A 57,671-nucleotide genomic window follows, 5' to 3' on the forward strand; every position below is an offset into this window, starting at 1 on the left:
TCGCCTTGCGGATTCAGCGGTTGTGGCTGGGGAATTTCCGGGATGGCGACATCCAGAAGCGGGAACAGCAACTCGCCAACCCGATACGCTTCTTCCAGATGTGGATAGCCCGAAAGCACAAAACTGTCGATGCCAAGCGCGGCGTATTCGTTGATTCGCGCGGCGACCGTAGGACCATCGCCCACCAGCGCCGTCCCGGCACCGCCGCGGACTAAGCCAACGCCCGCCCATAAATTGGGGCTGATCTCCAGATTGTCGCGCTTGCCGTTATGTAGCGCCGCCATTCGCTGTTGTCCTACGGAATCCGTCCGAGCGAATGCGGCCTGTGCTTTGGTGATAGTTTCATCATCAAGATGCGAGATTAACCGCTTGGCGGCCTGCCACGCTTCGTCGTTAGTTTCGCGAACAATAACGTGCAGACGAATACCGAAACGAATTTTTCGTCCATGCGCGGCAGCTTTCGCCCGCACTTGTTCGATTTTCTCTTTAACCAGTTCTGGTGGTTCGCCCCAGGTGAGGTAGAGATCAACTTGTTCTGCCGCCAGCTCCTGGGCGACGTCTGACGATCCGCCAAAGTAAAGCGGAGGATATGGCTGTTGAATCGGCGGGAAGAGCAGTTTGGCTCCCCGCACATGAATATGTTTTCCGTTGAAATCGACGGTTTCGCCCAGCAATAAACGTCGCCAGACCTGGGTAAATTCCGCCGAGGCTTCGTAACGCTCGCTATGATTAAGGAACACGCCGTCGCCTGCCAGCTCTTGTGGATCGCTGCCTGTGACCAGGTTAAACAATGCACGCCCATTAGAGAGACGGTCAAGCGTGGCGGCCTGGCGGGCGGCAACGGTAGGTGAGGTTACGCTGGGGCGCAGGGCGACAAGAAACTTCAGCCGCTGCGTCACCGGGATCATCGACGCCGCAACCAGCCACGCATCTTCACACGATCGCCCCGTTGGAATTAGCACACCGGTATAGCCCAGACGATCCGCCGCTTGCGCAATTTGTTGCAGATAACCGTGAGCAATCGGGCGTGAACCTTCTTCCGTTCCCAGGTAATGTCCGTCACCGTGGGTCGGTAAAAACCAGAACATATTCAGACTCATAATTGTTTTCCTTCCAGTTGCGTGGGCTGCCAGATGCGCTGGCGAATATCGACTTTTTTCGGCACCAGACGGTTTTCATAAAACAGATCTGCTGTTTGCTGCTGTAAGGCGGCAACCTCGGCGTTAACCGGTTTGATGGTGGTAGGGGGACGATGATCCAGATACGAGGCAATCACTGGCGTAGGTAAGCCCATTGTTTTTGCCAACAGGGCGATACTCTGTTCGCGTTGGCTGCGGGTTAACGCATCGGCCTCGGTGAAGGTTTCCAGTACGCCCTGAATAAAGGCTCCGTTCTTCTCCGCATATGGACGAGCTGCCAGATAAAACGATCCGGTTTGATTGAGACTGGTGCCGTCTTTCAACACCCGCACGCCGCCCTGTAATAACGCGGCAGAGTAGTAGGGATCCCAGATAGCCCAGGCGTCGACGTTACCTTGCTGGAACGCGGCGCGGGCATCAGCTGGCGTCAGGTAAGTGGGCTGGATATCGGTGAATTTAAGCCCGGCCTGTTGCAGGGCGCGCAGTAAAAGGTTGTGCGAACTGGAACCTTTCTGAAAGGCAACTTTGTGACCTTTAAGATCGGCTACGGTTTTGATCGGGCTGTTTTCTGGCACCAGAATCACTTCGGCTTTTGGCTTCGGCGGCTCGACGCCCACGTACACCAAATCAGCCCCGGCGGCCTGAGCAAAGATTGGTGGAATATCCCCGGTACTGCCGAGATCAATACTGCCAACGTTTAACGCTTCCAACATTTGCGGACCCGCGGGGAACTCCACCCAGGAGATTTTGGTTTGCGGATAGCGTTTTTCCAGCATTTGGTAATTTTTCGCCAGTACCGAACTGATATTGCTTTTCTGATAGCCAATCCTTAACGCCTCTGGCGAAGACTCTGCGGCAACAGCGAGTGTAGAGACGCTAAGTAATCCCGCCAGCGCCAGTTTAATGATGTTACGCATGGGCATTACCTCGCAGAGAATGAAGGTCAGGAACATGAACATCGCGGCGGTGAAGTGCCTGCCAGAAAGTTTCCAGGGCGGTATCAAGACGGGTTTGCAGATTTGGCGTGAATAGCGGCTTGTGCTGATAATCAATCACCTGCGAGTCATCGGCAAACACGCCGTGCAGGATCTCCTGGGCTTTCAGCGCACTTAAAACTGGTTTAAGGGCATAATCGACCGCCAGTAGATGGGCCACGGTGCCGCCCGTCGCCAGCGGTAGCACTACTTTGCCTTGCAAAGCGCGTTCTGGCAGCAGGTCGAGCAGGGTTTTCAGCGCACCGGAATAGGCGGCTTTATACACAGGCGTGGCGACGATCAGCCCATCGGCCTGTTGCAGCTGTTCGGTGAAGGTCTTGAGTGCCGGACTATCGAAACGGGCATAGAGCAGATCTTCCGGGGCGAAGTTTTGCAGATTCCAGTGATAAACCTCAACATCCAGGCCATTCAGTTTTTCCCGCGCATATTCCAGTAAGGAACTGGAGCGAGAAGGAAAGCGAGGACTACCCGCCAGGGTGATGACACGCATACTCTCTCCTTATAACCAATTGTTCTTGTTTTGTTAACATTGATAACAATTCGGTCAGTCTGACAGAGGGCGTTCGTGAGTCGAAATGATTTATCTGAAGAAGGAAAGCCAAAAAAAGCATAAAAAAGGCGCAACAAGAAAACGTTTGCTATTTATTGCCGCAGGTCAATTCCCTTTTGCTGCGAACTCGCACATAATACGCCCCCGGTTTGCACACCGGGAATCCAGGAGAGTTCATGTACTACCCCTTCGTTCGTAAAGCCCTTTTCCAGCTCGATCCAGAGCGCGCACACGAGTTTACTTTTCAGCAATTACGCCGCATCACCGGAACACCGTTTGAAGCGCTTGTTCGGCAAAATGTTCCAGCGAAGCCGGTTAACTGTATGGGACTGACCTTTAAAAACCCGCTTGGTCTGGCAGCCGGTCTTGATAAAGACGGGGAGTGTATTGATGCCCTTGGTGCAATGGGATTTGGATCGATCGAGATCGGTACTGTCACCCCGCGTCCACAACCAGGAAACGATAAACCTCGTCTTTTTCGCCTGGTAGATGCTGAAGGTTTAATAAACCGTATGGGTTTTAATAACCTCGGCGTTGATAACCTCGTAGAGAACGTTAAAAAAGCCCATTACGACGGTGTTCTGGGAATCAATATCGGCAAAAATAAAGATACTCCGGTTGAGCAAGGCAAAGATGACTATCTGATTTGTATGGAAAAAATCTACGCCTATGCAGGATATATTGCCATCAATATTTCATCACCAAATACCCCAGGATTACGCACTCTGCAATATGGCGAAGCGCTGGATGATTTATTAACGGCAATTAAAAATAAACAAAATGATCTGCAAGCGCACCACCACAAATATGTACCAATAGCAGTGAAGATCGCGCCGGATCTTTCTGAAGAAGAGTTGATCCAGGTCGCCGATAGTTTAGTTCGCCATAATATTGATGGCGTCATTGCAACTAATACGACCCTCGATCGTTCTTTAGTTCAGGGAATGAAAAATTGTGATCAAACCGGTGGCTTAAGTGGTCGTCCCTTACAATTAAAAAGTACGGAAATTATTCGTCGCTTGTCGCAGGAATTAAACGGCCGCTTACCGATTATTGGTGTTGGTGGTATTGACTCGGTAATCGCTGCTCGCGAGAAGATAGCTGCGGGGGCTTCTTTGGTGCAAATTTATTCCGGTTTTATTTTTAAAGGCCCGCCGCTGATTAAAGAAATCGTTAACCATATCTAATTATTTCTTTCATTTTCTCTTTATAAGATAATCAGGGCTTTATTTTCAGCCCTGGTTGTTTTATATTCATTGCTGTTACTTATTTAGACATTTTGTACTTTTCTTGTTGAGGTTATTAAGCGAAGCAACAATGGAATATGTTGCAGTGGATTTATAGGGTAGAGGAGAAGCATATGCGAATTAAACCAGACGATAATTGGCGTTGGTATTATGATGAAGAGCATGATCGAATGATGCTTGATTTAGCCAATGGCATGCTATTTCGCTCACGTTTTGCGCGCAAGATGTTGACACCAGACGCCTTTTCTCCTGCGGGATTCTGCGTTGATGACGCCGCGCTCTATTTCTCGTTTGAAGAAAAATGCCGCGACCTTAACTTATCAAAAGAACAAAAAGCTGAACTGGTGCTTAATGCGCTGGTGGCAGTTCGTTATCTCAAACCGCAAATGCCGAAAAGCTGGCATTTTGTTTCTCATGGTGAAATGTGGTCGCCAGTGCCGGGTGATGCAGCCTGTGTCTGGTTAAGCGATACCAATGAACAAGTCAGCCTTCTGGTTGTTGAATCTGGTGAAAATGCCGCGCTGTGCCTCCTTGCGCAGCCTTGTGTTGTCATCGCTGGTCGCGCCATGCAACTGGGTGACGCCATCAAAATTATGAATGACAGGCTGAAACCTCATATGAGTTATGACAGCTTCAGCCTTGAACAGGCCGTTTAACCTTTCAGTTTCAATGCAGTCTTCGGTACACAACTACAGCAAAGAATTGTCCCGTCGTCGCTCATAGCTGATTTTTTCAGCGGGGTGACTTCGCCTTCCAGAAGCTGAACTCGACAACTTCCACATATGCCCGCGCGACAAGAATAGGGGATCCGAATCCCTTGATTTTCTAATTGTTCTAACAATACCTGTTGATTATTACCGCGAAATGCCAGTCCTTGCCAGTCGATATCTACATTCGCATCCATTTGCTGCTTTGTCGGGAGAGTATCGTCTGCGGCTGCCGCGCCGTAGATTTTCGCCGGTGCAGTAGCAAGAATTTCCACTGCATCACCAACACGAACAACGCCACTATTGCGGGCAATTAAATTCTGACCAAAATCGACATCGCCATTATCCTGGGCAGTACGGAAGGATTGCAGCGTTTTTAACGGTTCGCCTGCCGGATGCTTTTGTCCTTTTTCCGGGCTGACAGTGGTGAAAATGCAGCGGCTGCAGGGCTTTACCACGTCAAACACCACATCGCCAATGCGAATCACTTTCCAGGTATCTTCTTCCCAGGCTGCCGCGCCGGAAACCACCAGATTGGGGCGAAATTGCTCCATTTTTACACTTGCCGGGCAGCGTTGCTGCACATCACGCAGTGAGGCTTCATTAGCGAGCAGATACGGATAGCCATCAGCAAACGACAAGGGTACAGTGTTATGGCGTTTTACGCGCCGTGTCATCTGCGGTCCTACCCAGCGCAATTGCACTTCACGGGAGAAAAAGCCGCTTAACCATTTGTTGATCTCATCTGGCGCAATGCGTGCAGTAAAATGGTTACCCCACACTTCGGTTGGCGCGTCCTGCATAGCGAAATCAGCAAAACGGATGTATGCGCTGCTGCCATCTGGCGCGGTGAGATGTAAGCCGTCATGCACGGGCGAAGGGGTAAATCGCACCATCTGCGGAAACTGGCGGGCAGTAATAAACCTACCGTCAGGTTCTGTGACCATAAAGGTGCGATCGAAGGCCAGACCGCTGACATCAGCCAGAGCATGTGTCAGACCGATGCCGCGCATCGATTTAACAGGATGAATAAAAAGCCGGGTTAATGTCGTCACGGTGCGGTCCTCAAATGAAAATAAGCCCTCAACTTTATGACATGACGCGCTTATTAGCTATAATGCGCAACAATTTTCTTAGTGCCTATCCCGTTAGGCTATTTTATTTGTCAGTTTAGCCCTGGGCAGTGCTCGAAATCCTCACGTACTGGTGTACGTTCCGGTTTCTCCATGCTGTCCATGTCCAAACTGACTGCAACAATTACGCCTACTGCGGTAGGCCTTAGAGTAAAAGTGACGATATGAATTCTCTGTTTGCCAGTACGGCCCGTGGGCTGGAAGAGCTGTTAAAAACTGAACTCGAAAACCTGGGGGCCGTTGAATGCCAGGTGGTTCAGGGTGGGGTCCATTTCAAGGGCGACACGCGGCTTGTTTACCAGAGCCTGATGTGGAGTCGCCTGGCCTCACGTATTATGTTGCCGCTGGGCGAGTGCAAGGTTTACAGCGACTTAGACCTTTATCTCGGCGTTCAGGCGATCAACTGGACAGAGATGTTTAATCCTGGCGCGACCTTTGCTGTCCACTTCAGCGGTCTGAATGACACTATCCGCAACAGCCAGTACGGCGCGATGAAAGTCAAAGATGCGATCGTTGATGCTTTCACCCGTAAGAATTTGCCGCGTCCGAATGTCGATCGCGATGCGCCGGATATCCGCGTGAACGTGTGGCTAAATAAAGAAACCGCCAGCATCGCTCTCGATTTAAGTGGTGATGGTTTGCATCTGCGCGGCTATCGCGATCGTGCTGGTATTGCGCCGATCAAAGAAACTCTGGCGGCGGCAATTGTGATGCGTTCCGGTTGGCAGCCAGGAACACCGCTGCTCGATCCAATGTGTGGTTCTGGTACGTTGCTGATTGAAGCGGCGATGCTGGCGACCGACCGCGCACCGGGCTTGCACCGCGGGCGTTGGGGCTTTAGCGGCTGGGCGCAACATGATGAAGCTATCTGGCAAGAAGTAAAAGCGGAAGCGCAAACCCGCGCCCGTAAAGGTCTGGCTGAGTACAACTCTCATTTCTACGGTTCCGACAGCGATGCGCGGGTGATTCAACGTGCGCGCACCAACGCCCGTCTTGCGGGGATTGGCGAACTGATCACTTTTGAAGTGAAAGATGTCGCGCAATTGACCAATCCGCTGCCGAAAGGGCCATACGGTACAGTGTTGAGCAACCCGCCATACGGTGAACGTCTGGACAGCGAACCGGCGCTGATTGCGCTGCATAGCCTGCTGGGCCGAATCATGAAAAACCAGTTCGGCGGCTGGAATCTCTCTTTATTCAGTGCCTCGCCGGATCTGTTAAGTTGCCTGCAGCTGCGTGCAGACAAACAGTACAAAGCGAAAAACGGTCCATTAGACTGCGTGCAGAAAAATTACCACGTTGCCGAAAGCACTCCAGACAGCAAACCGGCAATGGTGGCAGAAGACTACGCCAACCGTCTGCGTAAGAACCTCAAAAAATTCGAGAAGTGGGCGCGTCAGGAAGGCATTGAATGCTACCGCCTGTACGACGCCGATCTACCGGAATACAACGTTGCCGTTGACCGTTATGCCGACTGGGTGGTGGTGCAGGAGTATGCGCCGCCGAAAACCATTGATGCGCACAAAGCGCGTCAACGTCTGTTCGATATTATCGCGGCGACCATTTCGGTACTCGGGATTGCGCCAAACAAACTGGTGCTGAAAACCCGTGAACGCCAGAAGGGCAAAAATCAGTACCAGAAACTGGGCGAGAAGGGCGAGTTTCTTGAAGTTACCGAATATAACGCTCACCTGTGGGTGAACCTGACGGATTATCTTGATACTGGTTTGTTCCTGGATCACCGTATCGCCCGTCGTATGCTCGGTCAGATGAGCAAAGGCAAAGATTTCCTCAACCTGTTCTCCTATACCGGTAGCGCCACTGTGCACGCGGGATTAGGCGGCGCGCGCAGCACCACTACGGTGGATATGTCGCGTACCTATCTGGAGTGGGCAGAACGTAACCTGCGCCTTAACGGCTTAACCGGTCGTGCGCATCGCCTGATTCAGGCCGACTGCCTGGCGTGGTTACGTGAAGCAAATGAACAGTTCGATCTGATATTTATCGATCCACCAACCTTCTCTAACTCGAAACGAATGGAAGATGCGTTTGATGTTCAGCGCGATCATCTGGCGCTGATGAAAGATTTGAAACGTCTGCTGCGTGCAGGTGGGACGATCATGTTCTCGAACAACAAACGTGGTTTCCGTATGGATCTTGACGGACTGGCAAAACTAGGACTGAAAGCACAAGAAATTACGCAAAAAACGCTCTCCCAGGATTTCGCCCGTAACCGCCAGATCCACAACTGCTGGCTGATTACCGCAGCCTGAAAGGAATAGTAATGTCATTAATCAGTATGCATGGCGCATGGCTGTCGTTCAGCGACGCGCCGCTTCTCGATAACGCAGAACTGCATATCGAAGATAACGAACGTGTTTGTCTGGTGGGCCGTAACGGCGCGGGCAAATCGACGTTAATGAAAATCCTCAACCGTGAACAGGGGCTGGATGACGGTCGCATTATTTACGAGCAGGATCTGATCGTTGCGCGTTTGCAGCAGGATCCGCCGCGTAACGTTGAGGGTAGCGTTTATGATTTCGTTGCCGAAGGCATTGAAGAACAAGCGGAATACCTGAAACGCTATCACGATATTTCGCGCCTGGTGATGAACGACCCGAGCGAGAAGAATCTTAACGAACTGGCGAAGGTTCAGGAACAGTTGGATCACCACAACCTGTGGCAACTGGAAAACCGCATCAACGAAGTGCTGGCACAGCTGGGATTAGATCCTAACGTTGCGCTGTCGTCGCTTTCCGGCGGCTGGTTGCGTAAAGCGGCATTAGGACGCGCGTTGGTGAGCAATCCGCGCGTGCTGCTGCTCGACGAACCGACAAACCACCTGGATATTGAAACCATCGACTGGCTGGAAGGTTTCCTGAAAACGTTCAGCGGTACGATTATTTTCATCTCCCACGACCGTTCGTTTATTCGTAATATGGCGACGCGTATTGTCGATCTCGATCGCGGCAAATTGGTCACCTATCCGGGTAATTACGACCAGTATTTGTTGGAAAAAGAAGAAGCCCTGCGCGTGGAAGAACTACAAAATGCCGAGTTCGATCGTAAACTGGCACAGGAAGAAGTGTGGATCCGCCAGGGGATCAAAGCACGCCGTACCCGTAATGAAGGCCGCGTGCGTGCGCTGAAAGCAATGCGTCGCGAGCGTGGCGAACGTCGCGAAGTGATGGGTACTGCAAAGATGCAGGTAGAAGAGGCCAGTCGCTCCGGTAAGATCGTTTTCGAAATGGAAGACGTTTGCTACCAGGTTGACGGCAAACAACTGGTGAAAGATTTTTCTGCCCAGGTTCTACGTGGCGACAAAATTGCCCTGATTGGTCCGAATGGGTGCGGCAAAACCACGCTGCTGAAACTAATGCTTGGTCAACTTCAGCCGGACAGCGGACGCATTCACGTCGGCACTAAACTGGAAGTCGCCTATTTTGACCAGCACCGCGCGGAACTCGATCCCGACAAAACGGTGATGGATAACCTTGCTGAAGGTAAGCAAGAGGTGATGGTTAACGGTAAACCGCGCCATGTACTGGGCTATTTACAGGACTTCCTGTTCCATCCGAAACGGGCGATGACGCCGGTGCGCGCGCTTTCTGGCGGGGAACGTAACCGTCTGCTTTTGGCGCGTCTGTTCCTGAAACCCAGTAACTTACTGATCCTCGACGAACCGACCAACGATCTCGATGTTGAAACGCTGGAACTGCTTGAAGAGCTGATCGACAGCTACCAGGGTACAGTATTGCTGGTTAGTCACGATCGTCAGTTTGTTGATAACACCGTAACAGAGTGCTGGATCTTCGAAGGTGGCGGCAAAATTGGCCGTTATGTCGGCGGTTATCACGACGCGCGCGGACAGCAAGAACAGTATGTGGCGTTAAAACAGCCTGCGGTGAAAAAAAACGAAGAAGTAGCTGCGCCGAAAGCAGAAACTGTAAAACGCAGCAGTAGCAAACTAAGCTATAAATTGCAGCGCGAATTAGAACAGCTACCGCAACTGCTTGAAGATTTGGAAGCAAAACTGGAAGCCTTACAGGCGCAGGTGGCAGATGCCTCTTTCTTCAGCCAGCCACATGAGCATACGCAAAAAGTGCTCGCTGATCTGACTGCCGCTGAACAGGAACTGGAGCAGGCTTTTGAACGTTGGGAGTATCTTGAAGCGTTAAAAAATGGTGGCTGATCGCTAATCAGTTAAGTGAAAAGAGAGACTGCTGATAATGGCCAAATTGCCTGATGCGCTACGCTTATCTGGCCTGGGTGGAAACGTCAATTTATTGCGTTTCCACGAGCTCCCTGAGCGGATAATGCGGTAGTTCAGCATCCGGCATTAAAAGCGAGTGCTATGTCAGCATTCTGTAGAATAGCGCATCATTAAGGAGTACCAATGTGCGAACATCATCATGCCGCGAAGCACATCCTGTGCTCGCAGTGTGACATGCTGGTGGTTTTACCCCACCTTGAGCATGGTCAGAAGGCGGCATGTCCTCGGTGTGGCACAACGTTAACCGTTGCGTGGGATGCCCCTCGACAGCGTCCTACCGCTTATGCGTTGGCTGCACTGTTCATGCTGCTGCTGTCCAACCTGTTCCCTTTTGTCAATATGAACGTTGCGGGGGTAACCAGTGAGATTACGTTGCTGGAAATCCCGGGCGTACTGTTTTCCGAGGACTATGCCAGCCTCGGTACTTTTTTCCTGTTGTTTGTGCAACTGGTCCCCGCGTTTTGCCTGATCACTATTTTACTGTTGGTTAATCGCGCGGAAATACCAGTTCGTTTAAAAGAACAACTGGGGCGGGTACTTTTTCAGCTCAAAACCTGGGGAATGGCGGAGATTTTCCTTGCCGGTGTGTTGGTCAGTTTTGTCAAACTGATGGCTTACGGCAGCATTGGCGTGGGCAGTAGTTTCATTCCCTGGTGTTTATTTTGTGTGCTGCAATTACGCGCCTTTCAGTGCGTTGATCGCCGCTGGTTATGGGATGATATTGCCCCGATGCCAGAGCTTCACCAGACGCTGAAACCGGGCATAACGGGAATACGCCAGGGGCTGCGCTCTTGCTCATGCTGTACGGCAATTCTTCCTGCCGATGATCCGGTGTGTCCGCGCTGTGGCACCAAAGGATATGTTCGACGCAAAAACAGCCTGCAATGGACGTTGGCACTGCTTTTTACGTCGGTCATGTTATATCTCCCGGCGAACATCTTACCCATTATGGTGACCGATTTTTTAGGCTCTAAGATGCCGTCGACCATTCTCGCCGGGGTCATCTTATTATGGAGCGAAGGCTCTTATCCGGTTGCCGCCGTCATTTTTTTAGCCAGTATCATGGTGCCAACTTTAAAGATGATCGCTATAGCCTGGCTGTGCTGGGATGCGAAAGGGCACGGCAAGCGTGATAGTGAAAGAATGCATTTGATTTACGAAGTTGTTGAGTTTGTAGGCCGCTGGTCAATGATTGACGTTTTCGTGATAGCGGTGCTCTCGGCGCTGGTGCGTATGGGAGGCTTAATGAGTATTTATCCGGCAATGGGTGCATTAATGTTTGCATTAGTCGTCATTATGACAATGTTTTCTGCGATGACGTTTGATCCACGTTTGTCGTGGGATCGTCAACCTGAACCAGAGCATGAGGAGTCCTGACAGTATGGAATCTAATAGTGGGGAAGCCAAAATCCAGAAAGTGAAGAACTGGTCCCCTGTGTGGATATTTCCCATCGTTACGGCACTGATCGGGGCTTGGGTACTTTTTTATCATTACAGTCATCAAGGGCCGGAAGTTACCCTGATCACTGCTAATGCGGAAGGAATAGAAGGCGGCAAGACTACCATTAAAAGTCGTAGCGTGGACGTCGGTGTGGTCGAAAGTGCCACGCTGGCTGATGATTTAACGCATGTTGAAATCAAAGCGCGTCTCAACGCCGGTATGGAAAAACTGCTGCACAAAGATACGGTCTTTTGGGTAGTGAAACCACAAATTGGTCGTGAAGGCATTAGTGGCCTTGGTACGTTGCTTTCCGGGGTGTATATCGAGTTGCAACCGGGGGCTGCAGGCAGCAAGCAAACAAAATATGATTTGCTTGATTCTCCACCGTTGGCCCCACCAGATGCCAAAGGGATCCGTGTCATTCTTGACAGCAACAAAGCTGGGCAGCTCACGGCGGGAGATCCCGTGCTGTTTCGTGGTTATCGCGTAGGGTCGGTTGAAACCAGCACCTTCGATACTCAGAAGCGTAATATCAGCTATCAACTGTTCATCAATGCGCCTTATGACCGCCTGGTAACGAGCAACGTTCGCTTCTGGAAAGATAGCGGCATAGCGGTGGATCTGACCTCGGCGGGGATGCGCGTAGAGATGGGGTCATTGACGACGTTGCTAAGTGGTGGTGTCAGCTTTGACGTGCCTGAAGGACTGGACTTGGGACAGCCGGTTGCGCCAAAAACGTCATTCGTTTTGTATGATGATCAGAAGAGTATCCAGGATTCATTGTACACAGATCACATTGATTATCTGATGTTCTTTAAAGATTCGGTACGCGGTCTGCAACCTGGCGCGCCAGTGGAATTCCGCGGTATTCGTCTCGGTACGGTAAGCAAAGTGCCATTCTTTGCGCCGAATATGCGTCAGGTCTTTAACGATGATTATCGCATTCCAGTCATGGTGCGTATTGAACCAGAACGACTGAAAATGCAGCTAGGTGAAAATGCTGATGTGGTAGAACACCTGGCCGAATTGCTGAAGCGCGGTTTACGCGGTTCACTGAAAACCGGGAATCTGGTCACGGGAGCGCTGTACGTCGATCTGGACTTCTATCCAAATGCTCCGGCAATTACCGGTGTGCGTGAGTTTAATGGCTATCAAATAATCCCGACCGTTAGCGGTGGTCTGGCGCAAATCCAGCAACGTCTGATGGAAGCGTTGGATAAGATTAACAAACTGCCGTTGAACCCGATGATTGAACAGGCGACCAGTACGCTGTCGGAAAGTCAGCGCACGATGAAAAACCTGCAGACTACGCTGGATAGTATGAACAAGATCCTTGCCAGTCAGTCGATGCAACAGTTGCCGACGGATATGCAGTCGACACTGCGCGAATTGAATCGTAGCATGCAGGGCTTCCAGCCGGGTTCCGCAGCTTATAACAAGATGGTTGCGGATATGCAGCGTCTTGATCAGGTATTGCGTGAACTGCAACCGGTTCTGAAAACGCTCAACGAGAAGAGCAACGCGCTGGTATTTGAAGCGAAGGATAAAAAAGATCCAGAGCCGAAGAGGGCGAAACAATGAAAAAGTGGCTAGTGACGATAGCGGCACTGTGGCTGGCCGGATGCAGCTCCGGTGAAATTAACAAAAACTATTACCAATTGCCTGTGGTGCAGAGCGGTACGCAAAGTACCGCCAGCCAGGGTAACCGCCTGCTATGGGTCGAGCAGGTCGTTGTTCCTGATTATCTGGCGGGGAATGGTGTGGTTTATCAAACCAGTGATGTGAAGTATGTGATTGCTAATAACAATCTGTGGGCCAGCCCGCTGGATCAACAGTTGCGCAATACTTTGGTCGCTAACCTGAGTGCGCAACTGCCCGGTTGGGTCGTAGCCTCCCAGCCTTTGGGAAGCACCCAGGACACGCTTAATGTGACAGTGACGGAGTTTAATGGCCGTTACGATGGTAAGGTGATTGTGAGTGGCGAGTGGCTACTAAACCATCAGGGACAACTGATAAAACGTCCGTTCCGTGTGGAAGGGGTGCAGAATCAGGATGGCTACGATGAAATGGTCAAAGTGCTGGCCAGTGTCTGGAGTCAGGAAGCCGCGACTATTGCGCAAGAGATAAAGCGTCTACCTTAATTATAAAGATTTGTAAATATAACCGTCTCCGGCATGTAGCCTGAGGCGGTTTTTTTGTTTATAAGCCATGGGAAAACTTGTTCCGCTTCACATTTTTTGTACAACCGACATGCCCGTGTAGCTCACAAATATGGCAGTGGCGTGAATTTTGCGCATTGACGGCAGTTATGATTCGCGGTATTGCTTAACTGTGATTGCACATTTAGTAATCACTGTTTTCTTTTCCACCAGAAACCAGTATGAGGGAAACGAGGCATGAAGAGACAAAAACGAGATCGCCTGGAACGGGCACATCAACGTGGTTATCAGGCCGGCATCGCCGGACGCTCAAAAGAAATGTGTCCCTATCAGACGCTGAATCAAAGGTCACAATGGCTGGGAGGCTGGCGAGAAGCCATGGCGGACAGGGTGGTAATGGCCTGATTCTGTCTCTTTAAAAAGAAACCTCCGCATTGCGGAGGTTTAGCCTTTTTATACTCTGTCTGATTAAAATCAGAATGCAGACGTATCCTGGAACAGACCTACTTTCAGGTCGTTGGCGGTATAGATCAAACGACCATCAACCAGCACTTCGCCATCCGCCAGGCCCATAATGAGACGACGGTTAACAATGCGTTTAAAGTGAATACGATAGGTCACTTTTTTCGCCGTCGGCAGCACCTGGCCTGTGAATTTCACTTCGCCAACGCCCAGGGCGCGGCCTTTACCTTCGCCGCCCAGCCAGCCGAGGTAGAATCCTACCAGCTGCCACATCGCGTCCAGGCCCAGGCAGCCCGGCATTACCGGATCGCCGATGAAGTGGCAACCGAAGAACCACAGGTCCGGATTAATATCCAGCTCTGCTTCTACATACCCTTTGTCGAAGTTACCGCCCGTTTCAGTCATTTTGACCACACGGTCCATCATCAGCATGTTCGGTGCTGGCAATTGTGGGCCTTTAGCACCAAACAGTTCACCGCGACCAGAGGCAAGAAGGTCTTCTTTTGTATAGGATTCGCGTTTATCTACCATGTTCTCTGTAAGCCTTATTTTATTGAAGCACGCAGGATAGCTAACACGTGTACGCTGAACAAGTCCGATCAGTTCGGAATAAACCAGTTCAGCCAACGTAGTGGCCACGGAAAACGGTGACGCCCTTCCTGTTGCGATGCTTGCGCGATACGTTCCTGGATAGTTTGCATCAGCGTCGTCTGGCCTTCGCCATCCCACACCAGATTTAATAATAACGGCAGTGCATCAGTCACATCGTCCACTGCCCAGATGGTGAATTTGCCTTCCTCTACCGCCTTCACCAGTTCACTGTGAAGACTTAAATGGCGAACGTTAGCGCTGGGGATAATCACACCTTGCTTCCCACTTAACTCACGCTGCTGGCAGATAGCAAAGAAGCCTTCGATTTTCTCATTCAGACCGCCCACAGGCTGGGCGCGACCAAACTGATCCACTGAACCTGTAATAGCGATACTCTGATTCACCGGGACATCAGCAAGGGCGCTGATCAGAGCGCAGAGCTCGGCCATTGATGCGCTGTCACCATCCACTTCACTGTAAGATTGCTCAAAGGTCAGTGACGCCGAGAAAGGGATCTGTTGCTCAAGCTGAAGTTCCGACATCAAAAACGCCTGCATGATCATCATCCCTTTAGCGTGAATGTTGCCGCCAAGCTCCGCTTTTCGTTCGATGTCGGTGAATTCACCATCGCCAATATGCACAACGCAGCTAATGCGAGAAGGTTCGCCAAATGCGCGTGGATGGCCTGGAAATTCAATGACCGAAAGGGCGTTAATTTGCCCGATGCGTTCACCTTCGGTTTCAATCAGGATCTGCTCCTGAAGGATTTCATCCTGCATACGCTCGGCGAGGAAACCTTCGCGCCATTCCCGCTGCTGTAGCATTAAGTTTAGCTGCTCGCCGGAGAAGGTATCACCTTCGCACAATGAAGCGACTTCTTTACACTGGCGGAGGATCCACTGCGGACTAAGGGGCAGCGTTTCTTGCTCACCGGTATAGCGTACTGCTTCGCGGATAAGTACCGGCCAGGCATCGGCATCTGGCGCTGGCAAGTGGTTAAGTCTGGCAATAAAAGTCACCCAGCGACACCACTGGCGTACGGATTCGGCATCGACTATCTGCAGAGTATCTTCAAATTCGCTATAGATCGCTTGTTCAGACAGTTCTGGCTCCATCTCCTGGAAATCGGCCAATGAATCGCGTTCGCCTACCAGAATGACTTTCAGCTTCAATGGCATTGAAGGTACAGAGACGGGGAGAGGGCGCGACTCATCAAATGCTACCCAATCGAAGCGTTCGCGGTTGACGATGTTCTTCAGACGCATCCACAGCAATGGCTGGGCCAGCAGTGTACGCAAGGAGATAATCAAAATGCCGCCATTGGCCTGATGTACCAGTCCTGGCTGCAAGGTAATGTCGCCATTAAACTGGCGCAAACAGCCAAAAAGCTGTTCGGCTTCAGCCCAGTCAGCAGTAACAACCTGGGTTAAGGTTGCAAAATTATCGTCAGTGCTAACTGCGTTCCGTAAGCGTATGGTGTGGCCGGAAATCTCATAGTGAGCGCCCATCAGTTGGCCTGCATCGCTTTGTAGCGCGCGTGCAGCATCGGCTATAAGATTCAGATAATCGGATTCTTCCGGCGCTTTTGCCAGTATAAAAGAGGATGATGCCCGCGCGTGCAGCAACTGCTCAAGCGCAAATTGCAGTCGCGGTTGAGTGTCACTGAATAAAGGATCGTTTTCGTCAATCAAATGTGGCTGTGCGAATACTTCCTGATAGCTTTCGGTATCAGGAATCAGGTCACGCCATGCAAGTTTCGTAATGGTCAAAGTCGATGTTTTTTAGTCTGTTGTCAAAGGCGCGATTATACCGTAACCGGCACTGCAGCACACGTAGAAAGCACCGACAAAAGTCCCGGCATGCGCGTTAAAGCTCACATGACAGAGATTCTTTTCATCACGCAGGTAAAAAGCTGATATTCTGTAAAGAGTTACACGGTAACATTGAGATCGCTATGAAATATCAACAACTTGAAAATCTTGAAAGTGGTTGGAAATGGAAATATCTGGTGAAGAAGCACCGTGAAGGTGAGTTGATCACCCGTTACATAGAGGCCAGTGCCGCCCAGGAAGCCGTCGATGTGTTGCTATCGCTGGAGAACGAACCTGTACTCGTAAATGGCTGGATTGAAAAACATATGAATCCAGAGCTGCTTAATCGCATGAAACAGACGATTCGGGCCAGACGAAAACGGCACTTTAATGCGGAGCATCAGCATACGCGCAAGAAATCTATCGATCTGGAATTTATTGTCTGGCAACGGTTAGCAGGGCTTGCGCAACGTCGTGGTAAAACGCTATCCGAAACGATTGTCCAGCTGATTGAAGATGCGGAAAACAAAGAGAAGTATGCGAATAAAATGTCTTCTTTGAAGCAGGATTTGCAGGCATTACTTGGTAAGGAATAACTGGCGAAGGTCATTTACTTTACTACAGATGAAAAAAAACCCCGCAGTAGCGGGGTTTTTTATTAGACGAGAACTTAAGCCTGCGGCTGAGTTACAACGTCTTTGATGCCTTTAACTTCGATCTCTACGCGACGATCCGGAGCCAGGCAGTCGATCAGAGCAGCACGCTGTTTCACGTTGTCACAGGTGTTGCCAGTAACCGGGTTAGATTCGCCCATACCACGTGCGGAGATCTTGTCAGACGGGATACCTTTGGAGATCAGGTAATCAACGACGGACTGAGCACGACGCTCGGACAGACCCTGGTTGTAGGCGTCAGAACCGATGCGGTCAGTGTAACCCAGAACAACTACGGAACCGTCTTTCGGATCCAGGTTGCTCAGCTGGCTGTACAGCTGATCCAGAGCAGCCTGACCTTCCGGTTTCAGGGTTGCTTTGTTGAAGTTGAACAGAACGTCAGACTTCAGAGTGAAGTGCTTGGTCTGTACTTCTGGAGCCGGAGCCGGAGCCGGAGCAACTACTGGAGCTGCTTCGCCCTGACCGAAACGGTAGGAAACACCCAGGCTCAGCAGACCGTTGTCCGGACGAGTACCGATGGTGTTAGCGTCACCGATGTTGTTGGTCCACTGATATTCCAGACGGGTAGCGATTTCTGGAGTGATCGCGTATTCAACACCGCCTGCGAATACCGGAGAAACGCCGGTGTCGTGGTCTTTAAAGGATGGGCCACCAGGTACGTTAGCCTTGGTGTCTGCGCGCCATACCATACCACCCAGACGAGTGTAGATGTCCAGATCGTCAGTGATTGGGTAACCCAGTTTAGCGGTCAGCTGAACGCCCTGAGCTTTGTATGCGCCGTTGATGTTGTCGCCTTTGTACGGCATACGACCTAACCAGTCGTAACCCATTTCAAAGCCAACATACGGGTTAACCTGGTAACCACCAAAAGCACCTGCACCCAGTTGGTTTTCGTGGGTCGGACCATTGTTAGGAATGAAACCAGTGTCATGGTACTGGGACCAGCCCAGTTTAGCACCGGTGTACCAGGTGTTATCTTTCGGAGCGGCCTGCGCTACGGTAGCGAAACCAGCCAGTGCCACTGCAATCGCGATAGCTGTCTTTTTCATTTTTTGCGCCTCGTTATCATCCAAAATACGCCATGAATATCTCCAACGAGATAACACGGTTAAATCCTTCACCGGGGGATCTGCTCAATTGTAACTCTGCCGATAAATTCGGCTTATGCCGAGCACCCCTGGCGATGTAAAGTCTACAACGTAGTTGAAAACTTACAAGTGTGAACTCCGTCAGGCATATGAAAAAAAAGACTTGTATAAGGTGCGTTTAACCTTTTTTGTTAACGATACTTTACAGGATAAAATCGCGGAAACCGCTTCAGACAAGCCTCCACAAGTAAAATTAGTGACAAGTGAAAGCGTCTACGGGTTAACAAAAAAAGTTCCAGGATTAATCCTAAATTTACTTAATGATACAAATTTGAGTGAATTTTTAGCCCAGAAAGTTGTCTCGTGGCGTGAGAGTGTGTGCTTACTGGACGCATAATAAACCCCATTGCGTTACCTTCATTGGCGGCATCGACAAGATCAGCATGCTCTTCTTCTGTCAGATCGTCTGCCAACCAACCGATCACTACGCTGTAATTTCCCGTACGCAAAGCACGAACCATTGATTCCACGGTGTGACAAGGGGAAAGCTGGCTTATCTGCATCACCTTAGTTAAGGGTAGTCCCGCTGCCTGAACCCATTCACGACTTAGTTTTTGTTGCGGCGTTAACCAAAGTTGCCAACGCGATTGTTGGCCGAGTTGCTGTAATAATGGCAAAAGCAGGAGTTGCGTCATCATGGGCTGATCTTCGCGATAGACAACTTCACTAATTAGCCCGGCTGTAGTGTTTTCCGTAGAGACACGCGCAATTTTGCTTGCTGTGGAGGAGAACATCGAAGAACGATTTGCGTAGCCTGAAGTGTACATAATCAATCCAGCCCTATGAGTTACTGTATGGATATACAGTACATCCAGTGACAACAAAGATCAACACAAATTTCGGAAAGAGCCTCGCAATTTTTGTCGTTGGTGACCTGAAAACTTAAATTAATCTTGCCCCTTGAGAATAAGTTGCCTATTTTCGTATTTAACGGATCCGTTAATGTGAATCATTCTTTTATATTATGATTTTAAAAGGAATTTTATGAAAAGCCTCTCCTACAAGCGGATCTATAAGTCACAAGAATACCTGTCGACGTTAGGCACTATTGAATATCGATCGTTGTTTGGCAGTTACAGTCTGACCGTTGACGATACAGTGTTTGCGATGGTTTCTGATGGTGAGTTGTATCTTCGGGCTTGTGAGCAAAGCGCACAGTACTGTGTAAAACATCCACCAGTCTGGCTGACATACAAAAAGTGTGGCCGTCCCGTTACTCTCAATTACTACCGGGTTGATGAAAGCTTATGGCGGAATCAACAGAAGTTGGTGCGGCTGTCGAAATATTCGCTGGACGCTGCGCTTAAAGAGAAAAGTACGCGCGACACCCAGCAACGGCTGAAAGATTTGCCCAATATGTCTTATCACCTGGAAGCGATTCTCGGGGAAGTGGGGATTAAGGATGTTCGGGCGCTACGTATACTTGGGGCGAAAATGTGCTGGTTGCGGCTACGGCAGCATAACAGTCTGGTGACAGAAAAGATTCTGTTCATGCTTGAAGGCGCAATTATCGGTATTCATGAAGCTGCGCTCCCGGTGGCACGCCGCCAGGAGCTTGCAGAATGGGCAGATTCTATTACACCGAAACAGGAGTTTCCTGAGGAACTTGAGTAATCCGGCGTTGCAGACGGCCAATTTCTGGCAGTAATGCAATCAGTAACCCGATTTGCTGTACGACAAGAGGTTCTTTGCTGTCTGCCCGCGGTTCAAGTTGTTGCATCCGCTGTTTCAGGCCAGCTAATGCCTGATTGACGCGTTCTTCATCGGCAGGTTGATGATGTAGCGCGTCATCAACATAGCAAACTGCGTCATCAAGAAACGCCAGAATTTCAGGGTTGGTTAACTGCTCGCGGTGTGCGCCGAGGGCAGAAATATAGCTGGTAAAAGTATGGTTAAGGCACAGTAAACGGAACGCGTCATCGCGAATTTGCGGTGTGACGTTCGGTTCACTGGACATATTCGACACCACCGACGCCAGTTCAGCATCACGGTTGTGAGCATCGCGTCGGGCAATACGATACGCCAGACGGTTGTCACGCCCCTGATGATATTGCTCAAGAATGGCATCGAGATAACGGCAGTTAGCATCCGTCGCGCGTTCAAGCATTCGCGGCAGATTGCGAAACCGCCAGTCGGGCCAGATGTAGCTCACCGCCGCCCATGCTATTGCACAGCCGATCAGCGTATCGATTACGCGAGGCAGCGCGACTTCAAAACCTTCACCCAGCAGGTTGAAGCACAGTAACACCAGAAGCGTAATGAACATCGTTGCATGAGCGTATTGCACGTTACGGAAGGCAAAAAAGAGCACGCCGGTAATCACCAGCAGCACCAGTTGTCCTTCCAGTGACGGAACAAACCACAGCACAGGAATACCAATCGCAATACCCACCAACGTACCAATAATCCTTAACTTCAGACGGTGGCGCGTGGCGTTATAGTTTGGCTGGCAGACAAACAGACTTGTCAGCAGGATCCAATACCCGTGATGCATTCCGGTTATCTGAATGATGGCGTAACCAACACACAATACCAGCGACATTCTCACTGCATGGCGAAATAGTGCAGACTCCGGCGTTAAGTTACGTTTAAGACGCAGCCAGATATCGCTAAACCCGCGAGGGCTGTCGTCGGCGAGTTCATTTTCGTCTGCATTGGGGGACAGCGCCTGGGCTTGTTCTGATTCAATAGTCGCCAGTTGGGCATCTATGGCACGTAAATTGTTCAGCAGGAATCCCAGTATTTTTAGCAGATCGGCGGGCGCACCATTTTCGCGCATCCGCTCAAGTGCGGCGTCAATATGCGTAAAAGCGCGTTCAAAATGTGGATCGTGCTGATAAGGCTGACGCAGCAAAATACAGCGTGACAATTGTTGGCAAGCTTGTCCCTGCATCGACATCAGGCGCTGGAAGCGGAACAGCACATCGCTGTGGCGAAAATGTTCTCGCAGCGTTTGATACTGAATATGTGAAGAGCTTGCCCGCTCGTGGATATCCTGCGCTACAAAATAGTAATGTAGTGTACGACGCGTTCCCCGCTGACCGCGGTCGCCGCGTAAGCGGGTCAGCAACGAGATTTTCGTCTGGTTCAGCGTCACCATAAGTTGCCCGTTGGCGAGCGCCAAATCATACAGCGGTGCCTGGCTTTCATCCTCAATATCAGGATCAAACATACGTGACTTGAGTTCCAGATACCGCGCCAGTTGTTCGTAACAACGTGCCAGGTTGTCCTGCAACGGGCGGACAGGGAACAGCAAATGACCAATAAGCGTCAGGATGTTGTACCAAACCGCACCAGCAAGCAGATAGATAGGCTGCTGATACCAGTGTTCATACAGGGAGGTTCCCAGCATCGTGTAAATGGCAATCAGCAATGCACCGAAGGCGATGGTCGCATAGCGTTGACCCAGACCGCCGAGCAAAATGAAGCCGCTGGTGGAGAGCGTTAAACCAATGGCGAACAGCCAGGGCCACGGAAATAACAGCTCTACTGAAGCCGAGGCAATAAAAAAACAGAACAGCGTAATAATGAGATTACGCAGACGTCCCGCCAGTCGGTCGTCGAGATCGGTCAGTGCTGCCGCCACCATTCCGAGAGTCAGCGGAATCGTAAGTTTTACATCACCCAGCCACCACGGAAACGCAGTGGTGCCGCAAAGTGCGATAAAAATGCGCGCGTAATACAGCCAGGTGCTGTTCCAGGTATAGCGTTTGAGCAAAGGACTTAGCATAAAGGCCATAATGTTGGATTATTGGAAACGGCGACGTGCATTGGCTTCACGCGCAGCTTGAGCTGTTTCTACCGATACCACGCGGCGTCCGACCGGCCACAGAGCAATAGCGGCAATTTTAAAGTTCGCAATACCAACCGGAATACCAATGATGGAAATGCATTGCGCGATACCTGTTGCGATATGCATCAGACATAGCCACCAGCCGAAGAAAATCAGCCAGAAAATATTCAGCACCGTACCGCCAGTGTTAAGCAGCACATTTTTGCCTGCCGGGTTTAGTTCATCGACATGAATAGCTTCATTGCCATAAGGCAGCAGAGACAGTTTGGTTATCTCCCAGCAGGACCGTGTCAGCGGTAAGGTGAAAATCAGCACAATACTGACCAGGGTCGCCAACAGCCAGCCAAGAGTGGTGGCGAATCCGCCAAGCACAAAGTTCAGAATGTTCAAAACGGTACGCATAAAACCTCGCTTTACTGTGGTTTTCAGTAATGGGCGGCAATTGTAACGTTTTTTTGGGCTGGAGCACGTTTTCTCTGGCGGTTACACTGATAAGAAATGACATCGTGTGGATCTACAGAGACATGGAACTGAAAGCGACAACTCTTGGCAAACGTCTGGCACAGCACCCTTACGATCGGGCGGTGATCCTCAATGCCGGGATAAAAGTTTCCGGCGATCGCCACGAATACCTTATTCCTTTCAATCAATTACTGGCTATTCACTGCAAACGTGGTTTGGTATGGGGTGAGCTGGAATTTGTATTGCCTGATGAAAAAGTCGTGCGTCTGCATGGCACTGAATGGGCAGAGACGCAGCGTTTTCACCATCATCTTGATGCTCACTGGCGGCGCTGGAGCGAGGAAATGAGCGAAATTGCCGCTGGCGTATTGCAGCAACAACTGGATCTTATTGCTGCTCGCACTGGAGAAAATAAATGGCTGACGCGGGAGCAAACCACTGGGGTACAGCAACAAATTCGTCAGGCTTTGTCAGCGTTGCCATTACCGGTTAATCGCCTGGAGGAATTTGATAACTGTCGTGAGGCGTGGCGCAAATGTCAGGCCTGGCTGAAAGATATTGAAGGCAGTCGGTTGCAGCATAATCAGGCGTATACCGAAACCATGCTTAACGAATATGCGGATTTTTTCCGTCAGGTTGAGTCTTCACCGCTTAATCCGGCGCAGGCCCGGGCGGTGGTTAATGGTGAGCATTCCCTGTTAGTGCTGGCTGGTGCAGGAAGCGGAAAAACGTCTGTGCTGGTGGCGCGCGCTGGCTGGTTATTGGCGCGTGGTGAAGCATCACCCGAGCAAATTTTATTGCTGGCGTTTGGCCGAAAAGCGGCGGAAGAGATGGACGAGCGGATCCGCGAACGGCTGCATACCGAAGAGATTACCGCGCGCACGTTTCATTCTCTGGCCCTGCATATTATTCAGCAAGGCAGCAAAAAAGTACCGACAGTCAGCAACCTGGAAAATGACACCGCAGCCCGCCATGAACTCTTTATTGCTGAGTGGTGCAAGCAGTGTAGTGAAAAGAAAGCACAGGCGAAGGGCTGGCGACAATGGTTGATGGAAGAACTGCAGTGGTCAGTGCCAGAAGGCAACTTCTGGGATGATGAAAAATTGCAGCGTCGTCTCGCATCTCGCCTCGATCGCTGGGTCAGTCTGATGCGGATGCACGGTGGCGCGCAGGCTGAAATGATTGCCAGTGCGCCAGAAGAGATTCGGGATCTGTTCAGTAAACGAATCAAATTGATGGCACCGTTGCTGAAAGCCTGGAAAGGTGCGCTGAAAGCGGAAAATGCCGTCGATTTTTCAGGTCTGATTCATCAGGCGATTGCTATCCTTGAGAAAGGGCGGTTTATCAGCCCGTGGAAACATATTCTGGTTGATGAATTCCAGGACATCTCCCCACAGCGAGCGGCCTTGCTGGCAGCATTGCGTAAACAAAATAGTCAGACAACGTTGTTTGCCGTTGGCGATGACTGGCAGGCTATTTACCGCTTCAGCGGCGCGCAAATGTCGCTCACCACGGCCTTCCATGAAAACTTCGGTGAAGGCGATCGCTGTGATTTAGACACGACTTACCGTTTCAATAGCCGCATAGGAGAGGTGGCAAATCGTTTTATTCAGCAGAACCCTAATCAGTTGAAAAAACCGCTGAATAGCTTAACGAATGGTGACAAAAAAGCCGTCACCTTGTTGGATGAGAGTCAGCTTGACGCTTTACTGGACAAGCTATCTGGTTATGTCAAACCCGAAGAGCGCATTCTGGTACTAGCGCGTTACCATCATCTGAAGCCCGTTACTCTGGATAAAGCCACGACGCGCTGGCCGAAGCTGCAAATCGACTTTATGACCATTCATGCCAGCAAAGGGCAACAGGCCGACTACGTCATCATCGTTGGTTTGCAGGAGGGGAGTGATGGCTTCCCGGCTGTGGCGCGTGAGTCCATTATGGAAGAGGCGCTACTGCCGCCAGTAGAGGACTATCCGGATGCCGAAGAACGGCGATTAATGTACGTTGCGCTCACTCGCGCACGGCATCGGGTTTGGGTACTGTTCAGCAAAGAGAATCCTTCTCCCTTTGTGGACGACCTGAAAAAACTGGATGTACCGGTAGCAAGGAAACCGTAAGAAACAGGCGGCGAGTGCCGCCTGTGCGAACTTACTTCAGGCGTTCTGCGAGATAACGCTGATAATCCGGGATCAGAATATCTACAGCGTCGTTGAAATGTGGTGACTGGATGATGAAATCAGCCGTTGCCACGTTGGTGGCGACCGGAATGTTCCACACCGTCGCCAGACGCAGCAACGCTTTCACGTCGGGGTCGTGTGGTACAGCATTCAGCGGGTCCCAGAAGAAAATCAGCACATCAATTTTCCCTTCTGAGATCAATGCGCCAACCTGCTGATCGCCGCCCATCGGGCCGCTCAGCATCGCGTTGACGTTCATTCCTGTCGCGCGGGAAATTAAGTTACCCGTGGTGCCCGTTGCATAAAGTTCGTGCTGCTCCAGAAGCGGCTGATGCCGTTCCACCCAGCTCATGAGCATTTGCTTGCAGTGATCATGTGCCACCAGCGCAATATGTTTACGCGCCGCCATTGTGCGAGTTGTCAGTTCCATAATTTACATCCGTAGTTAACTTTCCTACAGACTACTGTAAGCACTTATCGCTGCAAGATAAAGACTGAAAAAGCCTGCGCACAGGCACAAAAATCTCAGGAAGAAGGTTGTTTTTCCGCCCATTGCAGAAAGTTATTACGCGTTTGTGGGTCAGCCAGTTTAAACCAATACTTCAGCCGTTGTTCAGTGAGCACCTGTGACTGCGGAGGAATCGCATCCAGTTCCGAAACGCCGGAGAGCAGTGTACTGTCGTCCGCCATCATAGTGGCAAATTGCGGTAGCGAAGCGCGTTTTGCGGATTTGTTATAGCGTTCGACTTCCAGCTCATAATCGATTGTTTTCCCGGCAGAGGTAATGGCGAGAATATCCAGCTTCACCGGAATCGGCGTCGCATCGCCATCTAACAATTCAAGGTTCGGCGCTGCGTCAAAATGGTTCGCTTCTCGTTCATTCTCCAGGCGAGGGAGACGAAAATTCACCTGACTAATGAGCTGGGTATTAAAGCTAACGACCAGCGGCGGGGAGATATAAAGTCGTTCTTCGTTACTGGAAAGATGGATTGTCTTTTCAACGCGAAACACTAACTGATGTGGTCCATTATCCAGTTCGATGCTATCAGCACCGCGAAGCAGAGAACTGGAAACCTTTTTGCCGTCGAGTATCAGGAGATCAACATCGCTGGATAGCCGCAGTGTGGTGGCAAAAACGGATACCGGCAAACACAGTGCAATCAAGGTGGTCATAATGCCGGTTTTCATAGGTAGCTCCTGTCCAAAGACCGCCCGACTAATAATGTATCAAAATTTTTCTTTAATCATACTTACTAACATATAGACATGTTTTCTGCTTTTGCTCTCATACATTCGTAGTAGCTACATGGTTGGCATGTCGGGATTGTCGTACACTTTGGTAAATAGTCTGGAGGAAATGATGAAAGAAACCGATATTGCAGGCATTTTAACGTCCACTCGCACCATTGCGCTGGTGGGAGCAAGTGACAAACCCGATCGTCCAAGTTATCGCGTAATGAAGTATCTGCTCGATCAGGGCTATCACGTTATTCCCGTCTCCCCAAAGGTCGCCGGTAAAACGCTGTTAGGCCAGCAAGGTTACGGCACGCTGGCGGAGGTTCCGGAAAAAGTGGATATGGTCGATGTTTTCCGTAATTCAGAAGCAGCATGGGGTGTGGCGCAGGAGGCGATCGCTATTGGTGCGAAAACCTTATGGATGCAGCTGGGTGTTATAAATGAACAGGCGGCAGTGCTGGCGCGTGATGCAGGGCTAAACGTGGTGATGGATCGCTGCCCGGCGATTGAGATCCCTCGTCTGGGCCTGGCGAAATAAAAAAATACCCGGAAGGCGAAAACCTTCCGGGCATGTTTATGAGGATTAGTTACGCAGACGCGGCGCCTGGAGTTGTTTGCGGATAGTCTGCGCTAGCTCATCCATTGACGGTTGCTCTGGATGTTCATCCTGCAATTCGCTACTTAGCTGGGCTTCAGCCAGGTAGGTATGAACCGGTAGGCCGTTGTCATCCTCCATCACCACGTGATACCACGGAGCGGCGCGAAGCTCGTCATTCACCGCCAGCTCATCAGGCGACGGTTCAGAGAGCGAGTAAACCGGGTCGATATCCACGACCACTCCGAGATAACCTAACAGGGAATGGCGGACCTGCTGGCCGATACCGAATTTGCTGGCAATCATAGTCACCTCCCGGGAAATCTTTACCTTTGATATATGGGCAAAATTTCACTTTTCAAGTTACATGACGCGACAGGCAAACCCTTTCAGATATAGCCCTTCCGGGTAGGTAGCGATCACCGGGTGATCGGCGGCCTGACGGAACTGCTCTATAAATTGTACATCACGACCGGCATCAATTGCGGCGTCAGCGATGATTTTCTGAAATAAATCGCTGGTCATCAGGCCAGAACATGAGAAAGTCAGGAGAACTCCGCCTTCATTCAACAGCTGAATGGCCAGCATGTTGATGTCTTTATAGCCACGGCATGCGCCCATCAACTGGCTTTTATTCTCAACAAACTTCGGTGGGTCCATCACGATAACGTCAAATTTTTCACCGCGATCGCGATAGGTACGCAGCAATTTAAAGACGTCATCACGGACAAACTCAGCCTTGCTCAGATCCAGCTTGTTCAGCTCAACGTTCTGCCGCGCGATATCCAGGGCTTCCTGCGAAGTATCGACACTGACTACCTGGCTGCATCCACCCATTAATGCCGAGACGGCGAAACCACCGGTATAGGAGAAACAGTTGAGTACGCGTTTATTTTCAACGTAGCGGCGGGTAGCCAGGCGGCTGTCACGCTGATCCAGGTAGTAGCCCGTTTTGTGGCCGTGTTGAATGTCCACCAGCAGCTTCATACCGTGTTCTTCAATCGGCAGCAGGGCAGGCGGCAGCTCGCCGGTAACGGGGCCCTGGGTCAGCTCCATACCTTCTTTTTTACGTACAGCGACGTCGCTGCGGTCGTAAATTGCGCACTCCGGATAGAGCGTTTGCAGGGCGCTAATTAATGCCGCGCGCTGATACTCTGCGCCAGCACTCAGCAGTTGCAGCACCAGAAAATTGCCGAAGCGGTCGATAGTAATGCCAGGCAGGCCATCAGATTCGCCAGCAATTAAACGATAGCTGTCGAGGCCATCTTTTTTCGCCAGCCAGTCGCGCCACTTTTGCGCCTGTTGTAAACGGCGAGTAAAAAAGGCAATGTCGATGGATTCTGACGGGTCAAACGTCCAGACGCGCGCACGGATTTGCGATGCTGGCGAATAAGCGCCGCGTGCTAACCATTTTCCCTGATGATCAACAATATCGATGGTTTCTCCGAGGCTGGCTTTACCTTCCATTCGGGCAACGGCGCCGGAAAAGACCCACGGATGGCGACGAAGTAATGATTTTTCGCGCCCTTTGGCTAACACTAAACGTACACTCATAATTAACTATTCTGTCGATGCAAAGAAATGGGCGCCATTGTCCGGAGTTTTCCATGGATTTGCAACGCGTCCATTAAGGATAAGGGGAGCAGTCATGTCGAAAGTCTGCATAATTGCCTGGGTATACGGCCGGGTTCAGGGCGTAGGGTTTCGCTATACCACCCAGTACGAAGCGAAAAGATTGGGATTAACCGGTTACGCCAAAAATCTTGACGATGGCAGCGTGGAAGTCGTTGCCTGCGGTGAAGAAGGGCAGGTGGAAAAATTAATGCAGTGGTTAAAGAGCGGTGGCCCGCGTTCAGCGCGTGTGGAACGGGTGCTTAGCGAGCCGCATCATCCCTCCGGGGAGTTAACGGATTTTCGTATTCGTTAAATGCATTTCACCGGTTTAGGCAGGCCAGCAATTTTGGTGGCTTGCTTTGCCGGGCCTTTCGGGAACAGTCGGTACAGATAGCGGCTATTGCCTTTCTCTTCACCAAATTTATTCGCCATCGCTTTAACCAGCATACGAATTGCCGGAGAGGTATTAAATTCCAGGTAGAAGTCACGCACAAAACGCACCACCTCCCAGTGTTCTGGCGACAGTGTAATACCTTCGTTCTCTGCAATGACCACCGCCAGTGGTTCGCTCCACTGGCTACTTTCTTTGAGATAGCCTTCGGTATCGGTTTCTATCTCTTTACCTTCGAAGATCAGCATAATTATTTACTACCTTAGTCAGACTGGCGGCAGTGTAACAAAAAACAAAGCCCCGCATAAAGCGAGGCTCAGAAAGAGATAGCGGGCGAGATTAATCGCGGCTGGCGAAGCCCAGAATGCTCAACAGGCTAACGAAGATGTTATACAGCGACACATACAGGCTCACAGTGGCACGAATGTAGTTCGTTTCACCGCCGTGGATGATGTTGCTGGTTTCAAACAGAATTGCGCCAGAGGAGATCAGAATGAACACCGCGCTGATCGCCAGATGCAGAGCAGGCAGTTGCAGGAAGATATTCGCTACCATCCCGATCAGGACAACAACAATACCCGCCATCAGCATACCGCCGAGGAACGACATATCCTTGCGAGTGGTCAGCACATACGCAGAGCAGCAGAAGAACACTAATGCCGTACCGCCCAACGCCATGGCAATTACGTCACCCATTCCGGCTGACAGATAGGTGTTCAGAATTGGCCCGAGGATATAACCCAGAAAACCGGTAAACGCGAACGCGGAGATAATCCCGGTCGGCTTATTCGCCGTTTTATAGGTCAGGAACATCAAACCATACATACCCACCAGCGTCAGAATCAGCCCCGGAGATGGCAGCATCAGAACCGTACTGGCCGTCGCGGTAATCGCCGAAAAGGCCAGTGTCAGGCTCAGGAGAAAATAGGTATTACGCAGCACCTTATGGGTGCTAAGCAGCGATGTACGGTCATGTGAAGAACTAACAATACGATCCATTGAGTCACTCTCTATGACAGATGTAATTAATGAAGCAGCATAATGATAATGCCGAAAGCTACCCAGAGGTTTTACCCATCTTTACGCATTTGATCTGGAACAGGTTTAGCAGAGGATGGTTAAGCCACTGAGTGTGGTATAGCATTTTGACAGGCAAAAGAAAAAGGGGTTAGCATTTAGCTAACCCCTTATCTTATTTGGCGGAAGCGCAGAGATTCGAACTCTGGAACCCTTTCGGGTCGCCGGTTTTCAAGACCGGTGCCTTCAACCGCTCGGCCACACTTCCGGAATGACGCGAACTATAAACATCCCGATGCGTCGTGTAAACCCCTAATTTGTTTGTTTGCTTGAAAAACAGACAAATGCGCGTTGATTGCGTGAAATAACAGCAATTTGGGTATTCTGTCGCCATAAAAATGGGCTCGTAATCGTTCTGCGCCAAACCTTAAGGAAAATAAGGCCCATTTTTATCGCTAAAAGACAAATCCACACAGTTTGTATTGTTTTGTGCAAAAGTTTCACTACGCTTTATTAACAATACTTTCTGGCGACGTGCGCCAGTGCAGAAGGATGAGCTTTCGTTTTCAGCCTCTCACGTAAAACGATGGTTTGCCTTGCTACAGGGACGTCGCTTGCCGACCATAAGCGCCCGGCGTCCTGCTGGTGTCGCAAGGAGAAGAGACGTGCGATATGAATAACGAGGAGACATTTTACCAGGCCATGCGGCGTCAGGGGGTCACCCGGCGCAGCTTTCTCAAATATTGCAGTCTGGCTGCAACCTCGCTGGGATTAGGCGCGGGAATGGCACCAAAGATTGCCTGGGCGCTGGAAAATAAACCGCGCATTCCGGTGGTGTGGATCCACGGTCTGGAATGCACCTGCTGTACCGAATCTTTTATCCGCTCCGCTCACCCACTGGCGAAGGATGTCATTCTTTCCCTTATTTCTCTCGACTACGACGATACTCTGATGGCTGCTGCCGGAACTCAGGCGGAAGAAGTCTTTGAAGACATCATCACACAATACAATGGCAAATATATCCTTGCGGTAGAGGGCAATCCGCCACTGGGCGAGCAGGGGATGTTCTGTATCAGCAGCGGTAGGCCGTTTATTGAAAAACTGAAACGCGCAGCGGCTGGGGCCAGTGCGATAATCGCCTGGGGAACCTGCGCTTCATGGGGCTGCGTGCAGGCCGCGCGGCCCAATCCGACGCAGGCAACGCCCATCGACAAAGTCATCACCGACAAACCCATTATCAAAGTGCCAGGCTGCCCGCCGATCCCGGATGTGATGAGCGCCATCATTACTTACATGGTGACGTTCGATCGCCTGCCGGATGTCGACAGAATGGGGCGTCCGCTGATGTTCTATGGTCAGCGTATTCACGATAAATGCTATCGCCGCGCCCACTTCGACGCCGGAGAGTTCGTGCAGAGTTGGGATGATGACGCGGCGCGTAAAGGTTACTGCCTGTACAAAATGGGCTGCAAAGGGCCAACTACGTATAACGCCTGCTCCTCTACCCGCTGGAACGATGGCGTTTCCTTCCCGATTCAGTCTGGTCACGGTTGTCTTGGCTGTTCTGAAAATGGCTTCTGGGATCGCGGCTCGTTCTACAGCCGCGTGGTCGATATTCCGCAAATGGGGACTCATTCCACCGCCGATACCGTCGGCTTAACTGCGCTTGGCGTGGTGGCTGCGGCAGTTGGCGTACATGCAGTCGCCAGCGCCGTTGACCAGCGCAGACGTCATAACCAGCAACTTGCAGAAGCAGAACAACAGCCAGGCAACGAGGATAAACAGGCATGAGCACTCAGTACGAAACTCAGGGATACACCATCAACAATGCCGGACGTCGCCTGGTGGTTGATCCGATCACGCGCATCGAAGGCCATATGCGCTGTGAAGTAAATATCAACGATCAGAATGTGATAACCAATGCCGTCTCCTGCGGCACGATGTTTCGCGGGCTGGAGATCATCCTGCAAGGGCGCGATCCGCGCGATGCGTGGGCGTTCGTTGAACGTATCTGCGGCGTCTGTACCGGCGTACACGCTCTGGCTTCGGTTTACGCCATCGAAGATGCCATCGGTATTAAAGTGCCGGACAACGCCAATATCATCCGCAATATTATGCTGGCAACGCTCTGGTGCCACGATCACCTGGTGCATTTCTATCAGCTCGCCGGGATGGACTGGATCGATGTGTTAGATGCGTTGAAAGCCGATCCGCGGAAAACCTCCGAACTGGCGCAAAGCCTCTCTTCGTGGCCGAAATCGTCCCCTGGCTATTTCTTCGACGTACAAAACCGACTGAAGAAATTTGTTGAAGGCGGGCAGTTGGGGATCTTCCGTAACGGCTACTGGGGCCATCCGCAATATAAACTGCCGCCAGAAGCCAACCTGATGGGCTTTGCCCACTATCTCGAAGCTCTCGATTTTCAGCGTGAAATTGTCAAAATCCACGCGGTCTTTGGCGGTAAAAACCCTCATCCAAACTGGATTGTCGGCGGGATGCCATGCGCAATTAACATTGACGAAAGCGGCGCGGTCGGCGCGGTCAATATGGAACGCCTGAACCTGGTGCAGTCGATTATCACCCGTACGGCGGACTTCATTAATAACGTGATGATCCCCGACGCTTTAGCCATCGGCCAGTTCAACAAACCGTGGAGCGAAATCGGCACGGGCCTTTCGGATCAATGCGTCCTCAGCTACGGTGCGTTCCCCGATATCGCCAACGACTTTGGCGAAAAAAGTCTGCTGATGCCTGGCGGCGCAGTAATTAACGGCGACTTCAAAAACGTGCTGCCAGTAGATTTGGTTGATCCGCAGCAGGTGCAGGAGTTTGTCGATCACGCCTGGTATCGTTATCCCGACGATCGGGTTGGACGTCATCCCTTCGATGGTATTACCGATCCGTGGTACAACCCCGGCGATGTCAAAGGCAGTGATACTAACATTCAGCAACTGAATGAACAGGAACGCTACTCGTGGATAAAAGCGCCACGCTGGCGCGGTCATGCGATGGAAGTGGGGCCGCTGGCGCGCACGTTGATCGCTTACCACAAAGGCGATGCGGCAACCGTTGAGTCTGTCGATCGCATGATGTCGGCACTGAACCTGCCGCTTTATGGCATCCAGTCAACGTTGGGCCGCATTTTGTGCCGCGCGCACGAAGCGCAGTGGGCCGCAGGTAAGTTGCAATACTTCTTTGACAAGCTGATGACCAACCTGAAAAACGGCAACCTCGCCACCGCCTCCACTGAAAAATGGGAGCCTGCTACCTGGCCGAAAGAGTGCCGGGGCGTCGGTTTTACCGAAGCGCCGCGCGGGGCGTTAGGTCACTGGGCCGCCATTCGCGATGGCAAGATTGATCTCTATCAGTGCGTGGTGCCGACCACCTGGAACGCCAGCCCGCGCGATCCCAAAGGGCAAATTGGTGCGTATGAAGCGGCGCTGATGAACACCAAAATGGCTATTCCTGAACAGCCGCTGGAAATCCTGCGTACTTTGCACAGCTTCGACCCGTGCCTCGCCTGTTCAACTCACGTGCTAGGCGACGATGGCAGCGAGCTTATCTCCGTGCAGGTGCGTTAACAGCGAAGGAGAATCATCATGCAACAGAAAAGCGACAACGTTGTCAGCCACTATGTCTTTGAAGCGCCCGTGCGGATCTGGCACTGGCTGACGGTGCTGTGCATGGCAGTGTTGATGGTTACTGGCTACTTTATTGGTAAACCGCTGCCTTCGGTCAGCGGCGAGGCGACTTATCTGTTCTACATGGGGTACATCCGGTTAATTCACTTCAGTGCTGGGATGATTTTTACCGTGATATTACTGATGCGGATCTACTGGGCATTTGTCGGTAATCGCTACTCACGCGAGCTGTTCATCGTGCCGGTGTGGCGTAAACGCTGGTGGTTGGGCGTGTGGTATGAAATCCGCTGGTATCTGTTTCTGGCAAAACGCCCGAGTGCTGATATTGGTCATAATCCCATCGCCCAGGCCGCGATGTTCGGCTATTTCCTGATGTCCGTTTTTATGATCGTCACCGGTTTTGCGCTGTTCAGCGAACATAGTCAGTATGCCATCTTCACACCGTTCCGTTACGTGGTGGAATTTTTCTACTGGACGGGCGGCAACTCAATGGACATTCACAGCTGGCATCGGCTGGGGATGTGGCTGATTGGCGCGTTTGTGATCGGTCATGTGTATATGGCGCTGCGTGAAGACATCATGTCTGATGACACGGTGATCTCCACTATGGTGAATGGCTACCGCAGCCACAAATTTTTTAAAGTCAAAAGCAACAAGGAGCGTTCATGAGCGAGCAACGCGTGGTGGTAATGGGGCTGGGTAACCTGCTGTGGGCTGATGAAGGCTTCGGCGTGCGGGTGGCAGAACGGCTGTATGCCCATTATCACTGGCCCGAGGAAGTGGAGATTGTTGATGGCGGCACTCAGGGGCTGAACTTGCTGGGCTATGTCGAAAGCGCCAGCCACTTGTTGATTCTCGATGCCATTGATTATGGGCTGGAGCCAGGAACGCTACGAACCTATGTCGGAGAACGTATTCCGGCCTATCTCAGCGCGAAGAAAATGAGCCTGCACCAGAACAGTTTCTCCGAAGTGCTGGCGCTGGCAGATATCCGCGGACATCTGCCAGCACATATTGCCCTCGTCGGCCTGCAACCCGCGATGCTCGACGACTACGGCGGCAGCCTGAGCGAACTGGCGCGAGAGCAACTGCCCGCTGCGGAACAGGCGGCGCTGGTACAGCTGGCTGAGTGGGGAGTTGTACCGCAACCGACTGAGGAGTCTCGTTGTCTCAATTATGACTGTCTGTCGATGGAAAATTACGAAGGCGTTCGCTTGCGCCAGTACCGGATGACGCTGGAGGAGCAGGGATGAGCAACGACACGCCATTTGATGCGTTGTGGCAACGAATGCTGGCGCGCGGCTGGACGCCGGTCAGTGAATCCTGTCTTGATGACTGGCTTACGCAAGCGCCAGACGGCGTGGTGTTGTTAAGCTGTGACCCAAAACGGACGCCTGAAGTCAGCGACAATCCGGTAATGATCGGCGAGCTACTGCGCGAGTTTCCAGACTATGTGTGGAAGGTGGCGATTGCCGATCTTGAGCAAAGCGAAGTCATTGGCGATCGCTTTGGTGTTTTTCGCTTTCCCGCCACCCTGGTGTTTACCGGCGGTAGCTATCGCGGCGTGTTGAACGGCATCCACCCGTGGGCGGAGCTGATAAACCTGATGCGTGGGCTTGTCGAACCGCAACAGGAGCGAGCCTCATGAGCGACACTTTCTTCCATCTGCTGGGACCGGGAACACAACCTGGCGACGACAGTTTCAGCATGAATCCACTGCCGATCACCTGTCAGGTGAATGATGAACCGAGTATGGCGGCACTGGAGCAATGTGCTCACAGCCCGCAGGTGATGGCGCTGTTAAACGAGTTGCAACATCAACTAAGCGAACGTCAGCTACCGCTGGGCGAGGTGCTGGCAGTCGATCTGTTAAATCTCAACGCCGACGATCGTCATTTCCTCAATACGCTGCTTGGGGAAGGGGAAGTATCAGTGCGCATCCAGCACGCTGACGGCAGTGAAAGTGAAATTCAGGAGGCGATATTCTGTGGATTATGGCGTGTACGCAGACGTCGCGGCGAACAGTTGCTGGAGGACACACTGGAGGACACACTGGAGGCTGGCTGCGCGCCGCTGGCGTTGTGGCAGGCGGCAACGCAAAACGCGCTGCCGACAGATTCGCTATTACCGCCCCCCATCAATGGCCTGATGAATGGCTTACCGCTGGCCCATGAGTTGCTGGCGCATGTACGAAACCCCGACGCGCAGCCGCACAGTATTAATCTGACGCAGCTACCCATCAGCGAGGCTGATCGGCTTTTTCTGTCGCGTCTTTGCGGACCGGGAAATATTCAGATTCGGACCATTGGCTACGGCGAGAGCTATATCAATGCTACGGGATTACGCCATGTCTGGCATTTACGCTGTATGGACACCTTAAAAGGCCCCCTGCTTGAGAGTTATGAAATCTGCCCGATACCCGAAGTTGTGCTGGCTGCGCCGGAAGATCTGGCGGACTCTGCGCAGCGTCTCGGCGAGGTTTGTCAGTGGCTGGCGGAAAGTGCACAACATTAAAAACGGTGGCAAATATCGCTTTCGGTCCTGTGAATATCGCAATTAGCGAATACAACTACCTACAAACTGTAAGGATAAAAAGAGGGATCTACTATTAAAGGGTTATTACCCTCTCTTCGCCTACAGGAGTTAGCATGTGGGATGTTATTGACTTATCGCGCTGGCAGTTTGCGCTGACCGCGCTGTATCACTTTTTATTTGTGCCCCTTACCCTGGGGCTGATTTTTTTGCTGGCCATCATGGAAACTATTTACGTGGTTACCGGCAAAACAATCTACCGCGATATGACGCGTTTCTGGGGTAAGCTCTTCGGTATCAACTTTGCTCTCGGCGTGGCCACCGGCCTGACGATGGAGTTTCAGTTTGGTACTAACTGGTCATTCTATTCCAACTATGTAGGCGACATTTTCGGCGCACCGCTGGCGATGGAAGCATTAATGGCCTTCTTCCTCGAATCCACTTTTGTTGGTCTGTTCTTCTTCGGCTGGCAACGCCTGAACAAATATCAACACCTGTTGGTCACCTGGCTGGTGGCATTCGGTTCAAATATCTCCGCATTGTGGATCTTGAATGCCAATGGCTGGATGCAGTTCCCGACCGGGGCGCATTTCGATATCGATACCCTGCGTATGGAGATGACCAGCTTCAGCGATCTGGTCTTTAACCCTGTCAGCCAGGTGAAATTTGTGCACACGGTGATGGCAGGTTATGTGACCGGGGCGATGTTCATTATGGCGATCAGCTCGTGGTATTTGCTGCGTGGGCGGGAGCGCGACGTTGCACTCCGCTCGTTTGCCATCGGTTCTGTCTTCGGGACCCTGGCGATAATCGGCGCGCTGCAACTCGGAGACAGCTCTGCATATGAAGTCGCACGAGTACAGCCGGTAAAACTGGCGGCGATGGAAGGGGAGTGGCAAACTGAACCTGCACCCGCGCCGTTCCATCTCGTTGCCTGGCCGGAACAGGATCAAGAACGCAACGCTTTTGCCATTAAAATCCCGGCCCTGTTAGGGATCCTCGCCACTCATTCATTGGATAAACCTGTTCCCGGGCTGAAAAATTTGATGGCCGAAACCTACCCACGGCTGCAACGCGGACGCATAGCCTGGCTGTTAATGCAGGAGATATCGCAGAGCAACCGCGAGCCGCATGTATTACAGGCGTTTCGCGAGTTAGAAGGCGATCTCGGTTACGGCATGCTGCTCTCTCGTTATGCACCGGATATGAATCATGTCACTGCTGCGCAGTACCAGGCGGCGATGCGTGGCGCAATCCCGCAAGTTGCGCCGGTATTCTGGAGTTTCCGCATCATGGTTGGCTGCGGTTCGCTGCTGTTACTGGTGATGCTGATTGCGCTCGTCCAGACGCTGCGCGGCAAAATCGATCAACATCGCTGGGTGCTGAAAATGGCGCTCTGGAGTTTGCCACTGCCGTGGATTGCCATTGAAGCCGGGTGGTTTATGACCGAGTTTGGTCGTCAGCCGTGGGCGATTCAGGACATCTTACCGACATACTCCGCGCACTCTGCATTAACCACGGGCCAACTGGCCTTCTCTCTGATCATGATCGTAGGGCTTTACACCCTGTTCTTAATCGCCGAAGTCTACCTGATGCAGAAATATGCCCGCCTGGGGCCGAGTGCGATGCAGAGTGAACAACCAGCGCAGCAACAGTAAAGGAGAGAGTCATGTTTGATTATGAAACATTACGGTTCATCTGGTGGCTGCTGATGGGCGTCATCCTGGTGGTCTTTATGGTCACCGACGGATTTGATATGGGGATCGGTTGTCTGCTGCCACTGGTGGCGCGTGACGATGATGAACGCCGGATAGTGATCAACAGCGTTGGCGCTCACTGGGAGGGTAACCAGGTCTGGCTGATCCTCGCAGGTGGGGCATTATTTGCCGCCTGGCCCAGAGTCTACGCAGCGGCGTTTTCTGGCTTTTATGTGGCGATGATCCTGGTGCTGTGCTCGCTGTTCTTCCGCCCATTAGCTTTTGATTATCGTGGCAAAATAGCGGATGCCCGCTGGCGCAAAATGTGGGATGCCGGTCTGGTCATTGGTAGTCTGGTCCCGCCTGTGGTCTTTGGTATTGCGTTTGGTAACTTGTTACTTGGCGTGCCGTTTAGCTTCACACCACAATTACGCGTGGAGTATCTCGGTAGCTTCTGGCAGTTGCTGACGCCATTCCCTTTGCTGTGCGGCTTGCTCAGTCTGGGTATGGTGATTTTGCAAGGGGGCGTCTGGTTGCAGCTGAAAACCGTTGGCGCTATTCATCTGCGTTCACAACTGGCGACCAAACGCGCCGCGCTGCTGGTGATGCTCTGCTTCCTGCTGGCGGGATACTGGCTGTGGGTCGGTATTGATGGCTTTGTGTTACTCGCTCAGGATGTCAACGGTCCGTCCAATCCACTGATGAAAATGGTGACGGTACTGCCAGGCGCCTGGATGAATAACTTCATCGAATCGCCAGTCTTGTGGATCTTCCCACTGCTCGGCTTCTTCTGCCCGTTACTGACGGCGATGGCAATTTACCGTGGTCGCCCCGGTTGGGGATTTCTGATGGCGTCATTGATGCAATTTGGTGTGATTTTCACCGCTGGCGTTACGTTATTTCCCTTTGTTATGCCTTCGAGTATCAGTCCGATATCTAGCCTGACCGTGTGGGACAGTACCTCCAGCCAACTGACACTTAGCATTATGTTAGTAATTGTACTGATATTTTTGCCAATAGTGTTGCTCTACACTCTATGGAGCTACTACAAAATGTGGGGTCGTATGACGACTGAAACTCTGCGCCGTCACGATCATGAGCTGTACTAAGGAGCATGAACAATGTGGTATCTATTGTGGTTCGTCGGCATTTTGTTGATGTGTTCGCTTTCTACCGTCGTGTTGGTATGGCTGGATCCGCGCCTGAAGGGATGACTGGGCGCACAACGAACTTAGGCCTGATACGACGCGTCGCATCAGGCAGTCATGTCGGATATGAAAAACGGAAACATATCGATGAAAGCGATTTTGATCCCATTTTTATCTCTTCTGATTCCGTTAACCTCGCCACCTGCATTCGCTCAGAGTGAGCCGGAACTGAAGCTGGAGCGGGTGGTGATTGTCAGCCGTCATGGCGTGCGTGCGCCCACCAAAGCCACGCCACTCATGCAGGATGTCACTCCAGACACATGGCCTGAGTGGCCGGTGAAATTGGGCTGGTTGACCCCGCGTGGCGGCGAACTGGTCACTTATCTTGGACATTATCAACGCCAACGCCTGGTCGCTGACGGTTTACTGGCAAAAAATGGCTGCCCGAAACCTGATCAGGTTGCGATTATTGCGGATGTCGATGAACGTACGCGTAAAACAGGTGAAGCCTTTGCTACCGGGCTGGCACCCAACTGTACGATTACAGTCCATACCCAGCCAGATACTTCCCGGCCCGATCCCCTGTTTAATCCCCTTAAAACTGGCGTTTGCCAACTGGATAAGACCAACGTTACCGCGACTATTCTCAGTAGAGCAGGGGGATCGATAGCGGAGTTTACCGAGCATCGGCAAACCGCATTTCGCGAACTGGAGCAGGTTCTCAATTTCCAGCAATCAAATCTGTGCCTCAAACGAGACAATCAGGACGAAAGTTGTACGTTGACTCAGGCATTGCCGTCCGAACTCAAAGTGAGGGATGACAATGTATCTCTGACCGGTGCGGCAAGTCTGGCTTCAATGCTGACGGAGATATTTCTCCTGCAACAGGCACAGGGAATGCCGGAGCCTGGCTGGGGGCGAATTACAGATTCACACCAGTGGAACACCTTGCTAAGTCTGCATAACGCGCAGTTTTATTTGCTGCAACGGACACCAGAGGTAGCCCGTAGTCGCGCTACGCCGTTGCTGGATTTAGTGCTGACGGCACTGACGCCAAATAACACGCAACAACAGGTTTATGGCGTGACATTACCCACTTCACTGCTATTTATTGCTGGACACGACACTAATCTGGCGAATCTGGGGGGCGCGTTAGAGCTTAACTGGACGCTACCAGGCCAGCCGGATAATACCCCACCGGGGGGCGAACTGGTTTTTGAACGCTGGCGGCGACTTAGTGATAACAGCCAGTGGATTCAGGTATCGCTGGTATTCCAGACCCTACAGCAGATGCGTGACAAAACTCCGTTGTCGCTAAAAACGCCGCCAGGCAAAGTGGAGTTAACGTTGGCTGAGTGTGGCGAAAGAAACGCGCAGGGCATGTGTTCGTTGGCTGGTTTTACGCAAATCGTGAATGAAGCACGCATTCCGGCATGCAGTTTATAATGCATAAAAAAGAGCATTCAGTTACCTGAATGCTCTGAGGCTGATGACAAACGAAGAACTGTCTGATGCGTAGACCGGAAAAGGCGTTCACGCCGCATCCGGCCACTTTACCTTCAGTTTTACTCTTTCTCGGAGTAACTATAACCGTAATAGTTATAGCCGTAACTGTAAGCGGTGCTGGCGCGTTTAATCACACCATTGAGGATTGCGCCTTTAATATTGACGCCTGCCTGTTCCAGACGCTGCATTGACAAACTCACTTCTTTGGCGGTGTTCAGGCCAAAACGTGCAACCAGCAGGCTGGTGCCGACATAGCGACCCACGACCGCAGCATCGCTCACCGCCAGCATCGGCGGCGTATCGACAATCACCAGATCGTAATGGTCGTTCGCCCATTCCAGTAATTGACGCATCCGATTGCGCATCAGCAGTTCAGACGGGTTAGGTGGCACCTGACCGCGAGTAATCACATCAAAGCCTCCTTTGCCAAAATGCTGGATCACTTTGTTGAGCTCATCTTTACCTGCCAGATATTCCGACAAGCCATGTTCATTACTCACGGTAAACAGGTTATGCGAATAACCACGGCGTAAGTCGGCATCAATAAATAACACTTTTTGATCGGACTGGGCGATCACCGCTGCCAGAGTTGAACTGACAAACGTTTTACCACTGTCTGGCGTCGCACCGGTGATCATCAGAATGTTATTCTCAGTCTCCATCATAGCGAAGTGCAGACTGGTTCGTAGCGCACGTACGGCTTCCACAGCAGAATCCGCCGGGTTATCCACCGCCAGGAAGGGGATATTTTTAGTACGATGGCGCTGCTGATTAGAAAATAAATTTTTCTTACGCAGACGGGTATGTTTATCCAGCCACTCGGACATCGGGATAGTGGCATAAACGCTGATGCCGTGCTCTTCCAGTTGTTCCGGTGCTTCTACACCACGACGCAACATCGCACGCGCCAGCACGGCACCCACCGAAATAAACAGGCCAAGAATAAAACCAAGCACCACATTCAACGCTTTTTTCGGTTTCACTGGCTGCGGCTGAGTGACTGCCGGGTCGATAATCCGCACGTTACCAATCGCACTGGATTTCGAAATACTCAACTCCTGCTGGCGGTTAAGTAATTGCAGATATACCGCACGGCCCGCTTCTACGTCACGGCTTAAACGCAACACTTCCTGTTGAGTGGAAGGCATTGCCGATACCCGCTTATTCAGGCGTTTGCGTTCTTGCTCCAGCGTCTGGCGTTTTTCCAGCAGCGCACGATAAGTTGGGTGATCTTTCTTATACAGCTGGGAGATCTCTGCCTCGCGGAAGGTCAGCTCGTTGAGTTGATTATCAACGTTAACAATCTGCTCAAGAACGGCTTTGGCTTCCAGGTTAAGGTCAACCGAATCGCGCTGCTGGCGATAAACGTTGAGTTTTTCTTCCGCCTGGTCCAGCTCGCTGCGCACTTCAGGCAACTGGCGCTGTAAGAATTCAAGGCTTTGTGAATCCTGCGCCGCCTGGCGAGCGATATTCTGTTGCAAATAGTTGTTAGCGATGCTGTTCAGAATACGAGTAATCAACTGGGGATCATCACCGGTCATGGTAAGTTCCAGCATCCCGCTTTCTTTACTGCGTTCGCTAACGGTAAAGGTTTCCTGCAACGCGTTAATCGCTTCCAGTTCGGTACGTTGGCTCAGGACAAACTGTGTTCCTGGTTTGGCCTGAATGTCCGCGATAGTCAGCGCAACGCCATCTTTTTCCAGACGCTGGCCGACCATACCATTGACGGTGAACTCTTCACCTTCCAGCGTATAGTGGCCGTTTTCCCCAACCGTGAGTGTCAGTTGCTGATCCTGACCATTCAGTTGTGGAATATGCATCCAGCTGATGGCCAGCTCACCTGGTTTCTCTTTGGTTAATCTCGCCCAGCCGCGACCCACAATCGGAAAATACTTCTGCTCAACCATGTCGCGCAGATTCAGTTCAGCAATGGTTTTACCGAGAATCATGCGCGATTGCAGCAGTTGGATCTCCGGTGCTGATTCGGGCGATGAGTTAGGGATCATATCGCTCAGGCCACTGAGAATGGCGTTGCCCTGTTTCTGCTCAACCTGGACCAGAGTATCTGCCTGATAAATTGGCGTGCTTAACAGCGAGTAAGCGACAGCGATCAGCGTGAATAACGCGGTCACGCTGATAATAAACTTACGGTGATCCCATAACTCGCCGACCAGACGAAGCAGATCGATCTCATTTTCCTGAGTGCTGCCTGGTGGCGTATTCATATTTTTAGTTGTCATCGTATTTTATAAACTCAAATTACCGGCTGAGGCGCTTCGCCCATTCCTGACTGGCGCGCTCCAACATACCGTAGACATGTTCAAATGCGTCCTGACTTTTACGATAGGGATCCGGGATCTCTTTCTGTTCCAGCCATTGCCCAAACAGCATTGTCTTCCCTCGGACCTCGGGAGCGATTGCGGTAACCTGAGCAATATGCTCTGACTCCATTGCCAGAATCAGATCGTAATTTCGTGCCATCTCAGCAGTGAGCTTACGTCCGGCATGTCCTTCAAGAGATACGCCATGATTAGCGGCAACATCTGCCGCTGTTGCATCTGCAGGGTGTTTTACCAGACCATGAACACCTGCCGATTTGACTTTTACCCCTGGCAGACGTTTACGCAGCAAGCGCTCGCCAATGGGCGAACGGCAAATGTTGCCGGTACAAACCACCAGGATTGAGTTAAATTTTAGTTGGGCCATGTTTGAATCCACCGTGAAGTCTCTGTCAGGTCATGCACCCCGGAAATCGTCGGTACCAGTAGAGAAATCACACGGTTCCAACGAGCCAGCGGCGCAGTAGTGACATAAACAATGTCGTAAGGTTCAAGCTGGAATTCCGTTCCGAGTATCATTGCCGATGCGTCCTTCGCATTCAGCTGATAAATATTGGCGATTTTGCCATTCTGCTTGTTTTGCGTTGCACGAATAACAAAAATCCCCGTCGCATCAGCGACATCCTGATTCATACCCTCAGCGTTACCCAGCGCTTCCGCCAGGGTCATACCGCTGCGGTCCATTTTCAGCGTGCTCTGTTTACCCACTTCACCCATCACGAAGACTTTCAGATCATCGTTGCGCGGAATAAATAAAATATCGCCCGGGTGCAGCAGTTTGTTCTGGCGCAAGTCGCCACGCTGCATCAGCGCATAGAGGTTCACTTTGGTCTTTACGCCATTCTGGGTGAGCACCACGTTGCGCCAGTCTGCATCTGCGGTCAGACCGCCCGCGGCGTTAATCGCATCCATGATGGTCAGAGGAATATTGGTAATCGGTTGCTGACCCGATTTGCTGACTTCGCCGGTGACGTACGCTTTTTGCGATCGGAACGCCGCGACGCTGACATCGACCTGCGGGCTTTCAATAACTGAATCGAGACGCGCTGTAATCTCGTTGCGTACCTGGGTAAGTGTTTTCCCGGCCACTTTCAGGCGACCAATATACGGGTAGAAAATCGCACCATCGGCGTTAACCCAGTTGCCGGTATCACTGGCGCTACGGTATTGCCCTGCGGGCGTGGTTAGTTCCGGGTGATCCCAGACCGTAACCATCAACACATCACCAATGCCGATGCGATATTCATAGTTCGCGATTTGCTGCTCCAGCTCCGGGTTAGCCTGCGACATAATCGGTTTGGCGCGCAGCTGATCAATCAATCCTGGCGTGACGGGATAGATATTGACCATTTTGTCCAGGTCATACTGATTGTCAGGTAGTTCAATGACATCCTTGTTACTGGTCGATAAATTCTGACCAGGAACAAGGGTACATGCTGTCAAAGACAGAACAGCCAATGTCAGTACCGAAAACTTAAAAATGTTCTTTTTCATTGGTTTATATTTATCAGTCAATGTAATGTTATGAATTACGTCAGGTTATTGTCCAACCGGTACTTCTCGCTCTGCCGTCATTGGATAGAGCTGGTATTTACGTGACAGCATTTGTCCACCATCACGCGTCAATGGTGTCCACGAAACCACCGCGCGGTTGCGGTTAGGTCCAATGGTCATCAAGTCGAACGGAATCGAGATATAAAAGCCTTTACTAAAGCCGCCTTCGCCGTAGTCATCTTTTGATACGTTACTGATTGCCGCCCATACCCCTACTGCCACGCCGCTGTCAAAGCGTTTGGCGACGTCGATCGTTGCGCCTTTATCTTTTGCCAGATATTGCCCAACGCTAAGTTTCATCAGTACGCCATTGAGCGTCGGCGGGTTCCAGTAAGCCGTCACGAAACCTGTTGGCGTGGAATAATCGGTGAAGCGCATCATGTTGTCCCAGTCACGCTGCTTCACGTAGTTAACGTCCACACCCAGCGCCCAGCTGGCATCTAGCGGGCGATAAAGCAGCTCGGAACCGACACCGGCATACATCGTTTCCAGATAACCGCCATACACCTGGCCATAGAAACCATTGCCTAAGTCGGCAAAGTAGTTCGCCTGCAAGTTGTTGAGATAAACGTCATTGCGAACGTAATCACGGATATGCGTGCGCACGCGGGGCAGGGTAGAGTCCGCGGGTAACAGTGAAGACTTAAACTTGTCGTAGTTGTTGTAAATATTGGTGAAAATACCGCCATCAAGCAGCAGGTGGTCGGTAAACCAGTAGCGGGCGCTGGACATCAGCCCCAACTGGAACATATAGAAATCTTCCGGGCCGCCCAGCGACTGTGAAAGTGTTGGGTTGAAAGAGTAGCTAAAGCGATCTTCACGAATACGGTAGCCCCGACCAAAGGCAGAAAGATCTTCAGCTTCAACACGTTGTTGTTGAAGCTGCTCGGATTTACCAGGCGCTGTACCTGCCAGCTGTTTGCGCAGGCTGGCTACGTCGGTTTCGGTAGTCACCATCGCCATATGCTCGCGCTTTTGCGTCACGCTAATCTTCTCAACGCCTTGCGGCAGGTTATTCACCAGAATCCGGTTGGCACGATCGACCGCTTCACGAGAGTCACGGTATTTGTATTGCTGACCAGACATATACAGCGTCTTATCGCGTAGCTGAATTTCTGGCGCGTCAAAGCCCGCGTTATACTTCAGCGCGGTAAGTTGGTTTGCTACCGTGGTGTACTGCAAACCTTCAGACTCTGGCGCAGGCTGCCAGGCCGGTTTTGGCGTATCGCGTAGGGCAGGGCGCAGATCGTTGAAATTGGTCCGTAAAGTGAAACCAAACATCAACGTGTTACCGCGTTCATAACTGAGGTTGAGGTCTGCCCAGCTGGCAGCGCGATAAACTGCACCGACGTTGAAATGGCTTGCCTGAGGCAGTTTGCCAGCGAAATCATTCTGGTAATTGTTGCCGTCGTATTCGAGTTTCAGACGCAGGGGATTCCACGGCGTTTGATACTCAATGCCGCCAAAGATGGAGGCCGGGCCACGAAAGATATCGCTAAAGCTGATATCGCCCGCATCGTGAGACTCTGCACGATGACAATATTTATCGCTCACCCGGCAAAACGGGTTGGTAATATTGCCCGCATTACCGGCGTAGCCCCATGCCATCCCGAGGGTGAAATCAAATGGCCCCGCTTGCTTGCTGGCCACCAAATACTCACCGTCAAACAGCCCCGTACCAGCAATATCACGTTTACCAAACGCCACTTGCGGTAGCCAGTAATCTTCTTCCCACAGGCGAAGTTTAAAATCGAATGATTTGTCTTTGTATGACTGATCGCCGCTGAAATCTTCCCACTGGCTATATTTGCGTGTGCGCACATCCGTATAACGAATGGTGCCTTCCAGCCATGGGAACAGCGCCACGGAGGTGGAGTAGAAACGGTATTGATCGTTATCCCGGTAGTTGACGCTGAATTCACCTTCCGGTGCGATGCGCGCATTTGGCATCTGCAACAATCCTGTGCCGCCAAAGTCTGATTGCGACGAACCCAGCGGATCCGGGTAGGTTAATACTTCAGCATGACAGGCACTGGAGACGGCAATGGCCAGGCAGCTTAAAAGATAAGAATTCTTCTTCATCAGTCAGGAACACGTTGCGTTAAAACAGACACAATCTGGTCATTTAAATCAGCATATTTTTCGGGCAGTACATGCGCAGAAAAGCCCAACCAAAGCTGGCTGCCAGGCGGTGGTTCCACATGTCTTTTATTCCACAGGGCAACAGGGGCGACGACAGTCTCACCCTCAGGCGTAATCGCCATAACGTTATTCTTGTCCGCGCCTGCAAGACGGGGGTGATCTTGCAGATAATCGATAACGCTACGGCCTGCCTGCCAGGGCAATTGCCCAGCCCCAGAAACCGCACCCAGCAGAGTAATAGTCACCGGGCGCTGTACGGTATAGAGCGCATAGTCCCCGACCAGCGGAGGATTGCTGTTCTCATCCACTCGTACAAAATCAGGGTCCAGTTTGACCGGTAAGCGACCAGTGATATTGAGATTGAGTAACTGCTGGCGCACGGATTTAATCGTTGCCGCCACATCGTCGTCAGCTTCTGCTTCCCAGGAAGCAAGCTGTGCCATGACATGTTGGTAGTCTTTAAGCGCTTTAGCTTTCGCCGCAGAGTCGGTCAGCAAGGCACCAGGCCACCAGAGGCGATCGCGCAGTTGCGGTTGTGTCACCAACTGGACAACATTCTCCACGGGGCCAACGGAAAGTGTCTGTTGTTCGCCAGGCAGATAAATAGTCACCGTTCCTTGCGCAAAGGCATGGGGTGTCATTACGTAAAGTACGCTGGCAATGAAATACGACTGTAATTTATTCATGGTGCGGGTTTAAGAAACGTCATTTCTACGGGAATAACCCCTGCGCCTAACATTTGCCGACTTTGACGAACCTGGCCAGTAGCCGAATCGACCTAGAATGTGTTTTGCCACTGTTTTTCTGGCAGCGTGGAAGTCACCTCTTCCTGCCAGACATTACACAGCACATCGCGACCCGCAATATTCAGCGTCTCTAATCCAGCAAAGGAAAAAGTGGAACTCAGGGTCGCAGAGCGAAAATGGTTGTCTTCACTCCAGAGAATATCGCGCGTCCAGCGGCCGCCGTCTTTTATTGCCAGCGCGTTACGCAGAGGGTCCTGCCCGGAATTTGTCACTTCCAGCAGATTATTATTAAGTTTGACGGTCTTTAAAAGACGTCCATTGTGGGTAACCAGCATGGCGTTATCCTTGGATAACCATTTGCTTTGTTCTTGTTCTATATATCCCAGTACCACAAAGATTCGTTGCCCTTCATTAAGGCGTAAATACATCGTGGAATAAGGTAACGCCTGGATCTGCTGATCCGCTACGGTGATATCCTGATTATCGAAAAGGCTGGCGCGAAATGTATCGACCATACTTTGCTGGCTGTGCGTACATCCCGCAAGAAATAGTGCGAAAATCGATAAAATAAGAGGGCGCACCTTTAATCCTTGAAAGGTTAATTAAAAAAATGCAAATCTCTAAAGCCCGGTACGAATATCGCAACCGGGTATTATTTAACTTTAATTTCGACGCGTTTAAGTAGAATTAGCGCGTAGTGGACGTGGTGGTTGAGGTGTTATGAGAACCGCCATCGCCACTGTCATTTGCTGCAACTACTGCCAACGTCGCCACACCAACAGCCGTTGCCACACCGACAACCGTCGCCGTGCCGATAGCGCCAGCGGCTACGCCGCCAGTAGTCGCAGCAGTCGTGGTTGCGCCGGTAGTGGTCGCTGTGGTGCCAGTTGTACCCGTCGTTGCTTCGGTCCCGGTTGCTGCTTCAGGTGCAGCAAACGCAGCTGGCGTCGTCAACATGAAGGCCATAAGGATTGCAGAAAGCTTGTGTTTCATAACTTTTCCTTTATTCATCGCATGGACAATACGTACGCTTGAGATCAGGATTGTCTACTTTGAGTATAACATCCTTGTGAAATCTCCCTTTCCTCATACCGCCTGCACTATATACTGCGAGTGGGAAAGGCGCGCAGAGGGAAATATAAGATTGTTAACGATTTCCCTCTGGAAATACGACTTGCTAGCATAAGATAAATCTTAGGAAAATACAAATTAAAGATAAGAAAATCGTTAAGAAAGCTATTAACTATTGTTTGTAATATAGTTTCAAGAGGTACTATAACTGGCTGTTAAGTGGCATTTATAACTATTAGGTTCAGTGATATTCGGTTAAATGGATTCGTATATTGGTGAAAAAGTAACTTGCGTTATAATATGTGATGTTGACTATTGAGTTATTCCAATAAAACCAGTCAGCTTTAAACAAGCAGCGTCATATTAAGAGAGATAAACATTTGCCGCTGAGGGGCCACGCAGGCCATTGACGCGGCAAAATTCCACGCGTAACCCTGGGGTGAGCACTTCTGCGTCGCGGGGGGTGAATGCGGAAATATGGACCTGGACTTCTTTACGACCGTCGGAGGGGATGATGAATCCTTTGCCGCTTTTGCGATCAAAGGTTTTGACAATTCCTGTCATTTTACGGGACAAACAAATTCCTTACTGATAAATCTGCGCTGCACTATACGGTCTAAATAAAATAAAGCCAGTTTTATTTAAGACCGCTGGACGGCCAAAATAAAGTTTGCTTAATATTATTTATCATGCGTTAATAGCTGCGTCGGTTTGAAAGACAGACATCATACAAAGTAGTTTACTAAAGCAGTTCTCATTATCAGGCATTATCCCCTTCTTTTGAGTCTCTCTCCTGAACACTAAGTAGTTTCTGTATTAAAGCCCTGTTTGCCGAAAGGCCCAAAATGAAGGAAGTAATAATATGTCTAATAAAATGACTGGTTTAGTAAAATGGTTTAACGCAGATAAAGGTTTCGGCTTTATCACTCCTGATGATGGCAGCAAGGACGTTTTCGTCCATTTCACCGCCATCCAGAGCAATGAATTCCGCACGCTGAACGAAAATCAGAAAGTCGAATTTTCTATTGAGCAGGGGCAACGTGGTCCCTCGGCAGCGAACGTTGTTACGCTCTAAGGTTGCCGCTATTACTCAGCATCTCCATTTCCGCTGTCCATGTTGTCATGGTTCACAGTACCGCACATCGGCATTCGATGTGACGGAGCGAAACCCTTTAGGTGCAAAGTGTATTTTCTGTAAATCGATGATGATCACCTTTGATAACATCGCATTGCAAATACGCACTGACCAGACACCACTGGATTTCACCAAATAATATCAGGCTCCCTCGTGGAGCCTTTTTTATATCTGGCTTATTTTTCCTCAACTCTGTATGTATAATAAGCGATAACCTGTTGATTATTGAATCTTTCAGGGAGATGGCTTATAACATTTCTTACCTGACCAGGTACCGGGAACCAACACCTTACTGGCGTGTTGCTGTCTTTTAAGACCAGAAGAGGTTAACAGTGAATATTGAAGAGCTAAAAAAACAAGCCGAAACGGAAATCTCAGATTTTATCGCGCAAAAAATCGCCGAATTTAACAAGAACACAGGGAAAGAAGTCTCTGAAATTCGCTTCACCGCGCGGGAGAAAATGACCGGGCTTGAAAGTTATGATGTCAAAATCAAAATAATGTGATTTTGTGAACATCACCCCGTGCGAGGTGATGTTCCGCTTGTTGCTAATTTAGTGACCAATCATTGGCGCTTGTGGAATTAAGCGTCGGTACAACTCCTCTGGCACCGGGCTCTGCCATACTCCCGCATACATCGCATAAGCAATCACCGCGAACATAATTCCCAATACCAGTAGTGCCATGAGCCAGCCAGACAAGGCAAAGACCTTTTTATTTGCCGCAGGTTTTTGCAGCGAAAAGGTCAATGTTGAGGCCACCGGGCATGACTCCACGCAGGTCATACAACCGGTACATTCCACCGTTCTGACCTGAATTAATTTATCGACTGGGATCCGTGATGGGCAATTTTTCGCACATTTACCGCAGTCGATACAGCTTTCGGCATTGCGACGAATCTTAAAAGGCGATAATAGCGAAACCAGTCCCATCAGCGCACCATATGGGCAGAGATAACGACACCAGGCATGGCGAATAAATAGGCTGGCATTCAGCAAAACCGTCACGCTGATTAATGTCGCTTTCCCCATATGGCGAAAGAAATCGAGCATTTTAACGTCCATTACCACGCTATAAGGCGATAGCATAAAATAGTGAATCGCCTGGGCGGGCATGAATAACGCGATATAAAGAAAAAAGCTTAATAGCAAATATTTCACCGCGCGTAGAGGAATATCCAGCCAGCGGGGAGGGGCGAATTGTCGACCAAACAGTTTTTTCCCGAGATCGCCAATTAATTCAGAGAGCGTACCAACAGGGCATAGCCACGAACAAAAGGCTTTTTTCAGCAGTAAGCTAATAATGATAAAAGCGGCCAATAACAGCATCGCGGCGGCGTGCACGGAAGGTAACTGACCTGTTGCAAGGCTGTATTTCAGATTCATCAGACCAGCAATAGGTAGCCAACCTTCAATGCCCCCCGGTCTGGCGACAAATGCAGTATTACCTGCTGTTTCGTAATAGCGCACCCAGTACCAAAAGGTGACGGCAATATAAATATTGATTGCCAACAGTAATAATTGCGTCGCTTTACGCCAGGTCGTGGCATTGCGCCAGTCATTCCACGGTAATTTACCGCCCGTCGTGCCTGGCCGTCGCTGCCAGCGGATTCTTTTTTTCTCTGTCATAATTTTGCCCGCCCGTTAAGTTGCATGCTAAATACCACTATTCTAAGTTTTCTCAACGGGATGATATTGATTCACATCGGGTTTGGGGCGTTCTTATTCAGCCACTGTTCCAGGGCCGCGATGCTACGCGTAATTTCTTCACGCGGCAGGGCCGCGGTTAATGGTTCCAGCTCAAGTTGTCCGCACAACTGACTGGCACTGCGCATGCCCAGACTGGCACAGCTGCTTTTCAACTGGTGCGCGGCACGTTTGATTTTGTCGCTGTCGTGACTGGCGCGGGCAGTGTCCATTTCATCGAGAAGGGGCAGGGCATGTTGTTTAAATAATGCCAGCCATTCGTGGATTTTCTCCACCCCCATTAACTGCGCATCTTCATTGAGCTGCGATACATCCAGTGGTTGATGGTTATGTGTTTGCAGGTGCAGATAGTGAGCCAGTAACTGACCAAGCACTTCACGCGACACCGGTTTAAGGATAATTCCGCGAAATAGCGCACTGGTACGCTGGCGCAGCGTTTCGTCGATGACATGGGCGCTAAAGCCAATCAAAACCAGCGACGGATATTGCAGCGAAAGTTGCCGGGCAAGTGTAATGCCGTCGATATCCGGCAGATCAAAATCCACCAGCGCGGCAGCAAACGGTTCACTATTTTGCAGAGCATCTAAAGCCTGCGCGGCATTTCCTACGGCTGTGACCTGAGCGCCACTGGTGTTAAGTATCTCGATGGTAATACGCTGCGTTAGCGGGTTATCTTCAATCAACAGTAATCGTAAACCGTCCAGACGCACCGCCTGATTGACTGTTTTTGGTGCGGGCGCAGTGGCAACACGTAATGGTAACCGTAAGCCAAAACAGCTTCCTGCTCCCGGCGTGCTGGTGGCGTACAGTTCGCCGCCCATCGCCTGGGCCAGACGGCTACTGATAGTCAACCCCAGCCCGGTGCCGCCGCGTTTACCGCTCACCTGAACAAACGGCTGAAAGATATCAGCCAGTTTCGCGGGATCAATACCACAGCCGCTGTCTTCCACTTCGACCAGCCATTGTTCGTCATCAGTGCGACTACGCAGGATAATGTGCCCTTCGTCGGTGAAACGCAGGGCGTTGCTCAACAAATTGGTAATAACCTGGCGAATACGTCGCGGATCGCCCATTAACGCGGTTGGTACATCGTCGGCAATTTCTGTTGCCAGGCGAATCGGGCGACCTTTCACCCTTCCGTTCATTAATTGCAGGGTACTTTCCAGCAGCGGGCGCGGTTCAAAGGGTTCATCGCTGACCGAAACATTCTTGCCGCCTGCTTCGATAGCCGAATAATCGAGAATATCGTTGAGGATGGTCAGCAACGATTCGCCAGAGTCAGTAATCGCCCGCAAATCATCACGCTGGGCGTTAAGCGCCGGGTTATCTGCCAGCAACTGCGCGGTGCCGAGAATTCCGTACAGCGGAGTGCGGATCTCATGGCTCATCGCAGCCAGAAACGCAGATTTTGCCTGGCTGGCTTTTTCTGCTTCCGCCCGTGCCTGTCGGTGTTCTATCACCAGTTCCTGCAATTCAGCTGTACGCGCTTTGACCTGCGCCGCCAGCTGTTCGCGGTGGCGATTAAGCGCATGAACACTGCTGCGAAACGCATCCATCAGCCGCCCGATGGTGTCCAGCTCCCGCACGCCAGCGGTTTCCGGGAAAGGGGAGTCGATATCACCATCCAGCAAGCGTTGCAGCGCCTGCGTTTGTTCGGCAAGTGGACGCGTGACTGAGCGATAAACCACGCGCCAGAGGATCAGAATCAGTGCGCAAAGAGAAACTATTCCCAGCAATAACAGGCTGTATTGCCCGCGTGCACTGGCTTTTTCCAGATGCGCCAGCCCGTGCTGATTACGCAGCTCAATGGTGTCGACCAGCTGACTGACTTCGCTACTAAACTGCGCGAACTGGGCGATGTTATTTTGGGCGAGAGTTTGCAGGCGATTGCTGATTTCACTGTCCTGCTGATACAGCGCCAGCAAATCGCTATATTGGCTAACGGTAGTTAACGTTGTTGCGACCTGAGCACGAACTCCCGGATCTTCAATGCGTATTTGCCGACGTTGCAGAATTTTCACCGCATTATTGAGCTGCTTTTCCAGCGTTGGCGCATTTTTCTGGATCTGTTCCAGCCCCAGATTCATCACCATTTGCTGCACCCGCAGGGCGCTAAGGCGCAGTTCATTCATCTGGTTAACGTACTCAAGATCGATATCAATTAGCCGATCGAGTGCGCTTTCTGCGGCCTGACGCTGATGTTGTTCGATCAAATCGTAAATCCCGGCCTGGGTCGCTCCGGCGGAGGTTGCCGCATTATTCGCCTGACCTTGCGCCAGGCGTGCGATCTCATCGGCGGCGGCGACTATCTGCTGACTGAGTCGCTGTTGTTGCTGGCGCAGTTGCAAACGCTGCCCCACCAGTTCCCCTTGTTGACGTAACGAACGGGAGATCTCCTGCTCCTGTTGTTCAATAGCGGAGGTGTCAAAACCTTGTTCCCGTAACGCTTGCAGCAACGCATTAATCTTCAGGCTTTGTGCGGTGAGCATTCGCCCCTGTGCCTGCCACATCTTTTCGTTATCGGCACTGGTCAGGTTCTGCGCGGCGAAAAGTTCCCAGGCGCTGGCTTCGCTCAACTGGCGCGCCATATTCATGGTAGGAATCAATGCCTGAGTGTTGTCTTTTTCCACCTGGCTGATAAAACGCAGGTTGTACCATCCCACCAGGGTACTGGTCAGGGTTAACAGCGCCATCAGGGCAAAGCCCATCCAGAGTCTTCGGGTCAGGGTTAAATTCACGGTCAGTGTACTTAAGGTGAAAAAGGTTGAGTCGCAAAGCGGAATGCATCTAGCATAAAGCCTTATTATTGATGAGGCTATCATGCGCGTACTGCTATTTTTACTTCTTTCCCTTTTCATGTTGTCGGCATTTTCGGCTGATAATCTGCTGCGCTGGCATGATGCGCAGCATTTCACGGTGCAACCTGTTATGCCGTTAAAGGCAAATCGTCCCTGGAAGTTGTGTGCGCTTTACCCCAGCCTGAAAGATTCATACTGGTTATCGTTGAACTATGGAATGCAGGAGGCTGCTCGCCGCTACGGTGTGGATTTAAAAGTGCTGGAGGCAGGCGGCTACAGCCAGTTGGCTACTCAGCAGGCGCAAATCGACCAGTGTAAACAGTGGGGCGCAGAGGCCATTTTGCTCGGCAGCAGTACGACGTCATTTCCCGACCTGCAAACGCAGGTAGCAAGTCTGCCGGTGATCGAACTGGTAAATGCTATTGATGCTCCCCAGGTGAAAAGCCGCGTTGGCGTGCCCTGGTTTCAGATGGGCTATCAACCAGGGCGATATCTGGTGCAATGGAGCCACGGAAAACCATTGAACGTGCTGTTGATGCCCGGCCCCGATAACGCCGGGGGCAGTAAGGAGATGGTAGAGGGTTTTCGCGCAGCCATAGCCGGAAGCCCGGTGCGTATTGTCGATATTGCGCTCGGCGATAACGATATTGAAATCCAGCGTAACCTGTTGCAGGAGATGCTGGAACGCCATCCAGAAATCGACGTCGTTGCCGGAACGGCCATTGCGGCAGAGGCGGCAATGGGTGAAGGGCGCAACCTGAAAACGCCGCTTACCGTGGTGTCGTTTTATCTTTCACATCAGGTGTATCGCGGGCTGAAGCGGGGAAGAGTGATTATGGCTGCCAGCGATCAAATGGTCTGGCAGGGGGAACTGGCCGTTGAGCAGGTCATCAGGCAATTACAGGGGCAATCGGTGTCTGATAATGTCAGCCCACCGATTTTAGTCCTGACGCCGAAAAATGCCGACCGCGAACATATCCGCCGCTCGCTGTCGCCAGGGGGATTTCGTCCGGTCTATTTTTATCAGCACACATCAGCGGCTAAGAAATAACCTTCGCCATGTTGTGTCACCAGTAAATCCGCGCTGAGTTTATGACGTAAACGACGAATTAACACATCGACAGTGCGCAGGTCAGGGTTTTCCACCCGACGGGCAGAGAGCATACGCAGCAGACGTTCGCGGCTGAGAATTTCGCCGGGATTGGTCACAAACGCCACCAGCATTTCATACTCTGCGCGGGTCAGTTTAATCGGTTCGCCATCCAAATCCAGCGTATGGCGCGACACATTCAGGCAATAACCGGCAAAGCGATAGCAGTTGTCCTGAGTGAGCGGTTGAGCTTGTCGCGCGAGGTCGATTCGCCAGAGCAGATTTTTCACCCGTACTACCAGTTCGCGCAGTTCCAGCGGTTTGGTGACGTAATCGTCTGCGCCCATTTCCAGCCCAACAATCCGGTCAATCCGATCGCTGCGTCCGGTAACCAGAATAATCCCCACCGTTGAGCGTTCTCGCAGGGCGCGGGTTAACATCAGGCCATTTTCATCGGGCAAATTGATATCCAGCAGAATTAAATCCACTGATTGATTTTGCATAATTTCCCGTAGCCCGGCACCGCTCGCCGTAACGGAAACGGTATACCCCTCCTGAGTGAAGTAGGTTTGTAATCGCGCCTGGGTAACCGGCTCATCTTCAACAATAACAATGTGATGTGGCATCAGAGAGTTTTACTCATTCTGTTCATATCTGTTCATATTCTGCCGTAAGCCGTTCATCCTGACCAGTGCCGCTGTTCATATTTACTCATTAAGATCGCTTCACTAAACCATAATTTTACAGGGGCTATTATGCGGAAACTCTGGAACGTGCTACGCCGACCCAGTGCTCGTTGGTCGGTACTGGCGCTGGTCGCTATTGGGATTGTGATTGGCATTGCGCTGATTGTATTGCCACACGTTGGGATCAAAGTCACCAGCACAACCGAATTTTGTGTCAGTTGCCACAGTATGCAACCGGTGTATGAAGAATATAAACAGTCGGTGCATTTCCAGAACGCCTCCGGCGTGCGAGCTGAATGCCATGACTGTCATATCCCGCCGGATATTCCAGGCATGGTGAAGCGCAAACTGGAAGCGAGCAACGATATCTACCAGACCTTTATTGCCCACTCCATTGATACACCTGAGAAATTCGAAGCAAAACGCGCGGAACTTGCCGAGCGTGAATGGGCGCGAATGAAAGAAAACAACTCGGCAACCTGCCGCTCCTGCCATAACTACGATGCGATGGATCATGCGAAGCAGCATCCTGAAGCGGCACGTCAGATGAAGGTGGCAGCGAAAGATAATCAATCCTGCATCGACTGTCATAAAGGTATTGCCCACCAGTTACCGGATATGAGTAGCGGCTTCCGTAAGCAGTTCGATGAGCTGCGCGCCAGTGCTAATGACAGTGGTGACACGCTGTACTCCATTGATATTAAGCCGATTTATGCGGCGAAAGGCGATAAAGAAGCGTCTGGTTCACTGCTGCCTGCTTCGGAAGTGAAAGTCCTTAAACGTGACGGCGACTGGCTGCAAATTGAAATTACCGGCTGGACGGAAAGCGCCGGACGTCAGCGTGTACTCACCCAATTCCCAGGTAAACGCATCTTTGTTGCCTCGATTCGTGGTGATGTGCAGCAGCAGGTGAAAACGCTGGAGAAAACCACCGTAGCCGACACCAATACCGAGTGGAGCAAGTTGCAGGCCACCGCGTGGATGAAGAAAGGTGACATGGTGAACGATATCAAACCGATCTGGGCTTATGCGGATTCGCTGTACAACGGCACCTGTAACCAGTGCCACGGCGCACCGGAAATATCCCACTTTGACGCTAACGGTTGGATCGGCACGCTCAACGGCATGATTGGCTTTACCAGCCTCGATAAACGTGAAGAACGCACCTTGTTGAAATATCTGCAAATGAATGCGTCTGGCACCGCAGGTAAGGCTCACGGCGATAAGAAGGAAGAAAAATAATGAACAATAACGAGCTCTTTCAGGCATCACGTCGGCGTTTTCTGGCACAACTCGGCGGCTTAACTGTCGCCGGGATGCTGGGGCCGTCATTGTTAACGCCGCGCCGTGCGACTGCGGCGCAAGCGGCGACTGAGGCCGTCACCTCGAAAGAGGGCATTCTTACCGGCTCGCACTGGGGGGCTATCCGCGCGACGGTGAAGGAGGGGCGCTTTGTGGCGGCAAAACCGTTCGAACTGGATAAATATCCGTCGAAAATGATCGCCGGATTGCCGGACCACGTACACAACGCGGCGCGTATTCGTTATCCGATGGTACGCGTGGACTGGCTGCGTAAGCGCCATCTGAGCGACACCTCCAAGCGCGGTGATAACCGTTTTGTGCGCGTGAGCTGGGATGAAGCCCTCGACATGTTCTATGAAGAACTGGAACGCGTACAGAAAACTCACGGGCCGAGTGCCTTGCTGACCGCCAGCGGTTGGCAATCGACGGGGATGTTCCATAACGCTTCGGGGATGCTGGCGAAAGCTATTGCCTTGCATGGTAATAGCGTTGGTACCGGCGGGGATTACTCCACCGGTGCTGCGCAGGTGATCCTGCCGCGTGTCGTTGGCTCCATGGAAGTGTATGAACAGCAAACCTCCTGGCCACTGGTCTTGCAGAACAGCAAAACCATTGTGCTGTGGGGCTCCGATTTGCTGAAAAACCAGCAGGCAAACTGGTGGTGCCCGGATCACGATGTTTATGAATATTACGAGCAGCTAAAAGCGAAAGTCGCAGCCGGTGAAATTGAGGTCATCAGCATCGATCCGGTTGTCACATCCACCCATGAGTATCTGGGGCGCGAGCATGTGAAGCACATTGCGGTTAACCCGCAAACTGACGTGCCGTTGCAACTGGCGCTGGCGCATACGCTGTACAGCGAAAACCTGTACGACAAAAACTTCCTCGCCAACTACTGCGTGGGCTTTGATCAGTTCCTGCCGTATCTGTTGGGCGAGAAAGACGGTCAGCCGAAAGATGCCG

General features: G+C 51.3%; 55 protein-coding genes, 1 tRNA gene and 2 pseudogenes (2 of these 58 only partly in view). 30 read left to right on the forward strand and 28 right to left on the reverse strand.

The window, feature by feature from the left end; genetic code table 11:
• The 3 genes in view from ssuD to ssuE are tightly spaced (each overlapping or abutting the next) and all read right to left on the reverse strand, a layout consistent with a single transcriptional unit that may run on beyond the window.
• A protein-coding gene (gene ssuD, locus D9738_RS17950; protein WP_130260785.1) for an FMNH2-dependent alkanesulfonate monooxygenase crosses the window boundary here: on the reverse strand, positions 1-1,100 show its 5' portion. The gene continues 46 nt to the left of window position 1, outside the view; only the first 1,100 of its 1,146 coding nucleotides appear in the window; it begins with the start codon at positions 1,098-1,100; its stop codon lies off the left edge, out of view.
• Positions 1,097-2,056 carry an aliphatic sulfonate ABC transporter substrate-binding protein SsuA gene (ssuA, locus tag D9738_RS17955; RefSeq protein WP_130260786.1) on the reverse strand — a complete coding sequence of 320 codons (960 nt, stop codon included), beginning with the start codon at positions 2,054-2,056 and terminating at the stop codon, positions 1,097-1,099. The genes ssuD and ssuA overlap by 4 nt, the downstream gene beginning before the upstream one ends.
• A complete protein-coding gene (ssuE, locus tag D9738_RS17960; protein WP_130260787.1) occupies positions 2,049-2,624 on the reverse strand; it encodes an NADPH-dependent FMN reductase in 576 nt (191 codons plus the stop codon). Before ssuE ends, ssuA begins: the two co-directional genes overlap by 8 nt.
• Before the next feature lie 236 nt (positions 2,625-2,860).
• On the opposite strand from ssuE, the gene pyrD reads away from it, so the two are divergent.
• Together pyrD and zapC are read left to right on the forward strand one after the other, a co-directional pair.
• Positions 2,861-3,871 carry a quinone-dependent dihydroorotate dehydrogenase gene (pyrD, locus tag D9738_RS17970; RefSeq protein ID WP_130205367.1) on the forward strand — a complete coding sequence of 337 codons (1,011 nt, stop codon included), beginning with the start codon at positions 2,861-2,863 and terminating at the stop codon, positions 3,869-3,871.
• A 173-nt stretch (positions 3,872-4,044) separates the two neighbouring features.
• Positions 4,045-4,587 (forward strand): cell division protein ZapC, encoded by a 543-nt coding sequence (gene zapC / locus D9738_RS17975; protein WP_064528385.1) that lies wholly within the window; start codon positions 4,045-4,047, stop codon positions 4,585-4,587.
• On the opposite strand, the gene ycbX is transcribed toward zapC, so the two are convergent.
• Positions 4,584-5,693, reverse strand: coding sequence for a 6-N-hydroxylaminopurine resistance protein YcbX (gene ycbX, locus D9738_RS17980; RefSeq protein WP_130260788.1), 1,110 nt, complete (start codon positions 5,691-5,693; stop codon positions 4,584-4,586). The genes zapC and ycbX overlap by 4 nt on opposite strands.
• Before the next feature lie 242 nt (positions 5,694-5,935).
• Here ycbX and rlmKL point away from each other — a divergent pair, with 242 nt between their 5' ends.
• From rlmKL to rmf, 6 genes are all read left to right on the forward strand, one after another.
• Complete coding sequence (gene rlmKL / locus D9738_RS17985) at positions 5,936-8,044, forward strand: bifunctional 23S rRNA (guanine(2069)-N(7))-methyltransferase RlmK/23S rRNA (guanine(2445)-N(2))-methyltransferase RlmL (protein WP_064528388.1); 2,109 nt, start codon at positions 5,936-5,938, stop codon at positions 8,042-8,044.
• A gap of 11 nt (positions 8,045-8,055) precedes the next feature.
• The gene (locus D9738_RS17990) at positions 8,056-9,963 is read left to right on the forward strand and encodes an ABC transporter ATP-binding protein (RefSeq protein ID WP_130260789.1); all 1,908 of its coding nucleotides are present in this window, start codon (positions 8,056-8,058) and stop codon (positions 9,961-9,963) included.
• 204 nt (positions 9,964-10,167) lie between these two features.
• Positions 10,168-11,421, forward strand: coding sequence for a membrane integrity-associated transporter subunit PqiA (gene pqiA, locus D9738_RS17995; RefSeq protein ID WP_130260790.1), 1,254 nt, complete (start codon positions 10,168-10,170; stop codon positions 11,419-11,421).
• A 4-nt stretch (positions 11,422-11,425) separates the two neighbouring features.
• Positions 11,426-13,066 (forward strand): intermembrane transport protein PqiB, encoded by a 1,641-nt coding sequence (gene pqiB, locus D9738_RS18000; RefSeq protein ID WP_130205377.1) that lies wholly within the window; start codon positions 11,426-11,428, stop codon positions 13,064-13,066.
• On the forward strand, positions 13,063-13,626 hold the full coding sequence (gene pqiC / locus D9738_RS18005) for a membrane integrity-associated transporter subunit PqiC (protein ID WP_130222099.1): 564 nt from the start codon (positions 13,063-13,065) through the stop codon (positions 13,624-13,626). Before pqiB ends, pqiC begins: the two co-directional genes overlap by 4 nt.
• A gap of 255 nt (positions 13,627-13,881) precedes the next feature.
• Positions 13,882-14,049, forward strand: a complete 168-nt coding sequence (gene rmf / locus D9738_RS18010; protein ID WP_000828648.1) for a ribosome modulation factor — start codon at positions 13,882-13,884, stop codon at positions 14,047-14,049.
• 69 nt (positions 14,050-14,118) lie between these two features.
• Here the strand turns inward: rmf and fabA are convergent, their stop codons facing one another.
• Together fabA and D9738_RS18020 are read right to left on the reverse strand one after the other, a co-directional pair.
• Positions 14,119-14,637, reverse strand: coding sequence for a bifunctional 3-hydroxydecanoyl-ACP dehydratase/trans-2-decenoyl-ACP isomerase (gene fabA, locus D9738_RS18015; protein ID WP_000227926.1), 519 nt, complete (start codon positions 14,635-14,637; stop codon positions 14,119-14,121).
• A 68-nt stretch (positions 14,638-14,705) separates the two neighbouring features.
• The gene (locus D9738_RS18020) at positions 14,706-16,466 is read right to left on the reverse strand and encodes a Lon protease family protein (protein ID WP_130205379.1); all 1,761 of its coding nucleotides are present in this window, start codon (positions 16,464-16,466) and stop codon (positions 14,706-14,708) included.
• A 185-nt stretch (positions 16,467-16,651) separates the two neighbouring features.
• On the opposite strand from D9738_RS18020, the gene matP reads away from it, so the two are divergent.
• Entirely contained in the window at positions 16,652-17,104 is a 453-nt protein-coding gene (gene matP, locus D9738_RS18025; protein WP_064528401.1) for a macrodomain Ter protein MatP, read from the forward strand.
• 74 nt (positions 17,105-17,178) lie between these two features.
• Here matP and ompA read toward each other — a convergent pair whose 3' ends face one another.
• Positions 17,179-18,231: a porin OmpA gene (gene ompA / locus D9738_RS18030; RefSeq protein WP_064528817.1), complete on the reverse strand. Its 1,053-nt coding sequence runs from the start codon at positions 18,229-18,231 to the stop codon at positions 17,179-17,181.
• A 356-nt stretch (positions 18,232-18,587) separates the two neighbouring features.
• The gene (sulA, locus tag D9738_RS18035) at positions 18,588-19,097 is read right to left on the reverse strand and encodes an SOS-induced cell division inhibitor SulA (protein ID WP_064528402.1); all 510 of its coding nucleotides are present in this window, start codon (positions 19,095-19,097) and stop codon (positions 18,588-18,590) included.
• A 217-nt stretch (positions 19,098-19,314) separates the two neighbouring features.
• Here sulA and sxy point away from each other — a divergent pair, with 217 nt between their 5' ends.
• On the forward strand, positions 19,315-19,944 hold the full coding sequence (sxy, locus tag D9738_RS18040) for a CRP-S regulon transcriptional coactivator Sxy (RefSeq protein ID WP_130205381.1): 630 nt from the start codon (positions 19,315-19,317) through the stop codon (positions 19,942-19,944).
• Here the strand turns inward: sxy and yccS are convergent.
• Together yccS and D9738_RS18050 are read right to left on the reverse strand one after the other, a co-directional pair.
• Positions 19,907-22,069: a YccS family putative transporter gene (gene yccS / locus D9738_RS18045; RefSeq protein WP_130260791.1), complete on the reverse strand. Its 2,163-nt coding sequence runs from the start codon at positions 22,067-22,069 to the stop codon at positions 19,907-19,909. The genes sxy and yccS overlap by 38 nt on opposite strands.
• Before the next feature lie 9 nt (positions 22,070-22,078).
• Positions 22,079-22,525: a YccF domain-containing protein gene (locus tag D9738_RS18050; RefSeq protein WP_064528407.1), complete on the reverse strand. Its 447-nt coding sequence runs from the start codon at positions 22,523-22,525 to the stop codon at positions 22,079-22,081.
• A gap of 122 nt (positions 22,526-22,647) precedes the next feature.
• Between D9738_RS18050 and helD the strand changes: the two genes are divergently transcribed.
• Entirely contained in the window at positions 22,648-24,702 is a 2,055-nt protein-coding gene (gene helD, locus D9738_RS18055; protein WP_130260818.1) for a DNA helicase IV, read from the forward strand.
• Between the two features lie 31 nt (positions 24,703-24,733).
• Here the strand turns inward: helD and mgsA are convergent, their stop codons facing one another.
• Positions 24,734-25,192, reverse strand: coding sequence for a methylglyoxal synthase (gene mgsA, locus D9738_RS18060; protein ID WP_064528411.1), 459 nt, complete (start codon positions 25,190-25,192; stop codon positions 24,734-24,736).
• Between the two features lie 95 nt (positions 25,193-25,287).
• Entirely contained in the window at positions 25,288-25,950 is a 663-nt protein-coding gene (locus D9738_RS18065; protein ID WP_130205387.1) for a DUF2057 family protein, read from the reverse strand.
• Positions 25,951-26,122: 172 nt separating this feature from the next.
• Here D9738_RS18065 and D9738_RS18070 point away from each other — a divergent pair, with 172 nt between their 5' ends.
• A complete protein-coding gene (locus tag D9738_RS18070) occupies positions 26,123-26,536 on the forward strand; it encodes a CoA-binding protein (RefSeq protein WP_064528416.1) in 414 nt (137 codons plus the stop codon).
• 45 nt (positions 26,537-26,581) lie between these two features.
• Here D9738_RS18070 and hspQ read toward each other — a convergent pair whose 3' ends face one another.
• Both hspQ and rlmI read right to left on the reverse strand, forming a co-directional pair.
• Complete coding sequence (gene hspQ / locus D9738_RS18075) at positions 26,582-26,899, reverse strand: heat shock protein HspQ (RefSeq protein ID WP_001295356.1); 318 nt, start codon at positions 26,897-26,899, stop codon at positions 26,582-26,584.
• A 57-nt stretch (positions 26,900-26,956) separates the two neighbouring features.
• Positions 26,957-28,147: a 23S rRNA (cytosine(1962)-C(5))-methyltransferase RlmI gene (rlmI, locus tag D9738_RS18080; protein ID WP_064528417.1), complete on the reverse strand. Its 1,191-nt coding sequence runs from the start codon at positions 28,145-28,147 to the stop codon at positions 26,957-26,959.
• 94 nt (positions 28,148-28,241) lie between these two features.
• Here rlmI and yccX point away from each other — a divergent pair, with 94 nt between their 5' ends.
• The gene (gene yccX, locus D9738_RS18085; RefSeq protein WP_000048252.1) at positions 28,242-28,520 is read left to right on the forward strand and encodes an acylphosphatase; all 279 of its coding nucleotides are present in this window, start codon (positions 28,242-28,244) and stop codon (positions 28,518-28,520) included.
• On the opposite strand, the gene tusE is transcribed toward yccX, so the two are convergent.
• From tusE to D9738_RS18100, 3 genes are all read right to left on the reverse strand, one after another.
• Positions 28,517-28,846 carry a sulfurtransferase TusE gene (gene tusE, locus D9738_RS18090; protein WP_000904443.1) on the reverse strand — a complete coding sequence of 110 codons (330 nt, stop codon included), beginning with the start codon at positions 28,844-28,846 and terminating at the stop codon, positions 28,517-28,519. The genes yccX and tusE overlap by 4 nt on opposite strands.
• A gap of 91 nt (positions 28,847-28,937) precedes the next feature.
• On the reverse strand, positions 28,938-29,597 hold the full coding sequence (yccA, locus tag D9738_RS18095; RefSeq protein WP_000375136.1) for an FtsH protease modulator YccA: 660 nt from the start codon (positions 29,595-29,597) through the stop codon (positions 28,938-28,940).
• A gap of 198 nt (positions 29,598-29,795) precedes the next feature.
• A tRNA-Ser gene (locus D9738_RS18100) sits at positions 29,796-29,883 on the reverse strand.
• Between the two features lie 404 nt (positions 29,884-30,287).
• On the opposite strand from D9738_RS18100, the gene hyaA reads away from it, so the two are divergent.
• From hyaA to D9738_RS18155, 10 genes are all read left to right on the forward strand, one after another.
• Positions 30,288-31,406, forward strand: a complete 1,119-nt coding sequence (hyaA, locus tag D9738_RS18110) for a hydrogenase 1 small subunit (RefSeq protein WP_010344442.1) — start codon at positions 30,288-30,290, stop codon at positions 31,404-31,406.
• On the forward strand, positions 31,403-33,196 hold the full coding sequence (hyaB, locus tag D9738_RS18115) for a Ni/Fe-hydrogenase large subunit (protein WP_130260792.1): 1,794 nt from the start codon (positions 31,403-31,405) through the stop codon (positions 33,194-33,196). Before hyaA ends, hyaB begins: the two co-directional genes overlap by 4 nt.
• 18 nt (positions 33,197-33,214) lie before the next feature.
• Positions 33,215-33,925 (forward strand): Ni/Fe-hydrogenase b-type cytochrome subunit, encoded by a 711-nt coding sequence (gene hyaC / locus D9738_RS18120; RefSeq protein ID WP_130205393.1) that lies wholly within the window; start codon positions 33,215-33,217, stop codon positions 33,923-33,925.
• A complete protein-coding gene (gene hyaD, locus D9738_RS18125; protein ID WP_130205395.1) occupies positions 33,922-34,509 on the forward strand; it encodes a hydrogenase 1 maturation protease in 588 nt (195 codons plus the stop codon). Before hyaC ends, hyaD begins: the two co-directional genes overlap by 4 nt.
• Positions 34,506-34,904 carry a hydrogenase-1 operon protein HyaE gene (gene hyaE, locus D9738_RS18130; RefSeq protein ID WP_130260793.1) on the forward strand — a complete coding sequence of 133 codons (399 nt, stop codon included), beginning with the start codon at positions 34,506-34,508 and terminating at the stop codon, positions 34,902-34,904. The genes hyaD and hyaE overlap by 4 nt, the downstream gene beginning before the upstream one ends.
• Entirely contained in the window at positions 34,901-35,770 is an 870-nt protein-coding gene (locus tag D9738_RS18135; protein ID WP_130260794.1) for a hydrogenase expression/formation protein, read from the forward strand. The genes hyaE and D9738_RS18135 overlap by 4 nt, the downstream gene beginning before the upstream one ends.
• A gap of 134 nt (positions 35,771-35,904) precedes the next feature.
• Positions 35,905-37,446, forward strand: a complete 1,542-nt coding sequence (appC, locus tag D9738_RS18140; protein ID WP_130260795.1) for a cytochrome bd-II oxidase subunit 1 — start codon at positions 35,905-35,907, stop codon at positions 37,444-37,446.
• 11 nt (positions 37,447-37,457) lie between these two features.
• Entirely contained in the window at positions 37,458-38,594 is a 1,137-nt protein-coding gene (appB, locus tag D9738_RS18145; protein WP_130205404.1) for a cytochrome d ubiquinol oxidase subunit II, read from the forward strand.
• A gap of 12 nt (positions 38,595-38,606) precedes the next feature.
• The gene (cbdX, locus tag D9738_RS18150; RefSeq protein WP_032161491.1) at positions 38,607-38,699 is read left to right on the forward strand and encodes a cytochrome bd-II oxidase subunit CbdX; all 93 of its coding nucleotides are present in this window, start codon (positions 38,607-38,609) and stop codon (positions 38,697-38,699) included.
• An 81-nt stretch (positions 38,700-38,780) separates the two neighbouring features.
• Positions 38,781-40,079 (forward strand): AppA family phytase/histidine-type acid phosphatase, encoded by a 1,299-nt coding sequence (locus D9738_RS18155; RefSeq protein ID WP_130260796.1) that lies wholly within the window; start codon positions 38,781-38,783, stop codon positions 40,077-40,079.
• Positions 40,080-40,198: 119 nt separating this feature from the next.
• Here D9738_RS18155 and etk read toward each other — a convergent pair whose 3' ends face one another.
• The 8 genes and pseudogenes from etk to cspH all read right to left on the reverse strand — a co-directional run bounded on the left by etk (position 40,199) and on the right by cspH (position 48,567).
• Entirely contained in the window at positions 40,199-42,379 is a 2,181-nt protein-coding gene (etk, locus tag D9738_RS18160; protein ID WP_130260797.1) for a tyrosine-protein kinase, read from the reverse strand.
• Positions 42,380-42,398: 19 nt separating this feature from the next.
• Complete coding sequence (gene etp, locus D9738_RS18165; protein WP_000057871.1) at positions 42,399-42,845, reverse strand: protein-tyrosine-phosphatase Etp; 447 nt, start codon at positions 42,843-42,845, stop codon at positions 42,399-42,401.
• Positions 42,833-43,972: a polysaccharide export protein gene (locus D9738_RS18170; RefSeq protein ID WP_001295357.1), complete on the reverse strand. Its 1,140-nt coding sequence runs from the start codon at positions 43,970-43,972 to the stop codon at positions 42,833-42,835. The genes etp and D9738_RS18170 overlap by 13 nt, the downstream gene beginning before the upstream one ends.
• 45 nt (positions 43,973-44,017) lie before the next feature.
• Positions 44,018-46,114 carry a YjbH domain-containing protein gene (locus tag D9738_RS18175; protein WP_130260798.1) on the reverse strand — a complete coding sequence of 699 codons (2,097 nt, stop codon included), beginning with the start codon at positions 46,112-46,114 and terminating at the stop codon, positions 44,018-44,020.
• Positions 46,114-46,860: a capsule biosynthesis GfcC family protein gene (locus D9738_RS18180; protein ID WP_130260799.1), complete on the reverse strand. Its 747-nt coding sequence runs from the start codon at positions 46,858-46,860 to the stop codon at positions 46,114-46,116. Before D9738_RS18180 ends, D9738_RS18175 begins: the two co-directional genes overlap by 1 nt.
• Positions 46,857-47,501 (reverse strand): annotated as a pseudogene (gene gfcB / locus D9738_RS18185) (lipoprotein GfcB). Before gfcB ends, D9738_RS18180 begins: the two are co-directional and overlap by 4 nt.
• 106 nt (positions 47,502-47,607) lie before the next feature.
• On the reverse strand, positions 47,608-47,913 hold the full coding sequence (locus D9738_RS18190; RefSeq protein WP_130260800.1) for a hypothetical protein: 306 nt from the start codon (positions 47,911-47,913) through the stop codon (positions 47,608-47,610).
• Positions 47,914-48,354: 441 nt separating this feature from the next.
• Positions 48,355-48,567, reverse strand: coding sequence for a cold shock-like protein CspH (gene cspH / locus D9738_RS18195; protein WP_130205408.1), 213 nt, complete (start codon positions 48,565-48,567; stop codon positions 48,355-48,357).
• 286 nt (positions 48,568-48,853) lie between these two features.
• On the opposite strand from cspH, the gene cspG reads away from it, so the two are divergent.
• The 4 genes and pseudogenes from cspG to D9738_RS18215 all read left to right on the forward strand — a co-directional run bounded on the left by cspG (position 48,854) and on the right by D9738_RS18215 (position 49,632).
• Positions 48,854-49,066 (forward strand): cold shock protein CspG, encoded by a 213-nt coding sequence (gene cspG / locus D9738_RS18200; RefSeq protein WP_000066493.1) that lies wholly within the window; start codon positions 48,854-48,856, stop codon positions 49,064-49,066.
• Between the two features lie 10 nt (positions 49,067-49,076).
• Complete coding sequence (locus D9738_RS18205) at positions 49,077-49,265, forward strand: cold-shock protein (RefSeq protein ID WP_130205730.1); 189 nt, start codon at positions 49,077-49,079, stop codon at positions 49,263-49,265.
• Positions 49,234-49,469: pseudogene (ymcE, locus tag D9738_RS18210) on the forward strand (protein YmcE). Before D9738_RS18205 ends, ymcE begins: the two are co-directional and overlap by 32 nt.
• Positions 49,459-49,632, forward strand: coding sequence for an addiction module toxin, GnsA/GnsB family (locus D9738_RS18215; RefSeq protein WP_130205410.1), 174 nt, complete (start codon positions 49,459-49,461; stop codon positions 49,630-49,632). The pseudogene ymcE and the gene D9738_RS18215 overlap by 11 nt, the downstream one beginning before the upstream one ends.
• Before the next feature lie 48 nt (positions 49,633-49,680).
• Here the strand turns inward: D9738_RS18215 and D9738_RS18220 are convergent, their stop codons facing one another.
• Together D9738_RS18220 and torS are read right to left on the reverse strand one after the other, a co-directional pair.
• A complete protein-coding gene (locus tag D9738_RS18220) occupies positions 49,681-50,754 on the reverse strand; it encodes a 4Fe-4S binding protein (RefSeq protein ID WP_130260801.1) in 1,074 nt (357 codons plus the stop codon).
• Between the two features lie 71 nt (positions 50,755-50,825).
• Positions 50,826-53,570: a TMAO reductase system sensor histidine kinase/response regulator TorS gene (torS, locus tag D9738_RS18225; RefSeq protein ID WP_130260802.1), complete on the reverse strand. Its 2,745-nt coding sequence runs from the start codon at positions 53,568-53,570 to the stop codon at positions 50,826-50,828.
• Between the two features lie 82 nt (positions 53,571-53,652).
• Here torS and torT point away from each other — a divergent pair, with 82 nt between their 5' ends.
• Entirely contained in the window at positions 53,653-54,681 is a 1,029-nt protein-coding gene (gene torT, locus D9738_RS18230) for a TMAO reductase system periplasmic protein TorT (protein WP_130260803.1), read from the forward strand.
• Here torT and torR read toward each other — a convergent pair.
• Positions 54,654-55,346, reverse strand: a complete 693-nt coding sequence (gene torR, locus D9738_RS18235; RefSeq protein WP_130258268.1) for a two-component system response regulator TorR — start codon at positions 55,344-55,346, stop codon at positions 54,654-54,656. The genes torT and torR overlap by 28 nt on opposite strands.
• Before the next feature lie 129 nt (positions 55,347-55,475).
• Here torR and torC point away from each other — a divergent pair, with 129 nt between their 5' ends.
• Positions 55,476-56,648, forward strand: a complete 1,173-nt coding sequence (gene torC, locus D9738_RS18240; protein ID WP_130260804.1) for a pentaheme c-type cytochrome TorC — start codon at positions 55,476-55,478, stop codon at positions 56,646-56,648.
• Positions 56,648-57,671: the start of a trimethylamine-N-oxide reductase TorA gene (gene torA / locus D9738_RS18245; RefSeq protein ID WP_130260805.1), read on the forward strand. 1,523 nt of this gene lie beyond the right edge of the window; 1,024 of the gene's 2,547 nt are visible here — the first part of the coding sequence; it begins with the start codon at positions 56,648-56,650; the stop codon falls past the right edge of the window. The genes torC and torA overlap by 1 nt, the downstream gene beginning before the upstream one ends.

The sequence above is a fragment of the Escherichia sp. E10V5 genome (assembly GCF_004212315.1).
In the GTDB taxonomy this organism is placed as follows: domain Bacteria; phylum Pseudomonadota; class Gammaproteobacteria; order Enterobacterales; family Enterobacteriaceae; genus Escherichia.

Coding starts and splice junctions, on each gene's coding strand:
- ssuA (WP_130260786.1), bottom strand. CDS start 2,056: ATGCGTAACATCATTAAACTGGCGCTGGCGGGATTACTTAGCGTCTCT.
- ssuE (WP_130260787.1), bottom strand. CDS start 2,624: ATGCGTGTCATCACCCTGGCGGGTAGTCCTCGCTTTCCTTCTCGCTCC.
- pyrD (WP_130205367.1), top strand. CDS start 2,861: ATGTACTACCCCTTCGTTCGTAAAGCCCTTTTCCAGCTCGATCCAGAG.
- zapC (WP_064528385.1), top strand. CDS start 4,045: ATGCGAATTAAACCAGACGATAATTGGCGTTGGTATTATGATGAAGAG.
- rlmKL (WP_064528388.1), top strand. CDS start 5,936: ATGAATTCTCTGTTTGCCAGTACGGCCCGTGGGCTGGAAGAGCTGTTA.
- D9738_RS17990 (WP_130260789.1), top strand. CDS start 8,056: ATGTCATTAATCAGTATGCATGGCGCATGGCTGTCGTTCAGCGACGCG.
- pqiA (WP_130260790.1), top strand. CDS start 10,168: ATGTGCGAACATCATCATGCCGCGAAGCACATCCTGTGCTCGCAGTGT.
- pqiB (WP_130205377.1), top strand. CDS start 11,426: ATGGAATCTAATAGTGGGGAAGCCAAAATCCAGAAAGTGAAGAACTGG.
- pqiC (WP_130222099.1), top strand. CDS start 13,063: ATGAAAAAGTGGCTAGTGACGATAGCGGCACTGTGGCTGGCCGGATGC.
- rmf (WP_000828648.1), top strand. CDS start 13,882: ATGAAGAGACAAAAACGAGATCGCCTGGAACGGGCACATCAACGTGGT.
- fabA (WP_000227926.1), bottom strand. CDS start 14,637: ATGGTAGATAAACGCGAATCCTATACAAAAGAAGACCTTCTTGCCTCT.
- matP (WP_064528401.1), top strand. CDS start 16,652: ATGAAATATCAACAACTTGAAAATCTTGAAAGTGGTTGGAAATGGAAA.
- ompA (WP_064528817.1), bottom strand. CDS start 18,231: ATGAAAAAGACAGCTATCGCGATTGCAGTGGCACTGGCTGGTTTCGCT.
- sulA (WP_064528402.1), bottom strand. CDS start 19,097: ATGTACACTTCAGGCTACGCAAATCGTTCTTCGATGTTCTCCTCCACA.
- sxy (WP_130205381.1), top strand. CDS start 19,315: ATGAAAAGCCTCTCCTACAAGCGGATCTATAAGTCACAAGAATACCTG.
- yccS (WP_130260791.1), bottom strand. CDS start 22,069: ATGGCCTTTATGCTAAGTCCTTTGCTCAAACGCTATACCTGGAACAGC.
- D9738_RS18050 (WP_064528407.1), bottom strand. CDS start 22,525: ATGCGTACCGTTTTGAACATTCTGAACTTTGTGCTTGGCGGATTCGCC.
- helD (WP_130260818.1), top strand. CDS start 22,648: ATGGAACTGAAAGCGACAACTCTTGGCAAACGTCTGGCACAGCACCCT.
- mgsA (WP_064528411.1), bottom strand. CDS start 25,192: ATGGAACTGACAACTCGCACAATGGCGGCGCGTAAACATATTGCGCTG.
- D9738_RS18065 (WP_130205387.1), bottom strand. CDS start 25,950: ATGAAAACCGGCATTATGACCACCTTGATTGCACTGTGTTTGCCGGTA.
- D9738_RS18070 (WP_064528416.1), top strand. CDS start 26,123: ATGAAAGAAACCGATATTGCAGGCATTTTAACGTCCACTCGCACCATT.
- hspQ (WP_001295356.1), bottom strand. CDS start 26,899: ATGATTGCCAGCAAATTCGGTATCGGCCAGCAGGTCCGCCATTCCCTG.
- rlmI (WP_064528417.1), bottom strand. CDS start 28,147: ATGAGTGTACGTTTAGTGTTAGCCAAAGGGCGCGAAAAATCATTACTT.
- yccX (WP_000048252.1), top strand. CDS start 28,242: ATGTCGAAAGTCTGCATAATTGCCTGGGTATACGGCCGGGTTCAGGGC.
- tusE (WP_000904443.1), bottom strand. CDS start 28,846: ATGCTGATCTTCGAAGGTAAAGAGATAGAAACCGATACCGAAGGCTAT.
- yccA (WP_000375136.1), bottom strand. CDS start 29,597: ATGGATCGTATTGTTAGTTCTTCACATGACCGTACATCGCTGCTTAGC.
- hyaA (WP_010344442.1), top strand. CDS start 30,288: ATGAATAACGAGGAGACATTTTACCAGGCCATGCGGCGTCAGGGGGTC.
- hyaB (WP_130260792.1), top strand. CDS start 31,403: ATGAGCACTCAGTACGAAACTCAGGGATACACCATCAACAATGCCGGA.
- hyaC (WP_130205393.1), top strand. CDS start 33,215: ATGCAACAGAAAAGCGACAACGTTGTCAGCCACTATGTCTTTGAAGCG.
- hyaD (WP_130205395.1), top strand. CDS start 33,922: ATGAGCGAGCAACGCGTGGTGGTAATGGGGCTGGGTAACCTGCTGTGG.
- hyaE (WP_130260793.1), top strand. CDS start 34,506: ATGAGCAACGACACGCCATTTGATGCGTTGTGGCAACGAATGCTGGCG.
- D9738_RS18135 (WP_130260794.1), top strand. CDS start 34,901: ATGAGCGACACTTTCTTCCATCTGCTGGGACCGGGAACACAACCTGGC.
- appC (WP_130260795.1), top strand. CDS start 35,905: ATGTGGGATGTTATTGACTTATCGCGCTGGCAGTTTGCGCTGACCGCG.
- appB (WP_130205404.1), top strand. CDS start 37,458: ATGTTTGATTATGAAACATTACGGTTCATCTGGTGGCTGCTGATGGGC.
- cbdX (WP_032161491.1), top strand. CDS start 38,607: ATGTGGTATCTATTGTGGTTCGTCGGCATTTTGTTGATGTGTTCGCTT.
- D9738_RS18155 (WP_130260796.1), top strand. CDS start 38,781: ATGAAAGCGATTTTGATCCCATTTTTATCTCTTCTGATTCCGTTAACC.
- etk (WP_130260797.1), bottom strand. CDS start 42,379: ATGACAACTAAAAATATGAATACGCCACCAGGCAGCACTCAGGAAAAT.
- etp (WP_000057871.1), bottom strand. CDS start 42,845: ATGGCCCAACTAAAATTTAACTCAATCCTGGTGGTTTGTACCGGCAAC.
- D9738_RS18170 (WP_001295357.1), bottom strand. CDS start 43,972: ATGAAAAAGAACATTTTTAAGTTTTCGGTACTGACATTGGCTGTTCTG.
- D9738_RS18175 (WP_130260798.1), bottom strand. CDS start 46,114: ATGAAGAAGAATTCTTATCTTTTAAGCTGCCTGGCCATTGCCGTCTCC.
- D9738_RS18180 (WP_130260799.1), bottom strand. CDS start 46,860: ATGAATAAATTACAGTCGTATTTCATTGCCAGCGTACTTTACGTAATG.
- D9738_RS18190 (WP_130260800.1), bottom strand. CDS start 47,913: ATGAAACACAAGCTTTCTGCAATCCTTATGGCCTTCATGTTGACGACG.
- cspG (WP_000066493.1), top strand. CDS start 48,854: ATGTCTAATAAAATGACTGGTTTAGTAAAATGGTTTAACGCAGATAAA.
- D9738_RS18220 (WP_130260801.1), bottom strand. CDS start 50,754: ATGACAGAGAAAAAAAGAATCCGCTGGCAGCGACGGCCAGGCACGACG.
- torT (WP_130260803.1), top strand. CDS start 53,653: ATGCGCGTACTGCTATTTTTACTTCTTTCCCTTTTCATGTTGTCGGCA.
- torR (WP_130258268.1), bottom strand. CDS start 55,346: ATGCCACATCACATTGTTATTGTTGAAGATGAGCCGGTTACCCAGGCG.
- torC (WP_130260804.1), top strand. CDS start 55,476: ATGCGGAAACTCTGGAACGTGCTACGCCGACCCAGTGCTCGTTGGTCG.